The following is a 57,671-nucleotide window of genomic DNA, read 5'->3' as shown; positions in this document are numbered from 1 at the left end:
ATAGCAGGGCTTTTTCTGCATAACTTATGAGTATTTCAGGCTCCGCATCCGGGAAGGTATCCGTTGATACAATTCCGGCGCTAATTGTTAAGGGCACTGATGCCTCGTCGATTTCCTCAGGATTAGACATAATGGTTAAGCGTATTCTCTCGGCAACAGCAGTTGCAACCAGACGCGATGCACCAGGTAAAACCATGAGAAAAACATCATTACCGAAACGACCCAAGGCATCAAACGGCCTAATGCAAGAGCGTATCCGGCTAATCATTTTAACCAGTACCATGTCACCAATCGCAGTTCCATGCGCAGCAAGGATAGTGGCGATCTGATCCAAGCTTACCACTAGCAAAGCCAGTGGCTTCTCAGCCTTATTGCAACGCTCCATCTCTATCCGCAAAGACCTGACGATCGCCCCCTTGTTCCAGGTGCCTAAAATTGGATCGATCAAAGAATCTCGTTTTAGATTTCGATTTTGCTTGATTAAGTCTACTTGTATCTTGTACATGGAAAGCATGAGTAACTCACGCTCGACCATTACCAGCAAATCAGCAAAAATCTGTCTATTCTCGTCATCAAACTCCCTAGGGAGATAATCGATTAGTGAGACGCAACCAATAATATTTCGAGAAGAATCCAAAATAGGATGCGCCGCATAAAACCGTATATGCGGCGCACCTGCGACAAACCGATTGAGCGCAAGTTTCGCATCAAGCGTCGCATCATTAACCACCAGAATCTCATCAGGAACAGCAAGACCATCGCAAAACATGGCCTCCAAGGCATTCATAGAATGCTCACCATGATAGGCTCGATCCGACAAATCGCCCAGACTGACCAGGCAATTCGCCACGCCAAAAAGCTTCACGCCCAAACGTTCAATTCGTCTGATCCTGGCCTCATACTTTTCGGACAGCAAGGCTTCGTAAGCGGCAGTCACAGTAAGTACTGTGGCGGGATTAGAGCGTTCCAACTGTACTGTCATAGCACCCTCCTCTCGCCAAAGATCATCACTATTCCGATAACAAATTACTCCGCGTGGTAATTTGGTGCCTCTTTGGTAATCTGCACATCATGCACATGAGATTCACGCATACCCGCTGAGGTAATTTCAACAAATTCGGCTTTAGTACGTAACTCTTCAATGGAAGCACAACCACAATAACCCATAGAAGAACGCACGCCACCTACCAATTGATAAATGATAGCCAAGACACTGCCTTTATATGCGACGCGGCCTTCTATGCCTTCGGGCACCAACTTATCAGCGTTATTCGTAGCATCTTGAAAATAACGATCCGCCGAGCCGTCAGCCATAGCACCCAAGCTACCCATACCACGGTAGGACTTGTAACTACGCCCCTGAAATAAGATCACCTCACCTGGTGCCTCTTCTGTGCCAGCAAATATACTGCCCATCATTACAGTCGACGCACCCGCAGCCAAAGCCTTGGCCACATCACCAGAAAAGCGGACACCACCATCGGCGATACAAGGAACTCCCGTTCCCTTGAGTGCATTTGCCACGTTGGCAATAGCGGTAATTTGCGGGACGCCCACACCAGCGACAATACGAGTAGTGCAGATAGAACCAGGACCGATACCAACTTTAACCGCATCGGCACCGTGCTCAACCAAAGCCAAGGCTGCTGCAGCCGTCGCGATATTGCCGCCTATAACTTCGATATGTGGGTATTTAGTTTTCACCCATCTAACGCGATCCAAAACGCCTTTAGAATGACCGTGCGCAGTATCGACCACAATCACATCAACACCTGCCTTGGCAAGTAAATCGATGCGCTCATCATTGTCAGCACCGACTCCAACAGCAGCCCCAACCCGCAATTTACCTTGATCATCTTTGGATGCAAAAGGATGCTCAGTTGATTTTTGTATATCTTTAACTGTAATGAGACCGCGCAATTCAAACGCATCATCGACAACAAGTACGCGCTCTAAGCGATGTTTATTCATCAGACGCTTGGCTTCAGCCAAATCCGCACCTTCTGTCACAAACACTAGTTTGTCACGCGGTGTCATCTTGGCTCTCACCTCAGCATCAAGCTCTTGCTCAAAACGCAAATCTCGATTAGTGATTATCCCGACAACAGTTTTCCCCTCAACCACAGGGAAACCACTAATCCCATACTGTTGAGACAAAGCAATCACATCGCGGATTTTTGTAGTTGGCGGAATAGTGATCGGATCACGTAAAACGCCGGACTCAAAACGTTTGACCTTTGCAACTTCCCTAGCTTGCTCTTTTGGCGTCAAATTCTTATGAATGATACCTATACCACCCTCTTGTGCCATCGCGATGGCAAGACGAGCTTCGGTAACCGTATCCATAGCGGCGGAAACCAAAGGTATGTTCAACTTAATATTGCGAGTCAAATTTGTCGCAAGAGAAGTATCTTTGGGGAGAATGTTCGAGTATGCTGGAACTAGCAACACATCATCAAATGTGAGTGCTTTTTGAAGTAAACGCATAGTATTTCCTATAGGCGCAAAAGCAAATTATACAGAAAACTTGCAGATACGTCTTCATCTGTGTAAAACTCTGCGAAAACTGGTCGCATCAAACACATTTTCCGAAAGTATTTCATGTTTAAATTCTGGTCAAAACATTCAATTACAGCATCAAGCTTGGCAATCACTGCTTTTTTAATTGCATCCGCGTGCCAGGCGCAATACGTCTGGTTAGATGAAAAAGGCAATAAACAATTCTCTGACCTACCGCCTCCAGCGAATATTTCCAAAGATAAAATAATCAAAGCACCCACCAGAAGCACATCAGCAACGTCGAGCACAGCCACACCACTAGGGGCCCCTTCTGTAGGGAACGCTGGAGCAGCCAATGAGCAATTAAAAAAACCGGTGACCACGGCAAGCAAGAATGAGGACTACAACAAACGCAAGCTTGAGCAAGAGGAAAAAGAAAAAAAATCCGCAGCTGAACAACAAGCAAACTCAGAAAAAGCAAAAAATTGTGAGCGCGCACGCGCCTATCAAAAAACTTTAGAGTCAGGCCAAAGAATTGCAAATACCGCAGCAAACGGCGAGAAGAATATTCTAAACGATGCGCAACGCGAGCAAGAACTCAAAGACACCCAACGTGCCTTAAGCGACTGCAAATAAGCAAGTCGCATTATTTACTGGCAGCGTGCTTGATTGCGCGCCGTCTTCGCGCCTCCATAGGATCGGCCACCAGAGCGCGATAGATCTCAACCCTATCTCCCTGTCGCAAATTGACATCCAAAGGGCTAATTTTTCCAAAAATACCCACTCTTGATTTCGTCAAATCAATTTCTGGAAAATGCTCAAGAATCCCGCTTATAGTAATGGCCTGCCCCACATTGGTAGGTACGGATACTTGTAAACTTAAAGTCATAGGATTATTAGGCGTCGCGTAGCACACCTGAACATCTATTTGCGAGTCCAACACGCTCTCATTCATAGATAGCCTCGGCGCGCGCACAAAATGAGTCTACAAAACTATTGGCTATTTTCCCGAAAACAGGACCTATCATATGCTCAAGCAACTTACTGGAAAATTCGTAAGTAAGATCAAACTCAATTTTACAGGCGTCAGGTCTGAGCTCAGTAAATTTCCAGCGCCCCAATAGTTGTTTGAATGGTCCCTCTACCAGACTCATTTCCATAGAATGCGGCGGTAAATTTTTGTTATTTGTGGTAAATCTTTGTTTGATTCCATGATAATTAATGGATAATGTCGCTGTTAGCTCATGCTCGGTTCGCTGAGCAACTTCGACAGCTCCGCACCATGGCAAAAACCGAGGGTAATCCTCGACTTTTTCAACTAATGCAAACATTTGCTCGCTGCTGTATGCTACAAAGACTGTTTTATGTACGACTGCCATCAATAGTAACCATTTGGTAAAATAACTTTCCAAATTTTAACCGACTCACATCGTTTCTCGCGTAAAAATTAGCTAATTTTTACCGCTAGGAATACTGAATAATTTAATACAGCATGAGTATTGCCGATAATAAAAAAGCCTTCCACGACTATTTCGTTGAAGAACAATTCGAAGCTGGGATTGTATTGCAGGGATGGGAAGTCAAATCGATACGCGCTGGCCGCGTGCAGCTCAAAGAAGCATATGTGCTGGTACGAAATAGCGAAATCGTTTTATTTGGAGCGCATATTGGTGCTCTACCTACCGCCTCAACCCATATACATCCTGACGCTGTTCGCACGCGAAAATTATTACTCCACGCCACAGAAATCAGTAAACTGATCAGTAAAGTAGAACGATCCGGCTATACGATGGTTCCCTTGAATATGCATTACAGCAATGGGAAAATAAAATGTCAGATTGGTTTAGCAAAAGGAAAGAAGCAACATGACAAGCGCGAAACTGAAAAAGATCGCGACTGGGGCCGAGAGCAACAGCAAATCATGAAACAAAATCGCCGATAACACAGTTGGCTAAAGTTTCAACTTAGATTAATGAGGAAAGAAAAAGGTGACTACACCTTATTTGTTAAAATAATAAATCTCATTTTCTGCTTCACGAATTTGTTTCCGTAAAATTTCGCGCTCATCCGCACTCAGCCTATTGCGCTTATTGCTTGAATTGCCAGCTTGCTTTTGGTTATTACGTATAGCCTCTTGAAGTTGCGGTGAGTTACGTGCACCACCGCCGGATCGAGGGGATTGATAATCTAAGCCTACCGACTCTCGTATTGAAGCTAGACAAGATGAACTCAAAGACAACAGGCAGAGAAAAAATAATCCTGGCATCAGGCTGAGCTGCGTAAATTTTCGACACATTATTAATCCACCCTATTTTTTGTAAAAAAATCACGAAACACCGATCATTTTTAGGCCTTGCTCGCCAATCCTGCATACTGACTTACTAACAAATATCAGTCATTAGTTTACGCTTTGGAAGTCACATGCGACAATCGACAAATCGAAAAATGTGTAACATTCTGTAATCCATAGCGCCAAAATCTGCCTCTTTTTTATTTCTGGAAGTAACATATGCGAATGAATACTTTCAAGCAATCTGGCGATAGCCAAATAGACAGCGGAACCAAAGCAAAAATTTTAGTAGTGGACGACGATGTGCGCCTACGCGACCTGTTAAGACGCTATCTGAGCGAACAAGGCTTCAATGTAGTTAGCGCAGAAAATGCCGAAAGCATGAACAAGCTTTGGATGCGAGAACACTATGACATGTTAATCCTCGATTTGATGCTACCCGGTGAGGATGGATTAGCGATTTGTCGTAGATTGCGGGGCGCCGGTGATAAAACACCGATAATCATGCTTACCGCAAAAGGCGAAGAGGTAGATCGCATTATTGGGCTTGAGATGGGCGCGGACGATTATCTCCCCAAACCTTTTAGTCCGCGGGAACTGGTCGCACGCATCAACGCAGTACTGCGCAGAAAAGCACCAGTAGAATCTCCAGGTGCGCCATCAGATGGCCCGCAGATTTTTGCGTTCGGTGATTTCATTCTTGATCTGGCGACCCGCACACTGAAAAAAAGTGGTGAAAATATTAATCTCACGACCGGTGAGTTTTCAGTATTGAAAGTATTCGCTCGCCATGCGAGACAACCGCTGTCACGCGAAAAACTAATGGAAATGGCGCGCGGTCGCGAATACGAGGTATTTGATCGCAGTCTTGATGTGCAAATCTCGCGTTTGCGTAAATTAATTGAACTTGATCCATCAAATCCAATTTACATACAAACGGTTTGGGGTTTGGGCTATGTCTTTATTCCAGATGGGAAATCAAGATAACGCACCTTGCTACAATGCGGACTTACCTGAATAGTCTAGACTGGCTTAAAAGTGGTCTTTTTTGGCGCACCTTCTTTTTTTTAGTCTTGCTTGTTCTCGCAAGCATGTCGACTTGGTTTGGCAGCTTCAAAATTGTGGAGCGTACGCCTAGAGCGCAGCAAATCGCAGCTCAAATCATTTCTATCGTCAACATCACAAAATCTGCACTTACCCATTCCGCCCCAGAAAAACGGGCGGAACTTCTATTTGACCTTGCAAGCAATGAAGGCATACGCATCTATCTGCTAGAAGACAATGATCAGCTTGTGGAACCTGAGGCGACACTCCTATTCAAAGAGGTCCAAAGCTTTATACAAAGCAAGTTGGGCAAAACCACTCGCTTCGCTGAGAAAATGAATAGTATCCCGGGTTTCTGGATAAGTTTTGAAATAGACGGTGATCAATATTGGTTACGTCTTGAACAAGATAGGTTAGATCCAGGGGATGGTTTGCAATTTGCAGGTTGGGCCGCAATCACTTTATTTCTTACTTTAATCGGCGCCGTCTTCATTTCCAGACTAATCAATGATCCGCTGTCGCGCTTGAGTGCTGCGGCACGCATGCTAGCCAAGGGGAAGCGGCCTGAAGCACTACCTGAAAGAGGTCCCAGTGAAATTCGTGAAACCAACGCCAGCTTTAATCAAATGGTTGAAGATTTAGTTAGAATTGACTCCGACCGGGCGGTGATTTTGGCAGGGATTTCTCACGACCTGCGTACACCTCTGGCCCGCATGCAACTAGAAGTAGAAATGGCAAATTTAAGCAAAGATGCCAGACTAGGAATGCAGTCCGATTTAGCCCAAATGGATGGAATTATTGGCCAATTTCTCGACTACGCCAAACCACTGGAGGCAGTCGTTTTTGATCTGGTCAACATCAGCGAATTACTAAGTAAAACTATAGAGGAAGCATCCCGATTACCCGAGATGTTGATACGCTCGTCTATCGGACCCAACATACAAATACCTGGTAATAAGATAGAACTATATCGGCTATTTAATAATCTTATAGAAAATGCTCGACGTTACGGTCACACCCCCGGCAGTAAGCAGGTAAAGATGGATATTCAATGCCATTTTAAGAAAAATGGCAGAAAACCGGGGATATTGCTCAGTTTTAGAGACTATGGTGTTGGCGTGCCCGATACTGACCTGACCCGACTGCTTAAACCATTCACTCGTGTCGACGTTTCTCGCAGTCAGGCCAATGGTTCAGGTCTGGGATTGGCGATCGTCGAGAAAATTATAAAGCGACACGGCGGCAGAATACGCATCTCGAATCATGTCAATGGTGGATTTCTTGTTGTAATCGCTTTTTAGCCCTTAGTTTTTGTTCGGCGTCACGTCTATGCCGTAAGACATGCGCAGACCAGAACTAGGCGCCGTGCTAGCCAACACTTCCGCCTTCGCAGGTGCGACCCGAGCAAGCTGCACCGAGCTTAATTTAGTCTGTGTTTGAGCGTGCACCAAGCCCCAATTGACGGCTCCAACAATACCAGCACAGGCAAATGCACCAAGCACAACCGATGTACGGACACGAATGCCTGGTAAAGTTTTAGTCATGTTTGGAACTACCACTTCTACCGGTGAATCTGCCAGAATGTTATGCGCATTTTCACGCCAAGCCTGACTCTGCCCTTGTTGCTGCATTAATTTTGCAATTAGATTTTCGGCCAAGGCTAAAGCGCGTTCATGCTCTGTTTGCAGTTGTTGCTGCATCGCAGACACTTGTTCTTGATTCTGTAACGTCCGAGTTTGATATTCTTGTTGTAGATCCTGAGTCAAACGACTGGCGTTTTGCTCTTCTTCGAAAGCACGCTCTAAGTCTAGCCGCACTTGCGACTCATGAGCTAGTCTTGCTTGTAATGCCGCAGCAGTCGCGCGCTCGGTATCAAGTGAGCGCTGAACTTCTTCACTCAATTTCTGTTCAATTAAATGCCTCTGTTCAATCTCCAATTTCAGATCAATTTGAAGCTGACATCTTGCATCTTCGAGTGCACTGAGTTTTTCCTGCTCGACAATTTGAAGACAAAGATCCGTTGAATATGCTTTTTGTTTAGCGATGACTTCCTTGCTTATTTCCGCTAATTGCTGCTCACGCTCCAAGTTCGCTAATTGTTCAGCGCTGGCAGACTGTTCTAGCATAGCCCGTGCCGTACTCGCTGCTGTGGCATCCCGTTCCAGCGACAAGCGTTTTTCTGCTTCTAATTGGATCTGTTTTTCTAGTTCCAGTTTATTTGTGATTTCCTGCAAAGCTAATCGCTCTAATTCTTCATTTTTTTTCTGAAATTCATACTGAAGCTGCAATTGCAGATTTTTTTCATTTTCTAGCGATGCGGTGTTTGAAGATGCGTGCTGCAACTGCAATAAATTATCCAAATGCGCTTGGGCTGCAAGTGCCAGTTCTTGTTCGAAAACGGCTGCCTGTTGCGCCAACTCCCTGGCAGCGACTTCAGCATTCAATTTCTGCTGCAAAGCCATTTTCATCTCGTGCTCGGCTTGTGCTCTTAAGGCATACTGCTGCAAATATTCTTGCTCAGCTTCTAAGCGCAATGCGGCGTCAGCCATCGCTTTTGTTTCAAATGCTAATTTTTCCTGAACTACGCTCAACGCTTGAAATTCCAGAGTGGCGCGTTGATTCTCTAGATCCGTCAGTTGCTTTACGTCGAGCAATTTTGCGTTTACCGCTTCCAGTCCTAACGCTTGCGCTTTTGCATGTGTTGCGGCCGCATCGAATAAGGCTTGTTCAGCATTTTTCGTCTGCAAAACCAATGCTTGGGCCGATTTTTCGGCTTCGACACGTAGGCAAGTGACTTCGGCCAATTCGGTTTCTTGCAGCAATTTTTGCGCTATCACTTCCTGTTCGTTTTGCTCAAGCGCGATGCGCCTTTGCTGCTCCAAACTCAGTTGACGTTCTAAGTCTCTACGATCTCTTTCGACTTGGGCAGACTGCAGCAAGAATCTTGTTTTCTCTTCTAATGCCTGTGCGGCCTCACGCTTTATCAACGACTCTTGTTGTGAAGCTTGTAAAGCAAGTGCTTCTAGCTGAGTCAGTTTTTCCACGTCCTTTAGTAACTCTTCATCGTGCTGATGGCGCGCTTGTGCCAAGCGCAGTTTTTCCTGCTCTTGTTCGTGCAAGGCAACTGACGCTGCCAAGGCCAGTTGTTCCGTTGCCAGATTTTGCTCCAGCAATAAAGCAGCCGCCTGCTCCGCTTCCAGCCTTTGTTTCTGCCATTCGCCTAAATTTTCTTCCTGCTGCAAACGTTCGGCGGTCACTCTGAGCAATATTTTTTGCGCGTCGGCATTGGCGGCCAACTCTTGATACATCGCCTGTTCCGCAACACAAATTGCAAGGCTACGCTGATGCTCTTGAAGCAGAATGGACTTATTTTTTTGGGCGAATTGCAAAGCAACTTGTTCAGCCTGTAATTTTGCACTGAGCTCGTGCTCAATGACTTGCTCAATTTTTAGCTGCTCTTCGGTCGCACGGACAATTTCGCTATCGATACTCATACGTCGATCAGCGGCCTGCTCTAACTCTGCAACTTTTTCTTGCTTTTGCAACAGCAACTGATGGGCCCTATGCTGCATTTCCGCATAATTCTTTACTTTTTCAAATAATGACTTCTCGGCAAGCAATTTTTCATCAGTATCTATTTTGGCTTTTTGCTCCAGAACGACACGCTCGCTTGTCATCGCGGTCAAAGCTAATTCACTTTGCAAACGCGATTGCGCTTCTGCCGCAGCCTGCTGCTCCAGCGACAATTTCTCTTGATACGTCTTTTCTGTTAAGGCAATCGCCTCATATTTTTCTTGCTCTATTGCTCTGGCTTGCTCAAGTGCCGTCAGGGCACTCTGTTGAACGGCTGCTGTTTTTTTCTCAAGGCTAGCCAGGGATTCGGCAATCGTCACGCGGGCTAGGGCGGCATTTACTGCAAGCTGGGTCGCATTCGCCTTCTCTCTGCATTGCGCCAATAAGTTTTGCTCGGCCTGCGATTTTTCTTCTAGCAATTGGCGAACTTCACGTTCAGCCGCAAGACGCTCTGCACAAATATTCTTTTGTAGCGTTTCTGCTTCGAGTTTCGCCGCTACCTCACTCAGTAATTGTTTTTCGGCTTCCAGCTTGGTCTGTATCACGCCCCTTGCATTATGTTCTTGCTCAGCCAGCTTAATCTGAACTTGCATCAACTCTGTAGCTTCGTCAGCTTTTTGCTGCGCAACTAGGGCTGTTTCACGTTGCAGCTGCGTGAAGGCGGTCATCTTCGCCAACCGCAAATGCTCGGCACCAAGGAGCGCATTACGCAATTCTTTTGCTTCGGCTTCTTGCTGCTGCCGCGCTTGCAATACCGTCGTTAGTTCGCGTTCATGCGTGGTTTTCTCTAATATATTCTGCGCTGCGTCTCTTTCAGCCTCAAGTTTCTCTTGATTTGCCAAGGCTGCGTCGCGTTCGGCATTCATGCGAATTTTTTCTGCTTTAGCGATCTGCGCAACCTGGCGCGCCTTCAATAAAGCCAAAGTCGCTGTCTTCTTTTGCATGTCCGCTTGCAATTGTGTCTGCTGCAAAAAATACTTTTGCGCATTGAGCGTCGTCTCTAGCGACAAGCTATGCTGTTTATCAGCTTCACTCTTTGCATCCAAGACTTCTTTCTCTTCTTGCTCAAGCTTGAGCCTTAACTCAGCCTCGGCCTTTGCACGTTCCTCACTGGCCAATTTTTCTTGGGTCGCGCCAAGCACGCGCGCGATCGCATCGGCACGGCGTCGCTCGGCCGCCAGTTTCTCCTGAATTAAAGCCAGGGCCTTCACTTCATCACTTGCTCTTTGCTGCTGAACCTGTAAAAGCGCATTTCCTTCTTCGCTTTTCTGTACCGCGACTTGTGCAAGCTGCTCTTGAACTTGTAATTGTTCAAGTGCTGTTTCTAATTTTATTTTTTCGGCGACGCAAACGGTTTCGCTAACAATGCGGCTTGCTTGCTCTGCCTGTTGCTGCAATTGAAGTAACTCGGCCTCAATTTGTTCAGTTTTCTGGCGTTCCTGCGCTTCTAGCTCTTTGGCTTTTTCTTTTTCCAGCTTAAGCTCAAGCGCCACCGCCGCTTTGTTTTCAGCCTGCGCGCGCAAGTTCTCGACTTTGCCTAACTCGAGCGCATTCTTGGTTTTGAGCTCAGTAGCGGCGTTGGCATTTCTCAGCGATTCAGCTTGAAAGGCAATCGCAGTTAATGCCTGCTGCTCCGCATTGGCTTGATCTCGGGCTAATTGCAGCGCCTCGCGTTCAAATCTAGCTCTTTCTTTAGCCACTTGTGTGGCGCGTTGATGCTCTAACGCCAGTTGCCTTGCAATCTCGCTAGCCTCTTGGTCAGCCTGACGGCGTAGCCTCGCCTCTTCAGTGGCGCTGGCCTCGGCCTGCAATCGTGCCCTCGCATCCGTGTCCGCGTATTGCTCAAATTCGACGCGCTTTAAAGCGCTCGCATGTAATTCTCGTTCTGCCTGTATGCGCGATTCGGTGACACTGCGGATTTTTTCTTCCGCGTCACGTCGCGCTTGTGCAGCGGCGGCGGCGACAGTTTCAGCCTGCTCTCTCTTACTGGCGGCCAACAATAAATCCTCATCGGCACGAATACGTAACTGTATCGCCTCACGGGCTCTACGCTCTGAGTCACCACGTGCTTGCGCAATCGCCTCATATTCTCGCTCTACGGCAACACGCGCCAAGGCATCCTCGCGCGCTCTCACCTCAACTGGGGCGCGATTAATTTCACACTCTAGTGCCAAGGCTTCGGCTTGCTCTCTTTCACGATTAAGCTGCTGCGCCTCACTACGCGCTTTGGCCAGCATCTCGGAAGTTTCACGCGCGTCCTTGTCTCTGCGCTCACTATTGCGCGCCAATTCTGCGATGCGCGCATCAACCCGCGCCCGTTCACGTGCCTCGTGTCTGGCCGACAGCGATGCCGCAGCGCGCTCTGCCGCCCACTGCTGAGCAACTTGCGTCTCCTGCACCAGACTTACTGCCGCCGCTTTCGCCTTACCGGCACCCTCACTCTCAACACGCAACTTCTCAAGCACCAGATTTTTGTTTTTTTGTTCAAACAACAAGCGTTGATCCGCCTGCTCTGTCGCTTTGCTTTCCAGTCTTATGCGTTCATTAAATTCTGAAGTTTCTCTAGTTTCCGCCGCTATCCGCGCCTCGCTCACCGCGCCAGACTGACGTTCCGCTTCAAGACGAGTACGACTACTGAGTATCGCTGCTTGCTCCAACTCCAGATTTTTTTGCGCCAGATTAGCCGCATCAACTTCTGTTTGAGCACGTTCCTGCGCCAGGCTTCTGGCACGCGCTTCCGCTTGCAGTCGGTTTTCTGAGGCCACGGTGGCTCGCGCCTCAGCCTCGACTCGCGCGATGGCCTCGCGGATTCCTTTCACATCAATCCGGGAATGTGTTTCTAAATGCGGGTCCGAGAATGAAGCATCGTCGTCCGCATCGAGACGACCATCCATGGAATAGGCTCCCATAGACAATCTATTTAACAATGTTTGGTTTGCATCCATTTCCTACCCCCGATTGATGGCGACTCTAGCGAACAGTACAAATATCTGGCTAGACTCTCATAAACTAAATTATCGATGATAGGCAAACAAAGCATCTTTGGATAAGAAGAGGAAAACGGCCTTATATCTTTGCTATGAAGTGTAAAAAGCCGCGTACAGCAAGACAATCGCAAGATTTCGTGCTAACAAAGCGCCTGCCCAGCACATAAAGTGCCCAGCAACGCAAGGGCTTTGCACCATTTTCACAGTGGGCAACGTAAAATACGGCACGCATCTTTCATTTGTATTTAATTTGCATTTAATCACGTTTTTTGGAGAATTATCTTGTCAGAGCCTGTTATCGAAATCAGACATCCCCTCATGCAGCACAAGCTCACGCTAATGCGTAGCAAAGAGACGACTACCGACAATTTCCGCCGCCTGTTGCGGGAAATCAGCCAGATGCTGGCGTATGAAGTGACACGCGATTTACCTTTAGAAAACATACAGATAGAAACGCCGGTAGCGACTATTGACGCGCCGGCGATTAGCGGGAAAAAACTCTGCGTGATTTCTATTTTACGGGCCGGCAATGGGATACTCGATGGCATGCTCGATCTGCTGCCAAACGCGCGCGTTGGACATATCGGGCTATACCGTGATCCCGAAACTTTAGAACCAGTTGAGTATTATTTTAAAGTACCGGAAGATATCGCTGATCGCCTGGTCATCGTGGTCGACCCTATGCTCGCTACCGGCAACTCTGCTGCTGCTGCAATATCTCGCCTCAAATTACGCGGTGCGGTCAGCATAAAATTTGTTTGTCTACTGGCCGCGCCCGAAGGTATCAAGGTCATGCAAGCGGCTCATCCCGATGTCTCTATCCTGACGGCATCGATAGACCAATGCCTGAACGAGCATGGCTATATTGTCCCAGGCCTGGGCGATGCGGGCGACCGTCTATTTGGTACCAAATAAATTTTTACGTACTTTTAACATGAATAAACCAGAGCTGTTGCAAATGAAATCGAAGTTACCAGAAGTTGGGACTACCGTTTTTTCAGTGATGTCAGCGCTGGCGGCAGAGACCGGCGCCGTCAATTTAGGTCAGGGCTTCCCTGATTTTAATTGCGATCCGCTACTCATCGATGCCGTCACGCTGGCGATGCAAGAGGGCCATAATCAATACCCGCCTATGGCTGGTGTGCCCGCATTACGCAGCGCCATCTCGACCAAAATACAACAGCTCTACGGCCATCTTTACGATGCCGATCATGAGATCACCGTCACCGCCGGTGCGACCCAGGCGATCATGAGCATTTTGCTGGCCTGCGTCCATCCTGGCGATGAAGTGATTGTGATTGAACCGGCTTACGACAGTTATGTTCCGGCGATCAAACTGGCAGGTGGTGTGCCGGTGTTTGTCTCGATGCAGTTAGGAGCGAACGGCTACAGCATAGACTGGGATCAACTGGCCGCGGCAATCAGCCCCAAGACCCGGCTATTGCTGCTCAACTCGCCGCATAATCCCACTGGTTTTGTGTTGCAGGAAAGTGATATTGCGGCGCTCACTCGCATCGTTCAACATACCCAACTGCTGATCGCCTCAGACGAGGTGTATGAACATATGGTGTTTGATGGGCAGCGCCATGAATCGCTGGCACGCTATCCGGAGTTGGCGGCACGCTCCTACATCATTTCCAGCTTTGGTAAGACTTACCATGTCACAGGATGGAAAGTTGGCTTTGTGGCGGCACCGCGCGCACTGATGACAGAATTTCGTAAAGTTCATCAATTCAATGTCTTTACCGTCAATACGCCCATGCAATTGGGACTGGCACGCTACATGGCTGCGCCTCAGCCTTACCTGGAATTGGCAGATTTTTATCAAAAAAAACGTGATAAGTTTCGTGCCGGTTTAGAAAATTCGCGCTTTAAACTACTGCCGACTCATGGCACGTATTTTCAATGCGTCGATTATTCGGCAATCTCGCAAAAATCAGAAAGTGAGTTCGCACAGTGGCTCACGCGCGAGATCGGTGTGGCGGCGATTCCTGTTTCTGCTTTCTATCATCAAGGCCATGAAAGCGGCATAGTCAGATTTTGCTTTGCGAAACAAGATGCCACTTTAGAAAACGCATTGCAACGCTTACAGGCGATTTAAGTAAGATACTCAGAGGGGGTATTATGAGCATGCGCACAGCGGATATGCGCGAATACCCTCATTTTTAGGCATACTCCCTTAGGACTTACGCAAAACCGCCCCAGCGTCGTGGTCTCCGTCTTGCCATACTAAAGTACTGTCTTCGACGGTACGCCTAGCTGGAACAATTTTGCGTAAGTCCTATCCCTAATAATAAGGATTTACAGGGTATTTATTGAGCTACAGGGGTATTTTTTATTTGCAAATCAGCATCAATTTGATCGATATGCTCTTTGCGTTGAAATGCCTTGGCTTCTACCGAGATACGTTGAAGTACTGCAAACAGTTTGCGACGCAGTAACTTGCTATCATTAATGCAGGAAGTGACAAAAAACTTATCATAGCAATCATTTTCCGCTTGCAAGTACCAGAGGCGCAATTGCTCTTGCCCAATCTCAGACTCATTGAGCGCAAGCTCAGCCTGCACTCCGGTTTGTATGCTGGTGGTGGCAAAGCGCACATCCAATTCGGCTATTTTCTTTTGCAAGACGGCAAGCTCAATTTTATCCTCTTGCGCCTGCAGACTCTGGCAAATAAATCCTGTGCTTAGCGCTAGCAACACCAGTACCGTGTTCACGCCATGCCATTGGTAAGTCTTGTTCATTCGTATCCTTGGGTTTTATGCTTTACTGCAGCGCTAGTCCAACATTATAGGTTTAGTTCGGTTCTATGCTTAGCCGCGAGCTAGACAATACCCGCACTTAGGTCGCGTTGATCGGCATCCATGTATTCACGTGACTGCATTTCTATGATCCGTGACACGGTGCGATGAAATTCATTCGACAAAGTACCTGCGGTATATAGTTCTTCAGGAGTCACTTCGGCTGACATGATTAATTTTACTTTATTATCATAAAATACATCAATCAACCACGTGAAACGGCGCGCCTCAGAAGACATCGCTGCCGACATGGCTGGTATAGAAGACAGTATGACCGTATGAAAACGACTGGCGATTTCGAGGTAGTCGTTTTGCGAACGTGGACCGCCGCATAGAGTGGCGAAATCAAACCAAATCACACTACCGGCACGACGCAAAGCTTTCAGTTCGCGCCCTTCAATATTCACATGCCCGTCTTCATCACTGGTTTCTGCGATACGCACAAAGGCCTCACGTAGGCTTTGATCGGTGGCAGCGCACAGCGGCGTCAGATAAGCCTGCACCTGTTCCAAAGCACGCTTACGATAGTCATTGCCCGAATCGACATTGATCACATCTAATTTTGTCTTGAGCAAGGCAATTGTTGGCAGCATCCGGTCTCTATGCAAACCATCCGGATACAGGGTATCGGGCTGATAATTCGAAGTCATGACAAACGACACACCATTTTCGAATAGAGCATTCAACAAATTATATAAAAGCATGGCATCTGCCACGTCAGAAACATGAAATTCATCAAAACAGATCAAACGGTATTTCTTGGCGATGCGGCGCGCCACTTCATCGAGAGGATCAGCCACGCCTTTTAATTCATCCAACTGACGATGCACCGCCCGCATAAATTCGTGAAAGTGCAGCCTGCCCTTGCGCACCACAGGCACCACAGAATAAAAACTATCCATCAAGAAGGATTTGCCGCGCCCGACCCCACCCCACATGTACACGCCGCGCGGCACATCCGGCCGCGTGATGATACGAGTGAATTTATTCGAGCGTTTGGATTTATACAGTACCCACTCATCGTAGGCTTGCTGAAGACGCGCCACTGCAAACTGTTGCGCCGCATCGGCTTGAAAGCCGCGCGTGGTCAATGCATCATGGTAAAACTCGGTGACATTCATGTGCACTAAGAAAAAAGGATAACAAGTTAAACAAAAGCCGCTGATGATTTCTCACCAGCGGCACAGAACCGAAAATTTCTAATTTTTTAGAAATTCAAAGAACGCTTATCGACCGCCAAGGCAGCTTCTTTAGTCGCTTCCGACAAGGAAGGATGCGCATGACAGATGCGTGCGATATCTTCGGCAGAAGCGCGGAACTCCATCGCAACCACCGCTTCAGAGATCAGTTCGGAAGCCATAGGGCCAACGATATGCACACCCAAAATCTCATCGGTAGTAGCGTCAGCCAAAAACTTTACCATGCCCGATGTGTCACCCAAAGCACGGGCGCGACCATTGGCCATAAATGGGAAAGTACCCGCTTTATAGGCTACGCCATCGGCCTTCAGTTGTTGCTCAGTACGACCAACCCAGGCAATTTCAGGTGAAGTGTAAATCACCCAAGGGATAGTATTGAAGTTAACATGACCGTGCTGACCGGCGATACGCTCAGCCACTGCAACGCCCTCTTCTTCTGCCTTATGCGCCAACATAGGGCCACGAACCACGTCACCCACCGCCCACACATTGGTCAAATTAGTTTTGCAATCAGCATCCACCGCGATAAAGCCACGCTCATCAAGTTGCAAGCCCACCGCTTCGGCATTGAGGCCGTTGGTGTTAGGCGTGCGGCCAATGGAGATAATGAGTTTATCAAATACGGCTTTTTGTGCAGCGCCTTTGTCATCGGTATAGTTGACAGTAACGTCTTTTTTACCTTTGACGATGTCGCCGATTTTAACGCCCAAATTAATCGACAAGCCTTGTTTGACGAAAAGTTTGTTCGCTTCTTTGGCGATCTGCTCATCGACTGCACCGAGGAAAGTCGGCAAAGCTTCCAGTACGGTGACTTCCGCACCGCAGCGACGCCATACGCTACCCATCTCCAGACCGATGACACCGGCCCCAATCACACCCAAGCGCTTAGGCACGGCAGCGATAGTCAGTGCGCCATCATTGGAGAGTATTAAGTCTTCATCAAACTCAGCACCTGGCAAAGGACGCGCATTTGATCCAGTCGCAATCACGATATGTTTGCCAGAGATATTTTCTTCGGCCTTACCCGCTACTTTGATGCTGTAAAGACCGTCGACAGCCTGCACAAAGGAAGCGAGACCATGGAAAAAAGTGACTTTATTCTTTTTAAACAGGTAGACGATACCGTCATTATTCTGTTTAACGATGGTGTTTTTACGCGCCAGCATCTGGGCGACATCGAGCTCCAGCCCCTTGACCTTGATACCGTGGTCAGCAAAGGCGTGACCAGCATGCTCAAAGTGTTCGGATGATTGCAGCAATGCCTTAGACGGTATGCAACCGACGTTAGTACAGGTGCCACCCAATGCCGGGCCACCTTTATCATTACTCCAGGCGTCCACGCAAGCGACTGAAAAGCCTAATTGCGCTGCGCGAATAGCAGCAATATAGCCGCCTGGACCGCCGCCGATCACGACGACATCAAATTGTTTACTCATGGATATTCCCAACTTAATCTGGTTTTAATACATCTCTTACCGACAGCACCTGTTACTTATTTTTAGTCTTCTTCTGGAACAAAAATCCAAGCAAGAATATAGGCAACTAAGCCAAACCCAAAATAGAAACTGAAAGTGACGAACAACAAACGCCAGACCCAAGATTCCAGGCCCGTCAATTTACCGAGCCCGCCACAAATCCCGCCCAGCCACTGATCATTTTTCGATCGGCGGAAACGATTCAACTGATTCAGCGAATTGTCTCCATCAACAAAATTTGGAGCGGCCGACGATGGAGCATCCTGCAAGAGTTTGGTCTTGGCTTGCGCGAATTCTGCATCAGTCAGGGCGCCTGACTGATGCAATTCATGCAGACGTTTGATTTCGTCAGCGAGATTCATAGTGTATGGATTTTATAAATCTAACAAAAGACGGGCTGGATCTTCCAGCGCTTCCTTCATCGCTACCAGACCCAAGACAGCTTCGCGACCATCAATGATACGGTGATCGTAAGACATCGCCAGATAGTTCATAGGACGCACCACGATTTGGCCATTCTCAACAACCGCGCGGTCTTTGGTTGCATGCACACCCAAGATCGCTGACTGAGGAGGATTGATAATTGGCGTCGACAACATAGAACCGAAAGTACCACCATTGGAAATGGAGAAAGTACCTCCGGTCAAATCATCTAAAGTCAATTTACCATCTTTTGCCTTGGCACCGAATTCACCGATTTTCTTCTCGATATCGGCGATCGACATTTGATCCGCATTACGCAGAATAGGCACTACCAAACCACGTGGTGAACCGACCGCGATACCAATGTCAAAATAACCGTGGTAGACAATATCATTACCATCAACAGAAGCATTGATCACTGGATATTTCTTAAGTGCAGCTACCGCAGCTTTCACAAAGAAGGACATAAAGCCAAGCTTAACGCCATGCTCTTTTTCAAATTTATCTTTGTACTTGTTACGCAAATCGATTACTGGCTGCATATTGACTTCATTGAAGGTCGTCAAAATCGCGTTAGTCGATTGTGATTGCACCAGGCGCTCTGCAATACGTGCACGCAGACGGCTCATAGGCACGCGCTCTTCTGGACGATCACCCAATTTTGGTGCTGCAGGCGCCGCAACTTGTTGCAGAGCTGGCTTAGCAGCAACCACTGCCACCGGCGCTACTACAGGCACTGCAGCTTTAGCAGAAACAGCGGCTAAAGCGTCGCCCTTAGTAACACGACCATCTTTGCCCGAACCATCAACAGCGCTCGCTGCCAGATTATTTTCAGCCAAAATTTTAGCGGCCGCTGGCATTGCAACACCAGCAGAAGATTTTGCACCGGTATCAACGGCGGCAGCTGCAGTTGCTGCAGGCACTGCCGAGACTTGAATCGGGCTCACTTTTGCAGACGCATCGGTATCCAACATTGCGATCACTTCACCCGCGACGACCAAACTGCCATCGCCCTTGATGATTTGGGTAATCACGCCATCTACCGGCGCTGGCAATTCCATAACGACTTTATCAGTCTCTACATCGACCAGATTTTCATCGCGAGTCACAGCCTCGCCAATTTTTTTATGCCAGGTCAGCAAGGTCGCTTCTGCGACGGATTCAGATAACTGGGGTACTTTTACTTCGATAATTGCCATGTTTTTTCTCCGTTTCGGATTCTATTGGGCGCAGCAGCTTCTACCGCGCCGCATGTCTTTACTTGGTCAGGATATAACCCTTGAGCTTGGAAAAAGCGGTATCCAGTAATGCTTTTTGCTGCGCATAGTGCTTGTCGTAATAACCGACAGCAGGAGACGCACTTGCTGGACGACCTGCATAGGCAAGCTTCTGTCCATCTTCCAAACTTTCAAAGATGTTGTGCTGAATCTGGAACCAAGGTCCCTGATTTTGCGGTTCATCTTGAGTCCAGACCAATTCCGACAACTCAGGGAATTTCTTCAATTCAGCCGCAAAACTCTTATGTGGGAACGGATACAGCTGTTCAACACGAATGATCGCGACATCTGTCAAACCACGCTCTTTACGCGCATTCACCAGATCAAAATAAACCTTACCTGAACAGGCGATAACGCGCTTAACCTTCTTGGCATCGATTTTCTCGTCGACTTCACCGATCACGGTATGAAAACTACCTTTGGCCAATTCCGACAAAGCAGAGCCTGCATCTTTATTCCTGAGCAGAGACTTCGGTGTCATGATTACCAGAGGCTTACGGAACATCCGTATCATCTGACGACGCAATAGATGGAAAATCTGCGCAGCGGTAGTCGGCTGAACAACTTGCATATTATTGTCAGCACACAATTGCAGGAAGCGCTCAGGGCGGGCTGAGGAATGCTCAGGACCTTGGCCTTCATAACCGTGCGGCAACATCATGACCAACCCAGATGCACGGCCCCACTTCACTTCGCCAGAGCTAATGAATTGATCGATGACGACCTGTGCACCATTGGCGAAATCGCCGAATTGCGCTTCCCAGATCGTCAAAGTATTTGGTTCTGCTGTGGAATAACCGTATTCAAACGCCAGTACTGCCTCTTCCGATAAAACAGAGTCAATCACTGTAAATGGTGCTTGCTTCTCTGAAATATTTTGCAGAGGAATATAAGTACCGGCATCCCAACGCTCGCGTTTCTGATCATGTAACACAGCATGACGATGTACGAAAGTACCGCGTCCAGCATCTTGCCCAGTCAAACGGATAGCGTAGCCAGAAGAAACCAGAGACGCATAGGCCAGATGTTCGCCCATACCCCAATCAAGATTCATCTCGCCGCGTCCCATAGTTGCGCGGTCACCCAAGACTTTTTCGACCAGGCTATGCGGTTTAAAACCTTCTGGCACCACTGTAATACGCTGGGCCAGACGCTTTAACTCTGTCATTGGCACAGCAGTATCAGCAGCATCGGTCCACTTACGATTCAGGAAAGGAATCCAGTCAACCGCATATTTATTTTTAAAGTTCGAAATAACTGGGTCGCGGGTATGTTTACCTGCATCCATTGCATCACGGAAGGCTTTCACCATCTGATCGCCAGAATCCGCTGCAATTGTGCCCTGAGCCGACAATCTGTCAGCGTACAGTTTGCGAGTACCTGGATGTTGACCAATTTTCTTGTACATCAAAGGCTGAGTCAAAGCAGGTGTATCTTGCTCGTTATGCCCCAACTTACGATAACAGATGATATCAACCACCACGTCTTTTTTGAATTCCATGCGGTAATCCAAGGCGATTTGCGTCGCCAGAACTACAGCCTCAGGATCATCACCATTGACATGCAATACTGGTGCTTCAATCATCTTAACGACGTCGGAGCAATACAGAGTGGAACGTGAATCGCGCGGATCAGATGTGGTGAAACCGATTTGATTATTGATCACGATATGCATAGTACCGCCAGTACCGTAACCACGCGTCTGCGCCAGATTCAAGGTTTCCATGACCACACCCTGACCTGCAAAAGCAGCGTCACCATGTACCAGAATAGGCAAGACTTGCGAACCGTCTTTATCACCACGACGCTCCATACGCGCCTTGACAGAACCCTCAACGACAGGATTCACGATTTCAAGATGCGATGGATTAAATGCCAGTGACAAATGTACTGGACCGCCTGGAGTAGATACGTCAGAGGAAAAACCCTGGTGATATTTAACGTCACCGGAAGGTAAATCGTCGCCATGCTTGCCTTCAAATTCAGCAAACAGATCCTGCGGCATTTTGCCTAGTGTATTAACCAACACATTCAGACGGCCGCGATGCGCCATACCGATAACGATTTCCTCTACACCGCGCTCACCCGCGCGTTGTATGGTTTCGTCCATGGAAGCGATAAAACTTTCGCTGCCCTCAAGAGAGAAACGCTTTTGTCCCACGTAGCGGGTATGCAGATAACGTTCCAGTCCTTCCGCAGCTGTCAGACGATCAAGTATATGTTTTTTCTTGTCGGCAGTAAAACTTGGAGTCGAGCGTATCGATTCCAATTTCTCTTGCAACCAGCGTTTTTCCGTAGGATCGCTGATGTACATGAATTCAGCACCGATAGAACGGCAATAGGTATCGCGCAAGGAGTTCAATAAATCGCGCAGTGAGCACGTCTCAGCACCAAAATAGGTATTACTGATATTGAACTGTATATCCATATCTGAATCGGTAAAGCCATAGAAACTCGGCTCCAACTCAGGGATACTCGGACGCTCCTGGCGTTGCAAAGGATCCAGGTTTGCCCATTGGCTGCCCAAAAAACGATACGCAGCAATCAATTGCTGAGCGGCCACGCGTTTGCGTCCCATATCAGCATCAGTTGTAGCGAGCACGGTCCGTATCGGGCCTTGCTTTGCACGTTCGGCGAAAGAAGCAATCACAGGAGCATGCGCAACGTCTGGACGGGCGGAACCGTCAACAGCCGGGACATGTTGCATTGCATCGAAATAGGCGCGCCAATTATCAGGCACAGACCCAGGATTATTCAGATACGCCTCATATAGTTCTTCTACGTACGGCGCATTGCCGCCGAACAGATACGAGTTAGCGTTTAATTGTTGCATCATCTTGCTCACCTTTCTTCGCGTTTTGCGAGATTAGCGGGTTAATCTAACCTTCCGCGACACGGCCTGACCGGTTAGCGGATTGCACATCAAGTTGTGGGGAAGGGCTGATTTGAAAATCATTGCAGTTTTGCTTCACTTGTTATTTTTCAGAAAAATGACCAATTGAAGCAAAAATGAAAATACATCCAAAAATTTCACTTTCGAGCCGAAGCATAGCATCTTTATTCAATAAAAAAAAGGCGAGTCACGAAGACTCGCCTTTTTTGCACACTTTTCTAAAAACGCTTAGCGCTTCTCTATCGGTTGCACGTCGCGTGTTTGAGAACCCACAAACAACTGACGTGGACGGCCGATTTTTTGCTCAGGATCAGAAATCATTTCCTTCCACTGAGCGATCCAACCTACGGTACGCGCCAGAGCGAAGATTCCGGTAAACAAGGAAGTTGGAATACCCAGCGCGCGCTGTACGATGCCCGAATAGAAGTCAACGTTTGGGTAAAGTTTGCGAGAAACGAAGTATTCGTCTTCCAGTGCAATTTTCTCCAACGCCATCGCCAATTTAAACAAAGGATCGTCTTGTAAACCGAGCTCCTGCAAGACTTCGTAGCAAGTTTCACGCATCAATTTTGCGCGAGGATCGTAGTTTTTATACACACGATGACCAAAACCCATCAACTTCACGCCAGAATTTTTATCTTTAACCTGTCTGATGAATTCCGGGATGTGATCGACACTGCCGATCTCTTCCAACATACTCAAGGCAGCCTCATTTGCACCACCATGCGCAGGACCCCACAGGCAAGCGATACCCGCAGCGATACAAGCAAAAGGATTGGCACCTGAGGAACCAGCCAGACGAACAGTCGAGGTCGATGCATTTTGCTCGTGATCAGCATGCAAGATCAAAATACGATCAAGAGCGCGCACCAAAACCTCATTGGTTTTATACGGAGCACACGGTGTCGAGAACATCATATGCATAAAGTTAGCACTATACGACAAGTCGTTGCGAGGATAAACAAAAGGCTGACCGATAGAATATTTGTACGCCATCGCCACTAATGTAGGCATTTTCGCGATCAAGCGGATTGCAGAAACTTCGCGGTGGTGCGGATCGTTAATATCCAGAGAATCATGATAAAACGACGCCAGGGCACCAACAGTACCAACCAATACCGACATAGGATGCGCATCACGACGGAAGCCGCGGAAGAAAAATTGCATTTGCTCATGGACCATGGTGTGATTGGTCACTGTTGCAACAAATTTTTCTTTTTCTACTGCATTTGGCAATTCACCATTGAGTAACAAATAGCAAGTTTCCAGGAAGTCGCCGCCATTTACAGCCAACTGTTCGATAGGGTAACCGCGATACAACAATTCGCCCTTATCACCGTCGATGTAGGTAATCGAGGAATTACATGCTGCCGTCGACATAAAACCTGGATCATAGGTAAACATGCCAGTGGTCGCATACAACTTGCGGATATCGATGACATCAGGACCAACTGTCCCTTTGTAAATTGGCATTTCCAATGATGGTGAACCATCGGAAAAAGATAAGGTTGCTTTTATTTCAGAGTTGGTCATGGCTCTTCCTTCGATGTAGAGGTGAGTCGTTAATTAAAAAAACACAAAAAAATTATTGAGCTTAGGCTTGTTGCAATCGAACTAAAAGTGCGCGGACATGAGGAAAATCAACTTCTGCCTCCGGCTGTTTTTTTGCCATCAACAAGTCCATCAAGGTGTTATCTGACAACTCCATCAATCGACTAAAGGCATCGACCTCATCATCAGACATAGCTTCCTCGTGAGCATCTAAGAAGCGCGTCAAAATCAAGTCATTTTCGAGCAAACCACGGCGCGCACGCCAACGCAGTCGAGCACGCTTGGCTGGGTCACTCTGATGGGATTGCATAACATTTTCCGACATAGACGCAGGCATAGATACAGACATAAGCACTTTCAATCAATACTTCTTATTTCAGGCAATTCTCGGCGCAATCAAAAATCACGCTCAGGCGCGAGCTTAAAAACCGCTTGAAATAAGGGCGGCATCCACAGGAAGCCGCTCTTTTTACCACTGAAAAAATCTAAAGATCAGGCTTAGACTGCACGTCTAACCATCAACTCTTTAATCTTGCCAATAGCGCGCGTTGGATTCAAGCCTTTAGGGCAAACGTCCACGCAATTCATAATCGTATGGCAACGGAACAAACGATAAGGATCTTCCAGATTATCCAAGCGCTCACCAGTAGCCTGATCACGTGAATCAGCAATAAAGCGATATGCCTGCAATAATCCAGCAGGACCTACGAATTTATCCGGATTCCACCAGAATGAAGGACAGGAGGTCGAACAACATGCACATAAGATGCATTCATACAGACCATCTAACTCCTCGCGTTCAGTCGGCGACTGCAGACGTTCTTTTTCCGGAGGAATAGTGTCATTCATCAAGTAAGGCTTGATCGAATTGTATTGCTTGAAAAACTGAGTCATGTCGACGATCAGATCGCGTATGACTGGCAAACCTGGCAAGGGGCGCAAAATGATAGGCTCGGTAAGCTCATTCAAGTTGGTAGTGCAAGCCAGGCCATTTTTGCCGTTAATATTCATCGCATCGGAACCGCAAACACCTTCACGGCATGAGCGACGCAGGGCTAGAGAATCATCCACATCTGCCTTGATGCGTTGCAGCGCATCCAGCAACATCTTGTCAGTATCTTGCAATTCAACTGTCAGATCTTGCATGTAAGGCTTAGCATCCTTGTCTGGATCGTAGCGATAGATTTGAAATTTTAATGTGCGTGCCATTGTGTATCTCTTTAAAAAGTACGAGCTTTAGGCTTGAAGGTTTCAACTGTCAGCGGCTTGGTAACGACCGGCTTATAATCTAGGCGATTTCCTTCTGAATACCAAAGCGTGTGTTTCATCCAGTTTTCATCATCACGTTTTTCGTAATCGCGATGAGCGTGCGCACCACGAGACTCTTTACGTGCATTCGCCGATGTGATGGTGGCTTTTGCGGTTTCTATCAGATTATCCAACTCCAAGGCTTCAACACGGGCAGTATTAAAGACTTTAGATTTATCTTTAAAGGAAACATGCTTACGACGCTCATCAAGCACCATGATTTCTTTGTAGCCAGCCTGCAATAAATCATCGGTACGGAACACACCACAGTATTTTTGCATGGTGCTACGAATGTCATTCGCAACATCTTGAACGCGCTCAGAACCTGTACTAGTTTCCAACTTAGCCAAACGTGACAATGCCAGATCAGCCGCATCTGCTGGAAGATCTTTATTGCTGCGCTCTTTAAGCTTACTTGCAACCACGTGGTTACCAGCGGCGCGACCAAACACCAACAGATCGAGCAAGGAATTAGTACCTAAACGATTCGCACCGTGCACGGATACGCAGGCGCACTCACCAATCGCATACAGGCCATTAACGACTTCACTCGCGCCATTTTTAGGAGCGACGACTTGACCATGAATATTCGTAGGGATACCACCCATCTGATAGTGGATAGTTGGCACTACAGGAATTGGTTCTTTAGTCGCGTCGACATTGGCGAACTTATGACCAATTTCCAAAATAGAAGGCAAACGCTTTTGAATTGTATCCGCACCAATATGACGAAGATCGAGCATCACATGGTCTTTGTTCGGACCACAACCGCGACCTTCTTTGATTTCTTGATCCATAGAACGAGAAACGAAATCGCGCGGAGCCAAATCTTTCAGTGTCGGCGCATAGCGCTCCATGAAGCGCTCACCTTGACTATTGACCAAGATACCGCCCTCACCGCGCACACCTTCGGTAATCAATACACCTGCGCCAGCCACGCCAGTAGGGTGAAATTGCCAGAATTCCATATCTTGCAAAGGCAGGCCGGCACGTGCAGCCATACCCATGCCATCACCGGTATTAATAAAGGCATTGGTAGAGGCAGCAAAAATACGTCCAGCACCACCAGTCGCGAAAATTGTGGTTTTCGCTTCCAACATCATCACCTGGCCGGTCTCCATCTCCAGAGCAACCACGCCTAGTACATCACCATCAGCGTCGCGAATCAAATCGATCGCCATCCACTCCACATAGAAATGGGTACGAGCACGCACATTGCGTTGATATAAGGTATGCAATAAAGCATGCCCAGTACGATCGGCTGCTGCGCAAGCGCGCTGAACCGGTTTCTCGCCAAAATTAGCAGTATGACCACCAAACGGACGTTGATAAATCGTGCCGTCAGCATTACGATCAAAAGGCATACCGAAATGTTCTAATTCATACACCACTTTCGGTGCTTCGCGACACATAAATTCAATCGCATCCTGGTCACCCAGATAATCGCCACCTTTAACGGTGTCGAACATGTGCCAGAACCAATTATCTTCCGACATATTACCCAGAGATGCACCGATACCACCTTGTGCAGCAACTGTATGCGAGCGAGTTGGGAAAACTTTGGATAAAACAGCGACGTTGAGCCCAGCCTCTGCCAATTGCAGCGAGGCGCGCATACCGGAGCCACCAGCTCCGATGATGACAGCGTCAAAACGACGGGAAGGAATGGCGGATTTGATTGCAGCCACGGTTAAACTCTCCACAAAATCTGTGCCGCATATCCGGCACTAGCGACCAACCACACAATAGTGGCGACCTGAAACACAAGACGCAAAATCACTGACTGCGTCACATAATCCATCCAGACATCACGCATACCAACCCAGGCATGGTAAAACAGTGCCATGAAGACGGTGAAGGTGGCTAGTTTGAACCATTGTTGAGCAAAAATCCCAGCCCAGCCTTCATAGGAAAAATTGTTTCCTGTTAAAAACAAGCCCAACAAGATAATGGTATAGATGGCCATAATGATCGCGGTGACGCGCTGAGCCAACCAATCACGCAAGCCATAGCTGGCACCGACCACCAGACGCTTAGGTCCAATATTATTATTCGCCATCAAAATACTCCAAACAATTTCAATGCAACTACTGCAGTCAATGCGAGACTAAACAGCAAAACGGAAACTGCCGATTTACGTGCGGAATCTTTATCTAACCCCATATGCAGGTCCATCAGCAAGTGACGAACGCCAGCACTAAAATGATGCAAATACGCCCACACCAAGGCCAAGATCACTAACTTAACAAAAATACCAGAGGTAAATTCTTTAAGGACAGCGAATGAACTCTCAGAACTCAAGCTCATTTCAAGCAAATACAAAATAAATGGCAATAACAAAAACATCAACATGCCACTTCCACGATGCAAGATCGAAACAAAGCCAGCCAACGGCAATCTATAGCCACCAGCAACCGCATCGATCAAGCGCATCTTGCCAAAGCGCGGCTTATTTTTTACTACTTCAGACATAAATAATCTCCCCATTAATAGCCTGTACAAAAACCTTACAATTTTCGCCTATTTTGGTGCATCGCACCAACAAAAAAGACAGGTATTTGCAAAATACTCGCGCCTTACAGTCAAATTTCACAAAAAACACGGAAATATTGGTGTTTATAAGGAAGTTAACTCAGCTCATTCTGATAATGATGCGCACTAGTTAAATACAAGCCGCGACGTAACTCCACCGGCTTATCCCCATATGTAAATGAGACCCGCTCCACATTCAACAATGGAGTGCCGACATCAACATTAAGCAATTGCGCCGCCGACTCATCAGCGCACACTGCGCGAAGTTGCTCAGAGGCACGTATCATATGCGTGCCAAACTCACTCTCAAACAACCCGTACATGGGCCCCTTGTATTCATTTAAGCGCTCAGCGGTCAAACCCTTAAAAATCGAACCTGGCAACCAAAGGTCGTCCAAGATGGTAGGGATGGCGGAAAATGACTGCACCCTGCGCAGAAACACCACTGAATCACCCGATTTAATATCCAGCAAGCGCGCCACATCCGCAGGTGCGCGCAAGCGCTTCACCTCTACAATGCGATTTTCAGGGTAATGCGGCACACCTTCATCGGGCAGCAATCTCAAGAAACGAAATTGCGATCGTGCTTCATGGTGAGTCGCGACGAATGTCCCCTTCCCTTGCCGCCGTATCACCAGATTATCCGCAGACATCTCATCAATAGCCTTGCGCACCGTCCCTTGACTCACTTTAAATCTTAGTGCCAATTCGTTTTCACTCGGAATTAACTCCCCGGGTTTCCACTCGCCAGACTGCAGACTTTGCGTAATCAAGGCCTTAATTTGTTGATACAAGGGACTAAAAGTCGGCGACGCAAACGACGCAGCACTACCAGCAACGGCGGCAGGCGAGGTCAATCCAGGATTTTGGACAATAGCGGTGAGGTGCGGTGAATTCATAAGCCTCAATTTCAACACAGAACACACCAGCAAGTCCAGAGAAAAGTACTAAGTTATGTGTCTTATATAAGACATAAGATATAGATTGACACCTGAAGCGGGCGAACTTAAAATCAGGGGAATAAATTGCGAGCATAAAACGAACACCATAGCGAACACTATAGCCAGTACACAGAAAAAGTAAAGGCTAAGTCCCAGTAAAGCCCTCAAGCCTTAATTAGCGGCAGAAATACTTAGGCACAAAAGTCGTGCTCAATTTGCTCTACGTCAGCTAAAGGCGATAAGCAAGTTCAAATTTGGCTGACTTGATTTGCGTTCAAAGGTATGATGGTGAGTTTGCTGATTTCGCATTATTTTTAAAACACAGAATTTAATCTTTTACTTTAAAATTTAAGTATTCAGATACACCGATTTCAACCCCACTTTTACACCACTTCGGAGATTCATCATGGCAAAATCCCCTATGCGCGTTGCTGTTACTGGCGCCGCTGGCCAAATTGGCTATTCCTTACTATTTCGCATCGCCAATGGCGACATGCTGGGCAAAGACCAGCCAGTAATTTTGCAATTACTAGAAATCCCTGACGAAAAAGCGCAAAAAGCACTCAAAGGCGTCATGATGGAAATCGATGACTGCGCCTTCCCATTATTGGCTGGAATGACAGCGCATAGTGATCCTATGACGGCATTTAAAGATATCGATGTCGCTTTATTGGTTGGCGCACGTCCACGTGGACCTGGCATGGAACGCAAAGACTTGCTCGAAGCCAATGCACAAATTTTCACAGTGCAAGGCAAGGCACTCGATGCCGTTGCCTCACGCAATGTCAAGATCTTGGTCGTAGGCAATCCAGCCAACACCAATGCTTACATCGCCATGAAATCAGCTCCTAGTCTGCCAGCGAAAAACTTCACTGCGATGTTGCGTCTGGATCACAACCGTGCATTGTCACAAGTCGCTGCGAAAATTGGCAAGCCAGTTGCAGCGATTGAAAAACTCTGCGTTTGGGGTAATCACTCGCCAACTATGTATGCAGACTATCGCTTCGCGACTGCTGACGGCCAATCAGTTAAAGATTTGATCAATGACCAAGTCTGGAACAAGGACGTGTTCTTGCCTACAGTCGGTAAGCGTGGCGCGGCCATTATCGAAGCACGCGGTCTGTCTTCTGCAGCATCCGCAGCAAACGCAGCAATTGACCATGTACGCGACTGGGTACTGGGCACTAACGGCAAGTGGACAACCATGGGCATTCCTTCAGATGGCTCTTATGGCATCCCAGAAGGAACCATGTTTGGTTTCCCTGTAACAACAGAAAACGGCGAATACACGATTATTCAAGGTTTGGAAATCGACGAATTCTCGCGTGAACGCATCAATGTTACTCTTGCTGAATTGCAAGAAGAGCGCGATGGCGTGAAACACCTGGTAGGCTAATCGCTTGCAAGGCGGCAAAAGCATGCAAGCATGCTTTTGCCGCCTATTTTTTTGAATACTCCCATCTTGACACATCCCTCACTCGTCTTATTTCAGGATCAATCAGCACCGCGCTTCTTGCCCGTCTGTGATCACTATGCAGGCTCAGAGAAACTGATGCGAAAATCCATGCTCATGCAGTCCGAGCTTGGTTCAATTTTCGACATCACCTTCGATTGCGAAGATGGCGCTGCCACTGGCAATGAGGCCGAGCACGCCACCCTAGTGGCCACTCTATTAAATTCGGAAGAAAATAAATTCCAGCGCATCGGTGTGCGCGTCCACGATATTGAGAGTCGTTTTTTCGAAGCAGACCTGCGCACGATCATAGGCATAGCTGTCGAAAAAATTGCATATCTGGTGCTGCCGAAGATACAAGACGCGCAGCAAGTGAGTGCGGCGATCGCGAAAATCAATCAGCTGTCGCAAGTCCATGGACGTGCAGCGATCCCGATTCACGTGCTGATAGAGACCCATAGTGCGCTTGCTGAAGTACACCAAATCGCAGCTCTGCCACAGGTTGAATGTTTGTCGTTTGGCATTATGGATTTTGTGTCCTCACATTTCGGCGCAATTCCAGCCAATGCCATGCGCTCGCCCGGGCAATTTACGCATCCACTGATCATGCGGGCCAAGCTAGAAATCGCCGCCGCCTGCCATCGCTACGGGAAAATTCCGTCACACAATGTTACAACCGAATTCAAAGATTCAGCTATAGTTTCAGGTGACGCGACGCGTGCGATAATGGAGTGTGCTTATACCAGAATGTGGAGCATACATCCCAATCAAATTAAACCTATCATCAAGGCACTTTCACCGAGAAGCGCAGAAATTAATGAGGCGATAACGATATTGGGAGCGGCGCAGCAGCAGCAATGGGGACCTATCCAAATCAATGGCCGCTTGCATGACAGGGCGAGTTATCGACATTACTGGTTACTACTGAAGAAAGCGCAAATGGCACAAATAACACTGCCAGAGAACGCACAACATTTTTTGTAAATCGCGGCATTACCATATTAGCCGCACCTAGGAGACAGCATGAAAAAACTTATACAACTGATTAGCATTGCCACACTCGCCACCAGCATTTTGGCAATTGCAACTCAGGCACAAGCAAATCCGACGCCTACAAAAACAAAATCAACAAAAACGACTAAAGCGGCGACGCCGGCGGTGGTCGATGAAGACGAGGCTGAGCCAAATGTACAAATGAGCAAATCATTTGAATACAAATGTGAACTCGGCAACACTTTAACCATGTACACCAATGTCGATGACCAGCAACATGTAGGCATGCGTTGGAAGCATCGCATCTATCGCATGACAAGAATGGAAACATCAACTGGTGCCAATCGTTTTGAGAACACTAAGGCCGGTTTCGTCTTCATAGGCATTCCAGCTAAGGGCTTGTTACTTGATTCACGCCGTGGTCAGCAACTTGCTAATGAGTGCAAAACAACCGATCCTACTTTGGCGGAAGCACTCAATGTATCAGATGCTCCGATTCCAAGAGTCAATTAATCGACTATTCCGAAGTCGCGCGGTTTTAGCCCTGGCTTAGATTGCCGACGACGTTCACTGGCACTTGATAGTGTCGCCGAGACGATCCCAAAAAGGATGAATTTTTTAAGAAATTCATCCTTTTTGTTTTTTCCGGAGAACAAAACTGCTGTGAGGCTCAAACAATTTTAGCTGTAATCTGGCTGTAAGCCTGTAGGTCTATTCTTGACTTGTTGCGCCTACTAGGACTCAGTGGGATTGCGCAACAAGCCAACAATTTAACTTTATCAAGGACATCAGTATGTGGAAAATTGCCGTAGGATTTGTTCTGTTTGCCGCACTCGCGCTCTTCATCATCTTTAAGGCCGGCGACAAGGTGGACATGCAAGGTGAAAGTGGCAACCCTACCGAAGCACATGCAGAATCTGCGTCGGCTACTGCCGCAGAAAAAGCACCTGCATCATTGCCTGCGGCAACTGCAGCCGCCAGCGCTATCCCTGCCGTTGATCCTGCTGCCCTCAGCGCCAGCAAATAAACTCAAGAGCGCAGCCTAGGCTGCACCGTACGCCTGGCGCCTGGCGCATCATCCGCCTCCTCGTAACATAAATAACAACAGCCCCAAGCCGCAATCCCCATGCGGGTTTGCGGGCATATGCCTGGTAGAGGCGCATAAACAGTGCGCGTTGGCGGTGCATGCAAAATTTATCTCGCCTAGCAGCTCAAGGCCAAGCAATATAACCATATGCACTTATTTTCTTTTGAATTTAAGCAAAGTTAGCATATGCTCATCACTCACACGCTGTGAGCTGTGTTGCGGCCCTCCCCGACACCCTCATTAATAGTAATTTATACAAATTATTTCGTCTTCACTCGACCACAAAAGGAAATATATGGCTCTCTACTTGAATAATGCAGACTCGATAGGGCGTACGCCACTGGTAAGACTTAATCGCATCACCGATGGTGCCGGCGCAACGGTGCTGGCTAAGATAGAGGGACGCAACCCCGCTTACTCGGTCAAGTGCAGGATAGGCGCCGCCATGGTGGCGGACGCAGAACAACGTGGCTTACTTGGTCCAGGCAAAGAAATCATAGAACCAACCAGCGGCAACACCGGCATCGCCTTAGCGTTTGTCGCTGCCGCCAAGGGCATACCCTTGACCTTAACTATGCCTGAAACCATGAGCATAGAAAGACGCAAGCTGTTGGTCGCTTTTGGTGCCAAATTAATCCTCACGGAAGGCGCCAAAGGCATGAATGGCGCGATCGCCAAGGCCGAAGAATTAGTCGCCTCGGCACCCGAGCGCTATGTGTTGCTACAACAATTTAAAAATCCCGCCAATCCAGCCATCCATGAAAAAACCACAGGCCCAGAAATCTGGGAAGACAGCAAGGGTAACGTCGATATTTTTGTCGCTGGTGTGGGCACAGGCGGCACCATCACTGGTGTGAGCCGTTACCTCAAGCAAACCAAAGGCAAGAACATCTTATCGGTCGCGGTAGAGCCTAGTGCCAGTCCGGTACTGACACAGAAACGCGCTGGACTGGCCTTACAGCCTGGTCCACACAAAATTCAGGGCATAGGCGCAGGTTTTGTGCCGGATGTACTCGATCTGAGTTTAATCGATCAGATAGCGCAAGTGAGCAATGAAGAAGCCGTTTTATACGCACAAAGAATGGCGAAAGAAGAAGGAATTTTGTGCGGCATCTCTTGTGGCGCGGCGGTAGCGGTTGCGATACGCTTAGCTAAATTACCTGAGCATGCGGGCAAAACCATCGTCGTGATCTTGCCAGATTCTGGTGAGCGCTATCTGAGCTCTATCTTATTTGAAGGCATGTTCGATGCCAGTGGTGTCGCCGTCTAAATTCAAGAACTGCATCGTCTTCAAGCACAGCGAGAACGATGCAGTTTTAAGATGGCTTTACGAAGGTTCGCGCTAACTAGCTAAAACCCACCTGCTATTAGCCGAAATCCTTGAAGGTTTCCAGATCGATCTGCACCGACTCGTCACCAGCCGACATCCAGATCTGACCGTCTTGTATAGTGCATTGCAATTGCATATTGCGTTGCGCCATCTTGGCTAATTCCTGACTGGTGGCAGACGCGACATTTTTTACTTGCAAATTCTTCGCTCTATCGAGTCGGCTATTGATGCCCTTCCACCAGATAGAACTAGCATGTGCAAAGCTATACACCACCACCTGCTCTGCCCTGCCGCAGGCCTTCAGTAAACGACGATCTTCAGGTTGGCCGACCTCACCCCATAATTGAATTGCATCGGTATAGTCTTTCAACCAAAAATCGGGCTCTTCGGTATCCGAGATACCGCGTCCAAAGCTCAGCCGTTCGCTGGCGTGTATGGCAAACGCCAGGACCCTGATCATCATGCGCTCATCAGTCTCGGACGGATGTCGCGCGATGGTTAAGCTGTGGTCGGCATAATAGCCGCGGTCCATGTCCGAAATATTCAGCTCGGCCTTGTAGATAGTTGATTTGAGAGCCATTATTTAAACACCACAGTTTTATGAGCATTGAGCAAAATTCTATGTTCGACAAAGCATTTGACGGCACGTGCCAACACCACGCACTCGACATCGCGACCAATCGCAGTCAGAGTTTCTGGCCCCATCGCATGGTCGACGCGTTCTACATCTTGCTCAATAATCGGGCCCTCATCGAGATCGCCAGTAACAAAATGGGCGGTCGCACCGATCAGCTTCACACCACGTTCATGCGCTTGATAATAAGGCTTAGCACCTTTAAAACTAGGCAGAAAAGAGTGATGGATATTAATTGCGCGGCCAGTCAAGGCTGTGCACATCTCCGGTGACAAGATCTGCATATAGCGCGCCAGCACCACCAGTTCCACCTGATTCGACTCTATGATATCCAAGACTTTTTGCTCTTGCACACGCTTGGCCTCGGCCGAGGCGCCAACCGCCAGCGGCAAGTGATGGAAAGGAATGTTATAGCTAGCCGCCAATTGATAAAAATCGGTGTGATTAGAAATAATCGCCTTGATCTCTACCGGCAATAAGCCGCTTTTGAAGCGAAACAACAGATCGTTCAGGCAATGACCTATCTTCGACACCATCAAGACCATACGGGGTTTATGACGCGCGTCGTGCAATTGCCAATCCATTTGCATGCTCTCGCCCATGCTGGCAAAATCGGCACGCAAGACCGCGTCGCTAATGGCCGCATCTTCCAGAGCGAAATGGACGCGCATAAAAAACAAAGCAGATTGGGCATCGCCAAACTGAGCGGAATCAATGATATTGCAGCCATGCCCGGCTAAAAAACCGGAAACATTGTGCACAATACCGCGCTGATCCGGGCAAGACAGGGTAAGTATGTATTCTGGATGCATGATGTAGGAAGCATAAAAATTTTCAGCCAGCATTGTCTCATGTTCAAGCGGCGATACGAGCGATCCTGCGGTACTTGAAATAAAAGAATTAAAAAGCACGCTCGTTCTAATTGAGGTATAGTTGTTCTGTTTTAGTTAATCTGATTTAGTTATTCTGAGTTATTTATTCCGCGCGATAGAATCGCCGCCAATTTTGATTTGCCCTTCGGAGACAAACCCTATGACTTCAGCAACGCTTGCCGCACTCAGCAATCAACAATATCGCCTCGCCGCCCGTCCAATGGGCTTACCTAAAGACAGCGATTGGTCCTTCAGCAGCGAAGCGCTGCGCGATATCGTCGAGGGCGAAATCATCGTCCAGGCGATTTATCTCTCACTCGATCCTGCCATGCGCGGTTGGATGAACGAAGGCAAATCATATATCCGTCCGGTCGCCATCAATGAAGTCATGCGTGCTGGCGGTATCGGCAAAGTGATTGCCTCTAAATCGGCAAAATTTGCGGTCGGTGACTATGTTTCGGGCGGCATTGGGGTACAAAAATTTTGGCTAGGTGCGGCCGATGACAAGAGCGCCAGTTTCTATAAAGTCGACCCCAAATTGGCACCTTTGCCTAAATACCTCAATGCACTGGGTATGCCAGGCATGACCGCCTATTTTGGCCTGCTTGATGTCGGGTTACCCAAGGCGGGCGAAACCGTAGTGGTGTCAGGTGCGGCCGGTGCGGTGGGCCAGACCGTTGGCCAGGTTGCCAGACAAAAAGGCTGCCGCGTGGTGGGCATCGCTGGCGGCAAAGAGAAATGCGACTTTGTGGTCAACGAATTGGGTTTTGATGCCTGCATAGACTACAAGACCGGTTCGGTCAAAGACGGTTTAAAAGAGCATTGCCCAAATGGCGTAGACATTTATTTTGATAATGTCGGAGGCGAGATACTCGACACCGTACTGACACGTATCAATATGAAGGCGCGCATCATTATCTGCGGCGCGATCTCCCAATATAACAACACCACGCCAGTCAAAGGCCCGGCCAATTACTTGTCCTTACTGGTAAATCGCGCCCGCATGGAAGGCATAGTCGTATTCGACTACCTGCCCCGTTACGCCGAAGCGACCAAAGAGATGGGCGCATGGATGGCACAAGGAAAATTCCAGACCCGCGAAGATATCGTCCAGGGGATAGAAAATTTCCCTGCAGCTTTGCTGATGCTATTTGAAGGTAAAAACTTCGGTAAACTGATTTTGCAAGTGGGCCAGGAATAATCACCGATTAGCCATCAACATAAAAGCGCATCAATTTTGATGCGCTTTTTTTGATGTTAAGTGTCTTGCCGCTCTGCATAACGCTGCGCCAGCACCGCACACACCATCAGCTGCAACTGATGAAACAACATCAAGGGCAAGATTATTAAGCCCACGCTAGGGCCGGCAAACAAAATTTTTGCCATGGGTACGCCGCTGGCCAGACTTTTTTTCGAGCCGCAAAACATCACAACAATTTCATCTTCTTTACTAAAGCCGAGCCGGCGACTCACCAAGGTGGTCAGTCCCAGCATCAGCGCTAACAAAATGGCACTGATGCCGAGTAAGCTCACTAACATGCCTGGGGCAACCTGATGCCATAAACCCTGCACGATAGCTTCACTAAACGCCACGTACACCACCAGCAAGATAGAGCTTTGATCCAGCATCTTCAGGCTATCTTTGCGCGGCTCCATCCAGGCTTGCAGCCATGGCCGCGCTATCTGCCCGGCCACAAATGGTAGCAGCAACTGCAGCACAATCTTCATGATGCCGTCCAACGCGGAATGTCCGGCGTTAGCGTTGCTCAGCAACAGGCTCACCAGTAAGGGCGTCAGAAATATGCCTAGCAGATTACTGGCCGAAGCACTGCAGACCGCAGCGGCCACATTGCCACGCGCCACGGCGGTAAAGGCGATCGACGATTGCACGGTAGAAGGTAAAACGCACAGGAATAAAACGCCCATGGTCAACTCTGGTGTGAGCAGCCAGAGCAAACCCGGTTTCATGAGTTGCCCCAATAACGGGAACAGCGCAAAGCTAAACAGTAAGACGGTGAGATGCAAGCGCCAGTGGGTGACACCGGCGCGTACTGCGGCACGCGAGAGCTTGGCGCCATGCATGAAAAACAGCAAGGCGATCATGCCCGAAGTCAAGCGTTCAAAGCCAAGCGCGATAGAACCCGAGCACGGAAAGATGCTGGCAGTGAGTACCACTGCCAGCAATAGCAAGCTCATGTTATCAGGTAAAAAACGGGGTCTTTGCATGCTGAGTCAAAATCATGGAACTGCCACCCGACCGCGATCTGCATCTATTAAGTTCAACTAGATTAGGACTTACGCAAAATTGTTCCAGCTAGGCGTACCGCCGAAGACAGTACTTTAGTACGGCAAGGCGGATACAAGGACGCTGGGGCGGTTTTGCGTAAGTCCTATAGATTAAATGCAGCAAGCCAGGCAGCTTAAGCAGATGAGCAAATTAACAAATTAGGCGGGCGTATCCGGATTAGCAGCATCGTCTTGCGCATCTTCTGCTTCATCCGTGTCTGCAGTCTCACCGACTTTGCGCTCGGCCTTATTGCGCAGCTTCTCTTCTTTTTTCTTTTTCTTGGCAAGCTCTTTTTGACGCTTATCAAATCCGTAATTAGGTGTTGCCATGATGTGCTTTCAAGTTTTTTGCGCACTGTAACACATTCACACTGTCAGACCCCAGTTTTGCGCACGTCCTATAAAAAATAGATGCCCCGCTCGCGCATATTCCATGCGGGTTTGCGGGCAGGCACCCCGCTAGGCCGCATGGAATATGCGTGAGCGGGCTGTTGCCATAAAACTCCTGATTTATTCGCGACTTTGGTAAAAATGTTATTCTTTCGGCTGTCTTGATGTCTGGCGTGGCATTCATGGCATTCCCCCCCTTGCAATTTCATTCGACACTAAGGAAATACTATGAGCGTCTTGACTATCAATGGCAAGCAACAAAACTTAGCCTTGCCAGATGACACCCCGCTGCTGTGGGCGCTGCGTGATGAACTGGGCATGACTGGTACTAAATTTGGCTGTGGCATGGCATTGTGCGGTGCCTGCACTGTGCATCTGGACGGTGAGCCGATACGCGCCTGTGTGACCCCAATTTCTGCCGCACTCAATAAACAAATAACCACCATAGAAGCGATGGCGCAAGACACTGTCGGCAAAGTGATACAGCATGCCTGGATGGATCTGGGCGTGCCGCAATGCGGCTACTGCCAATCGGGCCAGATCATGTCGGCCACGGCACTCTTAAAAAAAGTCATGCGCCCGAGTGAAAAACAAATTACCGATGCCATGAGCGGCAATCTTTGCCGCTGCGGTACCTATACGCGCATTCACGCCGCCATCAAGTTGGCCTCTAAGAATCTGGCAACACCAACTAGCAAAGCAGCTAAGGGAGAGTCAAAATGAAAAATCAGCTAACAAGCAGTGCCGCTGAGCAGCCGCAATTAGCTGCCAACAGCGTAGTTTCGGCTAGCCGCAGACTCTGGTTAAAGAGCGCTGCTAGTCTGGGCGGCCTGATACTCACAGTGGGGCCGAGCGGCTTGGTGATGGCGGCCGATGCGGCAAAATTTGGCGGCGACGCCATGCCCGGTGGCTTGGTCGATAATGTACTGGCCTTTGTCTCTATAGGCAGCGATGGCATCGTCACTATCGTTGCGCATCGCTCAGAAATGGGGCAAGGCATACGCACCAGCTTACCAATGGTAGTGGCCGATGAACTGGGTGCCGATTGGGCTAAAGTAAAAGTGATACAAGCCGACGCTGATGAGGCGCGCTATGGCAACCAGGATACCGATGGCTCTCGCAGCATGCGCCATTCGTTTCGTCCGATGCGGCATATCGGTGCTTGTGCCAGACAGATGCTAGAGACAGTGGCGGCGGCACGTTGGGAGGTGCCGGTAGCACAAGTGAAAACCAGCAATCATGAAGTGATCCATGCGGCCAGTGGCCGGCGCCTTGGCTTCGCTGCATTGGCAGCAGATGCCGCCAAACTTCCCGTACCTGGCAAGACCAGTATCAGACTCAAGCCCACCGCCGAATTACTTTACATAGGCAAACAGCATGCCTTGGGCATCGATCTGAAAAATATCGTCACTGGCAATACCCAATACGGCATCGATACCCGTGTTGATGGCATGTTGTATGCGGTGATCGCCAGGCCACCGGTGTTTGGTGGCAAACTCGTGAGCGTCGATAGCAGTGCCGCCCTAAAAGTGCCTGGCGTGCTGCGCATCGTCGAATTAGCTGGCAGCCCAGCGCCAGCCATGTACCATCCTCTGGGCGGCGTAGCGGTAATTGCCAGCAATACCTGGGCCGCCATCAAAGGGCGTGAAGCGCTCAAACTAGTCTGGGATGACGGCGCCAACGCCAGTTATGACTCGGCCGCTTTTCGGCTTAGTCTACAAGCGGCTGTGCGGCAACCGGCCAAAGCCGCGCGCAATCAGGGCGACAGCATGGCGGCTTTAGCGGCCTCGAAAAAAACGCTGAGCGCCGAATATTATCTGCCGCATCTGGCGCACGCCACCATGGAGGCGCCCGCCGCCACCGCACGCATCGTCAACGGTAAATGCGAAGTCTGGGCCTGCGTGCAAGCCCCTCAAGCCACTGTTGCCACGGTAGCGCAACATTTAAAACTCAAAGACCAGGACGTCACGGTACACGTGACTTTATTAGGCGGTGGCTTCGGGCGCAAATCCAAACCCGATTTTGCGGTAGAGGCCGCCCTACTCTCGCAAGCGATGCAAGGCGCACCGGTAAAACTGACGTGGACCCGTGAGGACGATCTGCAACACGATTACCTGCACACAGTGTCGATGGAGCGACTGGAGGCGGCACTCGACGAGCGCGGCATGCCTAGCGCCTGGTTGCATCGCACTGCCGCCCCTACCATCGCCTCGACCTTTGCGGCCGGCGCGAACCAGCAACAGCCGTTTGAACTCGGTATGTCTGCCACCAATGTACCGTTTGCGATCGCCAATATCCGGGTCGAAGTACCTGAAGTGGCCGCCCATACGCGGATAGGCTGGTTTCGCTCGGTCTCGAATATCCCGCACGCCTTTGCCATCCAGTCATTCGCGGCAGAGTTGGCGCACGCCGCGCAACGCGATCATAAAAGTTATTTGCTCGATTTATTGGGGCCAGCGCGCAAGATCGATCCACGCAGCATGGGTAATGATTTTAATTATGGCGAATCACCAGAGCGCTACCCTGTCGACATTGCCCGCATGCGCCACGTCATTGAACTGGCGACCAGCAAGGCCGGTTGGGGCCGCAAGCTAGCTAAGGGCAAGGCTTTGGGCTTGGCCGTGTCGTACAGCTTTGTGAGCTACGTCGCAGTGGTGATCGAGGTCGACATCAATGCCAAGGGCGAACTGCGCATCCCCATGGTGGATATGGCGATAGATTGCGGCCCCTTGATTAATCCGGATCGCATTCGTTCACAACTAGAAGGTGCCTGCATCATGGGCATTAGTCTGGCGCTGAGCGGTGAAATCTCGTTTAAGCAAGGGCGCGTCGAGCAAAGCAATTTCCATCAATATGAAATTTTAAGGGCCTATGCGGCACCCCGCGAAATTCGCTGCCATCTGGTGGAAAATAGTTTGGAGATAGAACTAGGCGGAGTCGGTGAGCCTGCCATGCCACCGATCGCACCGGCGCTCTGCAATGCGATCTTTGCCGCGACCGGCAAGCGCATCAGAAATTTGCCTATCCGCGATCAGATCAGCAAAGCGTAAAAGCACCTAGCCCAAGACCCATAGCCCATGCGGCCTCCAGGGCTATGCCTTGGAGAAGCGCATGGACTATGCGCGCTGGCAGGGGTGATTTTTAAATCCTGGTTGAGAGACCAGCAGGCTCATTCTTTGCGGTAGGGTCTACGCACTGGCTGCAAGTCTGAGCCTAGCGGGCCACGCAGGGCCAGCGTCACCAGACTGAGGATGATTTTAAGTAAAACGAACACCAGGAATAGCGTCAACACCAAGGGGATCAGGCTAATCAGCAAGGCGATGCCCAAAACGACGATGAGTACTTTCGGCAAGGGCGTGCGCAATAGGCGCAAGCTCAGTTTTTTAGCAAAACCTTGAAACTCTTGACTCGCTTGGCGCAGCACTGAATACAAATATTGACGCGTAGAATTTTTCATGTAAATTTTCTTGATGAATAGGATAACTGGGGGGGAGATATCTCAGACCCGAGCTAGGCATTATGCAACAAGCAATTTTTAAGTGCCACGGTAATCGCACTAGCAATTTGCCTTTTTTTAATAACAGGACTTACGCAAAAAAAAACGGCGGATCAATGATCCGCCGTTTTTCACTAGCTTAGTTCTGCAACAAATTAGAAGCTGGCATTGAGCCCTAATTTAAGCCCTCTAGGCGCGCCGGGCGTGATGTTGTTATTACTATTGGCCGAGGCGTAGTAATTCTTATCGAATAGATTTTCTACGTTCATTTGCAACTGCAGATTTTTATTCACGCGATAAAAAACCGCTGCATCGACCCGGGTAAATCCAGGCACCACCACCGCATTGTCATTCGACGCATAGATCTGCCCACGATATACCAGGCCAAGACCAGCGCCCCAGGCCTGACTAAAGTCATAGCGATTCCACAGCGAGGCGCTATGCGTAGGCACTTGCGCTACCACCGCGCCAGCTTTAATACTGGCCGATTGGGTCTTGGTAATTTGCGCATCCTGATAGGCATAGCCCCCCATGATGCTCCACTCTGGCGTCAATTTTCCGGTCATACCAAGTTCCACGCCCTTACTACGCTGGCCATCCACCAAGATGCTTCTTGTGACATCCAGAGGGTCTGGAATCACCACATTTGTGCGATCGAGTTGATATACGGCTGCGCTAGCTTCCAGATTCGGCAAAATATCCCACTTCGCACCTAACTCCAGATTCTTAAACTGTTCGGGATCGAAAGCCTGATTGCTGCTAGTGAGCGATCCCAATTGATCGCCAGCACGTGGTGCAAACGCCAGGCTATAGCTACCATACAGCGACACTGTAGGCATAGGTTTAAACACCAGGCCTATGCGTGGCGAAACCGGCGTATCAGTGACCTGGATATTTTCCAGGTTACGATTATTCGTAAAATCCATCGCAAAACTATCGCGGCGCAGACCGACTATGGCTTGCCATTGTGGCGAGAATTCGATTTGATCTTGCAGGTAGACAGAAGCAATCGTCGCCACCCCATGATTATTCGCATCCGTTGCACCTTGCTTAAACGTGAGCGCGGCATTACTCAGAGGATTGACCACCGACACATTGATACTGCTGACGCTCTTGCCTGCCACCGTAAAATACCCGGTATTTCGGTAGTTATCGGTGACCTGACGACCCAGTTCCACACCCGCTAACATTTTGTGCTGCACAGACCCAGTCGCAAGGCTAAACATCAGATCGGTTTGGTTAAAGAAATTATCGCGCTGTGTGGCATTGTTATACGCTTTTAAAGCGACACTGGTGCCGGTAGCATTGACCGAATCAGGAAAAATATTCTGATAAAACTTATCGTATTTGGCATAGCGGGTGCGATTGCGCAAGCTAATACCAGCGCCAAAATCATGCTCGATCAGCGCCGAGAATGCATCGACTTTAGACCAGGTGGTACTCAAATCGGGGTCACCAAAAAATGTGGATGGATCGGTCTTGATAGGCTTACCCAAAAATGAAGGAATACCTCTATCGGTCGTGCGCTCGTCTTTGAAATGTTCGTAACCCACCACCACACTGGTATTGGCGCCCGCGCGCAAGGCCAAAGTAGGATTAATGCCCGAGCGCTTCAAATTAAAATAATCTCTATAGCTATCAGAATTCTCGACTAAGCCCGTCACGCGGATGGCGGCACTCTGATTGATGGCCTGGCCCACATCGACGGTCAGACGGCGGTTGTTCCATGAGCCCAGGGTCAGCGAAACATCGCGCACGGTCTGCCATTGCGCCTGCTTACTGACGCGGTTAATCACGCCGCCAGAACCACCCCGACCGAAGATCATCGCGTTCGAGCCCTTGAGCGCTTCTACGCTGTCGATATTGTAAAAATCGCGGTAATACTGGACATCGTCACGGATGCCATCGACATAAAAATCAGCAGTAGAACTATTGCCGCGAAACACCGCTGTATCGCGGTTACCTTCGCCTTGCGCCGTGACTATGCCCGGCACGTAACGAATCGCGTCTGCCATACTTTGCATGGCTTGATCGCGTATCAATTCTTTGCTGATCACGGTCACCGCTTGCGGGGTATCGAGTAAGGGCGTATCGGTTTTGGTCGCAGCAGTACTGCGTTTGACGCTATAGCTAGCCTCAGGCTTAGCGTTGACACTCACTTCAGGTAAGCTATTTGCGGCAGGCGCAGCCGCGCTAGTTTGGGAATACACAGGTAAGACGATACTAGCCAACAAGGCCGGCAACACAGCAAGTTTGTAATTCATCATGACTCTCGGTAAGCGGTGAGTACGGCGCACTCTGCGTATACTCAATAAAAATGACTGGCTGGCGAGCTGACAAAACAATAAACAAGCTTGGCTGGCTAAACTGTCGAAATTATAAATGAGAGTGATTTGCAATTACAGAAAATTCTTGTTTAAACGCAGTTAAAACCACCTTGTTTTGAAATAATTGAGCCAGCTCAAGCACGCGCGCCTCAGCACCCCAATTGAGCCGCAACTCAGATTCGATTTCTCGCCACTGAGAGCTCATTTTGTGCATTTCGTCGCTTGCCACGCGCAATCTTGCCTGGCTTTGCTTACAGTGATGACATCGCAACTCAATCACCACGAACCCAACGGAACAAAACGGAGCACACCATGAAATCGACACAAAAACTTTCCATCTCCTTGCTGTTAAGCAGCGCCCTACTCTCTATCGCATGCATTAGCGCCACTGCCCATACCAACAATATTCAATATCAACCAAAACAGGCATCGGCACTGAGCACCAGCGTTCAGACTATCGAGATCCGCGCCCACGCCTGGACTAGCGAACAGAAGATCGCCTACGATAGCGAGTTATTTGGGCTGGCTCAGCAGCCTATTCCTAGTGTCTTGATCACAGCAAAACGGCTCAGCAGCGAAGAAAAAATTGCACTCGACAAGGCTAGTGCGCGCAATTTACATGCCAACTTAGAATTTAATAAAATGCTCAAAAAAACCGCCTGAATCGCTACGCCCATCGTTCAGAGATAAAAGCATTTTTATACAAAACTAGACCAGCACTTGAAAAAAGCTTTACAATAAGCCCGCATTAGTTAGTCTTAATACATTTAAAATACGCGACCATCATGACAAAAAAATCTCTACTCCTCGCTGTAATGCTAAGCACTGCGCTAGTGAGCGTTGGCTTTTGCCAAGAGTTGATTTCTATGGCGATGTCGGTAGCACCGAGTACCCAAGAATTACGGCCAGAGATGCGCTCCACCGACAGCCTGGCGGGCGGTTCGGCCAGCAGCAGTGGCGTGATGTTAGATCGCAGCGGCATGGATAAAGCCTCGGTCCATCTGCAGATTTTGCAGCAAAGTACCGCGCACTTCGCCGAAACGGGCGTTGCCAAGAAGCCACTCGCCGAAGACAAAAAGAGCACTAGCAGTAAGCCGCAAGGAAACTCTTAAGCCTTGCGTATTTTCTGCAAAGAAGATACTCCCCTATTTTTCGCTCTCAATCTAGCCGTTTGCGCAATATCTACGTGCGCACTTAAAATATACTGGCTGGGAGTATCTGTACTTTCAGAATAAACGCCAGATTTACCCAGAATTATTCTCAGTAATTCTGCCTACAGAGCGGCTCTGTCTATGCGCTTACTCAAGATGATGGCGGTCGAAGTTTGGCGCACACCATCTAAAGTCCCGATCTGATCCAAGAGTTTATCCAGCACTTCGGTGGTGGCGCAATGCAGGGTCAGCATATAGTCAATTGCACCACTAACGGCGCATAAAGTCTCGACCTGCGGCAGCTGCTGCAAAAACTTCATCAAGCCGGCCGCATAGCGCGCCTCTACCGAAAGCCCGACATAGGCGCGTACCGCCGTTTGGTACATATCCTGATTCAATTTCAAACCATAGCCGGCGATCACTTCACGTTTCTCTAAGGCGTTGATGCGGGCAATCACGGTGGTTCTGGCGATCCCCACTTGCTTGGCAATGGTAGTCACCGGCAACCTGGCGTTATCCATCAATAAGGCAAGAATTTTATTATCAATATCGTCTAGCACAGGCTTCATTTCGTCATACTGAAGTAAATAATCGTCATATTGTATTGAAACATCGCATTCTGACGATACTTTACACTCTATTATCTGACAACGCTTGCTTTTAAACTAAGCCGTGGTGAAAATTAAAAACAATCTGGAGATACGAAATGACGACCAAACTCATCCTGCTAGGCGCTGGCAAAATCGGCGACGCGATTCTTAACTTACTGTCGCATACCGGCGACTACCAAATCACGGTGGCAGACCGCGATCCTGAGCGCCTCAAGTATGTAGAGCAAGCTGGTTTCCCCAATACCCGCATCGTACAAGCCGATCTCGGCGACAAAGCCGTAGTCACAGAACTGATACGCGGCCATCAAGTCACTTTGTCGGCTTGCCCTTACTTTTTAACGCCTATCATTGCTGGCGCCGCCAAAGCCGCCAATTCGCATTATTTTGACTTGACCGAAGACGTAGAAAGCACCCGCATCGTCAAGCAATTGGCCGAAGGCGCTGATTGCGCTTTTGTACCTCAATGTGGCTTGGCACCAGGTTTCATCTCTATCGTCGCCAATGACGTTGCCAAACGTTTTGATACGCTGCGTGACGTCAGCATGCGCGTTGGTGCTTTGCCGACCTTCCCTAACAATGCCTTGAAATACAATTTAACCTGGAGCACTGACGGTCTGATCAATGAGTACTGCAACCCATGCGAAGCAATCGTCGATGGTCAGTTACGCGAAACTTCAGCCTTAGAAGAAATCGAGCATTTCTCCCTGGACGGCATCGATTACGAAGCCTTCAACACTTCTGGTGGTCTGGGCACTTTGTGCGAAAGTCTGGCTGGTAAGGTGCAAAATCTGAACTACAAAACCGTACGTTACCCAGGTCATCGCGACATCGTCAAAATGCTGATTCGTGATTTGGAGCTGGGAAAACTGGAACGCCGTCCTATCCTTAAAGATGTTTTGGAAACCTCTATCCCTATGACCAAGCAAGACGTGGTGCTGGTGTTTGTCAGCGTCATCGGCATGCGCGATGGTCGTCTGGAACAAGAATCTTACGCCAAGAAAATCTATAGCCAAGTAGTGAACGGCCAATTACTATCCGCGATACAATTGACCACTGCCTCTGGCATTTGCGCGATGGTCGATATGGTCGTCACAGGTAAATTGCCGCAACATGGCATGGTTCGTCAAGAGCAAGCGAGCTTGAGCGACTTCCTGGCAAACCGATTTGGCCGCTACTACGCAATCTAAATTACGCAATCTGATGCATCGTTGGATCAACTTTAGAAATTAGGAAGCTGAGATCACAAGTGACAGCGCAATAAGCGTTTTTAGCTTGTGATCTTTTTCTTTAAAAATACATATCCCGCTGGAGAACCCATGGACAACAATATCACTCAGCTGTTAACCGAACTCGGCGTCAAGCTGACCGACTATCAAGGTCAGGACATCGCCAGCATCTCACCGATAGACGGCAAAACTCTCGCAACGCTGCGCGCCGAAAGCACTGAGCAAGTCAAGGCCAAGATCGCACTTGCGCATGCTGCATTTCTGCAATGGCGCGAAGTTCCGGCGCCACGCCGTGGTGAACTGGTGCGTCTATTCGGCGAAGAGCTGCGCATCCACAAGCAAGCACTGGGCAAAGTGGTCACGCTGGAAGCGGGCAAGATTTTGCAAGAGGGTCTGGGCGAAGTACAAGAGATGATCGATATCTGCGACTTCGCAGTCGGTTTATCGCGCCAGCTTTATGGACTAACGATTGCGTCCGAACGTCCGGGCCACCGCATGATGGAGGTCTGGCACCCTATCGGCGTGGTCGGTGTGATTTCCGCATTTAATTTTCCGGTCGCAGTGTGGGCTTGGAATGCGGCATTAGCTTTTGTCTGCGGCAATAGCGTCACTTGGAAACCCTCCGAAAAAACACCACTGACGGCACTCGCAACCCACGCCTTATTCATGAAGGCAGTGGCACGCTTCAACGCCACTGGCAATGATGCGCCAGAAGGTTTGGCTGAGCTAATCATCGGTGGCCGTGACACCGGCGCGCACATGGTCGAAGACAAGCGTGTGGTACTGGTCAGCGCCACCGGTAGCACCCGCATGGGCCGACAAGTGGCCGAGGTCTGCGCAAAGCGCCTGACCCGTACCATTTTGGAATTGGGCGGCAACAATGCCATGATCGTGGCACCTAGCGCCGATCTGGAAATGGCAGTGCGTGGCATCACGTTTTCGGCAGTCGGTACCACTGGTCAGCGCTGCACCACCCTGCGCCGCCTGTTCGTACACGACAGCATTTACGATACGCTAGTGCCACGTCTGAAAAAAATCTATGCCGGTCTGCCTATCGGCAATCCTTTGGAAAAATCCACGCTGATCGGCCCCCTGGTTGATCAGGCCGCGTTTGACGCCATGCAAACAGCACTAGCCGTGGCAAAACAAGAGCAAGGACTAGTCTTTGGTGGCGAACGTGTCAGCGTTGCTGGCTGTGAGGCGGCTTATTATGTGCGTCCCTCGCTGGTTGAAATGCCTAGCCAGACCGCGGCCATGCACCACGAGACCTTCGCACCCATCATGTACATCGTGCGCTATAGCGACTTGCAACAGGCGATAGACTGGAATAACGAAGTGCCACAAGGCTTGTCGTCCAGCATCTTCACCACCGACATGCGTGAAGCCGAACGCTTCATGTCTGACATCGGTAGTGACTGCGGTATCGCCAACGTCAACATCGGCCCTTCCGGTGCCGAAATCGGTGGTGCCTTCGGTGGTGAAAAAGATACAGGTGGCGGCCGCGAATCGGGCTCCGATGCCTGGAAAGCCTATATGCGTCGTTCTACCAACACGGTCAATTACAGCAATTCCTTGCCGCTGGCGCAGGGCATCAGTTTTGATATTTAATTAATATTATTTGTGTAGTAAATACCTCAATCGCCACTTTCGTGGCGATTTTTTTGATGTGATGGCAACAAGCCTGCGCTATACTCAAATTTCCGACTGGCCTTGCCATCTAGCTATTCTGGCACTAGCCGCTTAGATCGAAAGCGAGTCCATGCGCATCAAATCTGTATTCATTTCAAGCATTTTTTTGCTGCTAACGGCAACGCAACTCATTGCTCTTGCGCAAGAATCAGAAATCGTCCGATTTCCCCGCCTCTCCGCGGCGGTAGATCCCAATGAAGTCTATATTCACGAATTACTGCAATTAGCACTGAAAAATAGTAAAACTTCGTATCAACTAGCGCCATCTGAAGGAAAAATGCAGCAAGCACGCTCCATTTATGAGATGACTAAAGCGGTTGGCAACGTTGATTTATTATGGACGATGGCGACTGATGAACGTCAAACGCAAATGATTGCCATCAAAATCCCTATCGATAAAGGACTGATCGGTTGGCGCATACCTTTGCTGAAAAAAGAGCGCAGCCAGATATTTGAAAAAGTAAGTACGCTACGGCATTTATCCACTTATTCTGCTGGACAGGAACACGACTGGCCAGATGTCCCGATACTGAAAGAAAATGGTTTGCCTGTGGTGACATCAACCTCCTACGAAGCTTTATTTAATATGCTGCAGGGAGGACGTTTTGATTATTTCCCTAGATCTATGTTTGAAATATGGAATGAGTTTTCATCGCATCCCAAACATGACTTGCATATCGATGAACACATTATTTTGCACTATCCGGCCGCTTACTATTTCTTTGTTACGCCACGTCGACCCAAACTGGCGGAAGATTTGCGTGTAGGCTTAGAGGCTATGATCAAGGATGGCAGTTTTGAGAAACTATTCAAGAAACACAATCAGATCTCGATTGACAGAGCAAATATCAAACACCGAACCATCATAGAATTAGACAACCCTTTATTTCACTTAGATAAGTCAAACGGATATAGGCCAGAATTATGGTTTCAACCCTGAGCGTCCTGAGCGTCCTTATCGAGCTTACGCAAATAGGCTAATTTATCCGCAATCTTAATTTCCAAACCGCGTGGTACCGGGCGATACCATTGCTGCCCGTCTAGGCCCTGTGGCAAATACGTCTCGCCAGCGGCATAGGCATCTGGCTCATCATGGGCATATCGATACAGTTTGCCATAGCCCAGCTCCTTCATCAGCTTGGTCGGTGCATTGCGCAAATGCTCGGGAACTGGCCTGGAAGTATCTTTTGCCACCATTGCACGCACCGCGTTGTAAGCGGTATAGGCGGCGTTTGATTTCGCCGCGCAGGCCAGATAAATCACTGCCTGTGCCAAGGCTAACTCGCCCTCGGGCGAACCAAGGCGTTCGTAGGTTTCGGCGGCATCCAACGTAATGCGCAGAGCGCGCGGATCAGCCAAGCCTATATCCTCACTCGCCATTCTGACGATACGCCGCGCCAAATAGCGCGGATCAGCGCCGCCATCTAACATTCTAACCATCCAATACAGCGCCGCATCCGGATTAGAACCCCGCACCGATTTATGTAAAGCTGAAATTTGATCGTAGAACGCATCACCGCCTTTATCGAAGCGACGTAAGGCATCACCCAAACATTCGGCTAGCAACACCGCATCGACAAGTGTCGCATTCTTGACGCTCGCAGCACGCGCTGCGATATCAAGATTATTCAAGAGTTTGCGACCATCCCCATCGGCGCTACTGATCAAGCTGGCTTTAGCATCTGGGGTAAAACTCAAGCCCGCCAATTCCTTTTGGCAGGCCTTATCGACCATGATCGCCAGATCGTCTTCGCTTAAGGATTTGAGTACATACACAGAAGCGCGCGACAGCAAGGCGCTATTGACTTCAAATGAAGGGTTTTCTGTTGTCGCACCGATAAACGTGAATAAACCACTTTCCACGTGCGGCAAGAAAGCGTCTTGCTGACTCTTATTAAAACGATGTACCTCATCGACAAACAAGATGGTGCGGCGCTGAGAGTTTGCCTGCAAGATCTGAGCGCGCTCGACCGCCTCGCGTATATCTTTAACCCCAGAAAGCACTGCGGACAATGCGATGAACTCAGAATTAAAAGCATCCGCCATTAATCTGGCTAAGGTAGTTTTACCTACGCCTGGTGGCCCCCACAGTATCATGGAGTGTGGTTCACCGGACTCAAAGGCAACCCGCAAAGGCTTGCCTTGACCGAGCAAGTGCTGCTGACCAATGACCTCGTCTAGGCTTGCCGGACGCCGACGTTCTGCCAGTGGGACATTACGTGTTACTGGCCTCATTGCCGAAACACTTCCGCACCTGACGGAAGTACAAACTTAAATTGATCGACTTTGAAATTAGGATTTTTCTCTACATTTTTTAATGTCACCAGAGAGACCTGGCCGAAACTATCGCGTAATTCCAGCGCCATCGGCAAGCCGTCTTTCATGCCTATGCCGATATGTTCAAATTGACTGTCTTTGGCTTTGGGGCTGGCATCTAACCACTCCACCCCTTGTTTAGTGCCTGCATCTTTTAGTTGAAAGTTCTTTTCCAGATCGCTATTGCCAAATAAAATCGCCGCAGGACTAGCGCCAAGCGCACCGTTCAACTCTTTGATCGTCACCTGATTCAGGTCTTTATCGTAGATGTACAACTTGTCACCATCGGTTTGCAAACTCTGTTCGTAAGGCTTGCTATAAGTCCAAATGAATTTGCCTGGACGAGAAAAGCTAAAAGTTCCGCTAGCGGTCTTACTAATCGTTGCCTTGCCATCGACCAACTTAATCTGTTGTTGTGAGAACTCACCTTTTGCGCCCTTGGTATTGGCGACAAAAGCCCTAAATTGCTCTAAGGCGTTAGCATTCGCAATTAATGGCGCGACCAAGCTCAGCATCAAAAAGTGCTTTAACATCATTTTATTGAATACGCGATTGAGGATTGAAGCTCCCACTTTTATTTGACTCATGTTTTGTTCTGCACTATTCATATTTTTCTAGCTTAATTCATTTCTACATCTAAATCGAAGACAGGCGCAGAGGTGCGAATAAGGATGCTGCTCATTAATACTGCTCACTATTCTGCATTCCCTGCAGGCACCAAGATATCGCGATTCCCATTCGATTGCATAGTCGAGACCACACCGCTCTGCTCCATTTGCTCTAGCAAACGCGCGGCGCGATTGTAGCCTATGCGTAAATGACGCTGCACCAGAGAGATAGAAGCACGCCGGTTTTTTAACACGATCGCCACCGCCTGGTCGTACAAAGCATCGGCTTCATTTCCGCCCTCGCTGGCAGGCGCGCCATCAGCGCCCTCTTCTAGCACGCCTCCTTCTAAGATACCTTCTATGTAATTTGGTTCCCCTTGCGCTTTCAAATGCTTAACGACACGATGCACTTCTTCGTCCGAGACAAAGGCACCATGCACGCGCACTGGTAGGCCAGTACCAGGTGGCATATACAGCATGTCACCCATACCGAGTAAGGACTCGGCACCCATCTGATCCAGAATGGTGCGGGAGTCAATCTTACTGCTCACCTGAAAAGCGATACGGGTAGGAATATTCGCCTTGATCAAGCCAGTAATGACATCAACCGATGGGCGTTGTGTCGCTAAGATCAGATGCAAACCCGCGGCACGCGCCTTTTGTGCAATTCTTGCGATCAGCTCTTCCACTTTTTTACCAACAACCATCATCAAATCGGCTAATTCATCGATGATAATAACGATGGTAGGCAATTTCTCCAGTGGTTCGGGGGCATCGGGAGTGAGACTAAAAGGATTCGGGATATGTTCCTCACGTTTTTCCGCCTCAGCAATTTTGACGTTATATCCGGCTAGATTCCGCACACCTAGCTTAGACATTAATTTGTAACGTCGCTCCATTTCGGCAACCGCCCAATTTAGCGCGTGGGCCGCCTGGCGCATATCTGTCACTACTGGTGCTAGTAGATGAGGAATCCCTTCATACACGGACATTTCCAGCATCTTGGGATCGATCAAGATCATGCGCACATCATTGGGGTCCGACTTGTATAGCAGCGAAAGTATGGTCGCGTTAATCCCCACGGATTTTCCTGAGCCAGTGGTACCCGCCACCAATAAATGCGGCATCTTAGCCAAATCTGCAACCACGGGATGACCAGCAATATCTTTACCTAAAGCCACGGTCAAACTAGAACCACTATCGTTATAGACTTTCGAGCCCAAAATTTCTGTCAGACGTACGATTTGACGTTTGGGATTTGGCAATTCTAATCCCATGAAATTTTTACCCGGGATAGTCTCGACCACCCGTATCGAGGTTAACGACAGCGAGCGCGCTAAATCACGTGCCAAGCCAACGATCTGACTTCCTTTAACGCCAGTCGCAGGCTCGATTTCATAGCGGGTAATAACTGGCCCAGGATAGGCCGCAATGACCTTAGCTTCCACTCCAAAATCTGAGAGTTTCTTCTCGATCAAACGACTGGTAAATTCCAAAGTCTCTATGCTGACAGTCTCCTGCGTGACGGGCGCCTCATCCAAAAGCGACAAGGGCGGCAAATTACTGTCAGGCATATCATTAAACAAGGAGACCTGTCTTTCCTTCTCTATGCGTTCCGATTTTTGCACTGCCACCACTTGTGGCTCTATACGGATAGGTGGCGCTTCGATTATTTTCGCACGCTCCTGCACGACCACTTCCTGACGTTTTACGGCAGCTGTTTGCCCCACCCGTCTATCCTGCCTTGCCGTGTATTTATGGACGAAGAACTCAAATACCACTTCTATAGATTTACCGACATTTTCAGCTATCTGCAACCAGGACATCTGAAAATACAAACTTAAGCCTAGCGCGAATAAAAGTAAAAGCACCAAAGTCGAACCAGTATTGCCAAACTGAGTCAGCGCCAAGTGACCAATCACCTCACCCAGCACACCGCCAGGCGCCAAGGGCAAGGGGATACTCAAGCTATGCATACGTAAAGACTCTATCCCCATGCTCCCCATTAGCAGGAACGCGAAGCCAATTATTTGTATATATTTTTCATATTCATGAGCATCTTCTGCTTTTTCTTCGGACAAGAGTTGCCTCGATAGTTGTCGGTAATCCTTCCACACCAATCTAAGCAAAACCACGCTAAACCACCACGCAGACAAGCCAAATACATACAAAAAAACATCCGCAAACCAAGCTCCGGCTCGCCCACCTATATTATGAAACTTGAGCACCTCGCTCGCATGTGACCAGCCTGGGTCAAGTTTAGAATAAGTAAACAAGATCAGAACTAAATACGCACTCGAAGCTGCGAACGCTATCCATCGCACCTCAGCCAATAGATTGACAAGGCGATTTGGCATAGGTGGCGCAGGCTTATTATTGCGATCGCGGGTATAGGCTTCGTTGGTATTAGTCATAAATCATAAAGAAAACAGCCAGCCACGATTGTAGGGCAAAAACCCAGCTAAGATACACCTGTAATTTATTATCTTATTGAAACTAAACGACGCAAAACAAGTGTGCTAGCCTAGTCCCATATGCCCAAGCCATGGTATTCGTCTATAATTGCGCTCATCCTTATACAGCGATTCATATTCAGGGACTGATCTTGAAATCATTGAAATGGGCGCTATCTATTCCTTCAGCTTTCTGCACTTATCCATTAATTTAATCTCTTTATTCAGGCCTTATCATGTCGACTCCGAAACACGCTCACGTCTTAATTCTTGGTTCTGGTCCAGCGGGCTACTCGGCCGCCGTTTATGCCGCCCGCGCCAATCTAAAACCTGTGCTGATCACTGGAGTTGAGCAAGGCGGCCAATTAATGACAACTACTGACGTAGAAAATTGGCCAGCAGACCCACTGGGGGTGCAAGGTCCAGAGCTAATGCAAAGATTTCTCCAACACGCGGAGCGCTTTAATACAGAAATTATTTTTGACTATATTCACACTGCCAAATTAAATGAAAAACCTATACGCCTAATTGGTGATCAGGCCGAATATACCTGCGATTCATTAATTATCGCCACTGGCGCTTCGGCACAGTACCTAGGTTTGCCTTCCGAGCAGGCATTCATGGGTAAAGGTGTTTCTGCATGCGCAACTTGCGATGGCTTTTTTTATCGAGGCAAAGAAGTCGCCGTGGTCGGCGGGGGAAATACAGCGGTAGAAGAGGCGCTTTATCTGTCCAATATTGCCAGCAAAGTCACGGTAATACACCGACGTGACAAATTCCGTGCCGAGGCTATTTTAATTGACCGTTTAATGGCGAAGGTTGCTGAAGGCAAGGTAGAAATAAAATGGAACCACACTCTGGACGAAGTGATTGGTGACGACAGTGGCGTAACGGGTATACGTATCAAGTCCATGAGCAATGCAGAGACTAGCGCTATACCTTTACATGGTGTTTTCATCGCAATCGGTCACAAACCCAACACCAGTATATTTGATGGCCAATTAGAGATGCACAATGGCTACATCAAAACCAAAACAGGCACCGAGGGTATGGCAACCGCCACCAACGTTCCAGGTGTATTTGCCGCTGGCGACGTACAAGACCACGTTTACCGCCAAGCTATTACCAGTGCTGGTACCGGATGCATGGCGGCACTAGATGCCCAGCGCTTCCTGGAAGAGTAAGTTTTTTTAGACACTCCGCATGCCAAGCTCAATAAAAAATTTTGCTGACCTAAAAAATTTAGGTCAGCAATTAAAAAATCAGCAAGAACTCCGTCATAAGGCTGAACTCGAGCAAATAAAAAAATTAACCCTGGAAAAGCAAGAGGCGAATATTTTTCGCGCCACTGTTGGCAAACTCCAAGCGCTAAAAAACGAAGAAAAACATATCCCCTTAAGCAAGCGACCAGAACCAATTGCTTTTCAGCATTTGGCTGATGAGCGCTCGGCCTTGCAAGAATCACTGTCCGATGATTTTGACGCAGACTCTTTACTCGAAACCGATGAAGATCTCAGCTATACACGGCAAGGAATCGGGATAGACGTTGCAAAAAAACTGAGGAAAGGTCACTGGGTAATTCAGGCGGAGCTGGACTTACATGGAATGCGGCGCGATCAGGCACGAGATGCCTTAGCCGATTTTTTACGTCAATGTGGCCGCACAGGTAAGCGCTGTGTACGCATCATTCACGGCAAAGGTCTTGGCTCTATCAATAAAGAACCTGTACTAAAGAAAAAAGTCAGGAACTGGCTGATACAAAAAGATGAAGTTCTGGCATACAGTCAAGCCACCGCCGCAGACGGTGGCTCTGGAGCATTAATCGTTTTACTCAAAGCCTATTAAATAAATATCCAACTAATTACGGAATTTACCTTCTTTACTGATCACCGTCATATCGACATATTTAGAGCCATTGTGACTACTTGGTGAAAAGGCGACATCAAAGCCACCGGTATCATAGTTGCCAATATTAATAGTCTCTAAGGCGGAAATTAACCTATCCCGACTAAGATTTTTGCCGGCACGCTTCAAGCCCTCAACAAATACTTTGGCGGCGATAAATCCTTCCAGGCTAGAAAAATTCAAGTCTTGTATTCCTGCTTTATGCATGGCTTTTGTGTACTCAGCCACAATAGGCGTCGCCAAATGCCAAGGGAACGGAACTACTTGAGAAATAACAACGCCAGGCCCCTCTGCACCCAAGGTATCGGCCAAGGCTTTACTTCCTACGAACGATACATTGTAAAACTGCCCAGTATATCCAGCCTTACGCATCTCCTTGATGTAAGCAGAACAGGACGCATAGGCACTAATCTGTATGATTACGTCGGGCCGTTTAGGAAGTATTTTTTCCACCGCCTTAGCAACGTCTGTGCTATTTCTCTCTACAGTCGCCATTTCCAGCATAGGCACATTCATTTTTTTCAAGGCGCGCTCAACACCCGCGAGACCGGCCTTGCCGTAGGCATCATTTTGATAAAACACCGCAATATTTTTTAATCCGGTTTTTACCAAGCGATCAACCAAATGTTCAGTCTCATCAAAATAACTGGCCCGAATATTGAAAATTTGTTTATTGAATGGTTCTCGCAAAGATTGAGCACCTGTAAATGGCGCAAAAAACGGAACCTTTGCCTGGGTGAAGATAGGCAGAGCCGCATTACTAGTCGGAGTACCGACATAGCCAAACAGGGCAAAAACCTCATCAACCTCGATCAATTTTTTAGTATTTGCGGCAGCCAGATCTGCTTCATATTTATCATCGAGTTTTATTATTTCTATTTTCCGGCCAAACACCCCGCCTTGGGCGTTCACCTGATCAAAGTAGGTTTTCGCTCCGGTATGTAGTTGTATGCCTAATTGCGCTGCGGGACCTGAAAAAGCAGCGGATTGACCTAAAACGATCTTGTGATCGCTTATCCCAGCATCCGCTGATGCGGGAATCGCTAAAGCTGTCGCAGCTGCACCGACTAAGAGTCGGGACAAAAAAATACGCCTATCGTTCATGAATTTATACTCATAGATTTAAAAATTAAACAGCCTCGGGCCCTGTTTCACCGGTGCGAATACGAATTACTTGCTCAACGTTTTGTACAAAAATTTTACCATCACCGATTTTCCCTGTATGCGCAGCTTTAATAATCGCATCCACAACCTGATCGCAAATTTTGTCATCAACCACCACCTCAAGTTTTATCTTTGGCAGAAAATCGACCACATATTCAGCTCCACGGTACAGCTCAGTATGGCCTTTTTGACGCCCAAAACCCTTTACTTCCGCTACTGTTAAGCCAGTGACTCCGACCTCGGCTAAGGCCTCGCGAACTTCATCTAACTTAAATGGTTTAATCACTGCAGTAATCTGTTTCATTTTCACTCCTCAGGAAGATGCACTTCCAGCATAGATACTTCATATAAATATATCCGAATGGTGTTAAGCCTGTAGACATAACGCCCTTGCGAACTGTTTACTTATTACAAAAATTAAATTACAAAAATTAATCGCGAAATTTAGAAGTAATAGGATATCGCCAATCGCGACCGAATGCCCTATGGGTTACCCTTATTCCAACCGGCGACTGACGTCTTTTATACTCATTAATTTTAATCAAATGCGTAATGCGTTCGACGTCTTCAATTTTATATCCAGCCTCAACAATCTCGGCTCGAGATTTATTTTCTTCCATATACAGACGCATAATGCCATCCAAAATATCATAAGGAGGCAGCGAATCCTGATCGGTCTGATCGGGCCTTAATTCTGCGGAAGGTGCACGGGACAAAATACGCTCGGGTATAACTAAAGATAAGCTATTGCGATATTCACACAGGCGATATACCAAAGTTTTTGCGACATCCTTAATAACCGCAAAGCCGCCTGCCATATCGCCGTACAAGGTGCAATACCCAACCGCCATCTCACTTTTATTTCCGGTCGTCAATACAATTGAGCC

The 57,671-nt window shown here is 48.5% G+C and carries 54 protein-coding genes (2 of these 54 cut by a window edge); 21 read left to right on the top strand and 33 right to left on the bottom strand.

What is annotated here, in order from left to right:
* Window positions 1-982, bottom strand: the 5' portion of a protein-coding gene (locus EJN92_RS18625; RefSeq protein WP_126129196.1) for a sensor domain-containing diguanylate cyclase. 68 nt of this gene lie to the left of the window's left edge; only the first 982 of its 1,050 coding nucleotides appear in the window; the start codon lies at window positions 980-982; its stop codon lies beyond the left edge, outside the window.
* 44 nt (window positions 983-1,026) lie between these two features.
* The gene (gene guaB / locus EJN92_RS18620; RefSeq protein WP_126129195.1) at window positions 1,027-2,487 is read right to left on the bottom strand and encodes an IMP dehydrogenase; all 1,461 of its coding nucleotides are present in this window, start codon (window positions 2,485-2,487) and stop codon (window positions 1,027-1,029) included.
* A 114-nt stretch (window positions 2,488-2,601) separates the two neighbouring features.
* Between guaB and EJN92_RS18615 the strand changes: the two genes are divergently transcribed.
* The gene (locus tag EJN92_RS18615) at window positions 2,602-3,135 is read left to right on the top strand and encodes a DUF4124 domain-containing protein (RefSeq protein WP_126129194.1); all 534 of its coding nucleotides are present in this window, start codon (window positions 2,602-2,604) and stop codon (window positions 3,133-3,135) included.
* Between the two features lie 10 nt (window positions 3,136-3,145).
* On the opposite strand, the gene EJN92_RS18610 is transcribed toward EJN92_RS18615, so the two are convergent.
* The gene (locus tag EJN92_RS18610) at window positions 3,146-3,454 is read right to left on the bottom strand and encodes an RnfH family protein (protein ID WP_126129193.1); all 309 of its coding nucleotides are present in this window, start codon (window positions 3,452-3,454) and stop codon (window positions 3,146-3,148) included.
* Window positions 3,447-3,878, bottom strand: coding sequence for a type II toxin-antitoxin system RatA family toxin (locus tag EJN92_RS18605; RefSeq protein ID WP_126129192.1), 432 nt, complete (start codon window positions 3,876-3,878; stop codon window positions 3,447-3,449). Before EJN92_RS18605 ends, EJN92_RS18610 begins: the two co-directional genes overlap by 8 nt.
* Before the next feature lie 113 nt (window positions 3,879-3,991).
* Between EJN92_RS18605 and smpB the strand changes: the two genes are divergently transcribed.
* Window positions 3,992-4,441, top strand: a complete 450-nt coding sequence (gene smpB / locus EJN92_RS18600) for an SsrA-binding protein SmpB (RefSeq protein WP_126129191.1) — start codon at window positions 3,992-3,994, stop codon at window positions 4,439-4,441.
* Between the two features lie 57 nt (window positions 4,442-4,498).
* Here smpB and EJN92_RS21640 read toward each other — a convergent pair whose 3' ends face one another.
* Window positions 4,499-4,795, bottom strand: a complete 297-nt coding sequence (locus EJN92_RS21640; RefSeq protein ID WP_126129190.1) for a hypothetical protein — start codon at window positions 4,793-4,795, stop codon at window positions 4,499-4,501.
* A 219-nt stretch (window positions 4,796-5,014) separates the two neighbouring features.
* On the opposite strand from EJN92_RS21640, the gene ompR reads away from it, so the two are divergent.
* The gene (ompR, locus tag EJN92_RS18590; protein ID WP_126129189.1) at window positions 5,015-5,776 is read left to right on the top strand and encodes an osmolarity response regulator transcription factor OmpR; all 762 of its coding nucleotides are present in this window, start codon (window positions 5,015-5,017) and stop codon (window positions 5,774-5,776) included.
* A gap of 104 nt (window positions 5,777-5,880) precedes the next feature.
* Window positions 5,881-7,134 (top strand): sensor histidine kinase, encoded by a 1,254-nt coding sequence (locus tag EJN92_RS18585; protein WP_322348668.1) that lies wholly within the window; start codon window positions 5,881-5,883, stop codon window positions 7,132-7,134.
* A gap of 3 nt (window positions 7,135-7,137) precedes the next feature.
* On the opposite strand, the gene EJN92_RS18580 is transcribed toward EJN92_RS18585, so the two are convergent.
* On the bottom strand, window positions 7,138-12,315 hold the full coding sequence (locus EJN92_RS18580) for a hypothetical protein (RefSeq protein WP_126129187.1): 5,178 nt from the start codon (window positions 12,313-12,315) through the stop codon (window positions 7,138-7,140).
* Between the two features lie 396 nt (window positions 12,316-12,711).
* Here EJN92_RS18580 and upp point away from each other — a divergent pair, with 396 nt between their 5' ends.
* Window positions 12,712-13,308 (top strand): uracil phosphoribosyltransferase, encoded by a 597-nt coding sequence (upp, locus tag EJN92_RS18575; RefSeq protein ID WP_265415625.1) that lies wholly within the window; start codon window positions 12,712-12,714, stop codon window positions 13,306-13,308.
* Between the two features lie 19 nt (window positions 13,309-13,327).
* Window positions 13,328-14,494, top strand: coding sequence for a pyridoxal phosphate-dependent aminotransferase (locus EJN92_RS18570; protein WP_126129185.1), 1,167 nt, complete (start codon window positions 13,328-13,330; stop codon window positions 14,492-14,494).
* 211 nt (window positions 14,495-14,705) lie between these two features.
* Here the strand turns inward: EJN92_RS18570 and EJN92_RS18565 are convergent, their stop codons facing one another.
* From EJN92_RS18565 to EJN92_RS18505, 13 genes are all read right to left on the bottom strand, one after another.
* The gene (locus EJN92_RS18565; protein WP_126129184.1) at window positions 14,706-15,137 is read right to left on the bottom strand and encodes a hypothetical protein; all 432 of its coding nucleotides are present in this window, start codon (window positions 15,135-15,137) and stop codon (window positions 14,706-14,708) included.
* An 80-nt stretch (window positions 15,138-15,217) separates the two neighbouring features.
* On the bottom strand, window positions 15,218-16,315 hold the full coding sequence (gene zapE, locus EJN92_RS18560) for a cell division protein ZapE (RefSeq protein ID WP_126129183.1): 1,098 nt from the start codon (window positions 16,313-16,315) through the stop codon (window positions 15,218-15,220).
* 86 nt (window positions 16,316-16,401) lie between these two features.
* Window positions 16,402-17,829: a dihydrolipoyl dehydrogenase gene (gene lpdA, locus EJN92_RS18555; protein WP_126129182.1), complete on the bottom strand. Its 1,428-nt coding sequence runs from the start codon at window positions 17,827-17,829 to the stop codon at window positions 16,402-16,404.
* A gap of 62 nt (window positions 17,830-17,891) precedes the next feature.
* Complete coding sequence (locus EJN92_RS18550; RefSeq protein ID WP_126129181.1) at window positions 17,892-18,230, bottom strand: PspC domain-containing protein; 339 nt, start codon at window positions 18,228-18,230, stop codon at window positions 17,892-17,894.
* Window positions 18,231-18,242: 12 nt separating this feature from the next.
* Entirely contained in the window at window positions 18,243-19,490 is a 1,248-nt protein-coding gene (odhB, locus tag EJN92_RS18545; protein WP_126129180.1) for a 2-oxoglutarate dehydrogenase complex dihydrolipoyllysine-residue succinyltransferase, read from the bottom strand.
* Between the two features lie 58 nt (window positions 19,491-19,548).
* Complete coding sequence (locus tag EJN92_RS18540) at window positions 19,549-22,404, bottom strand: 2-oxoglutarate dehydrogenase E1 component (RefSeq protein WP_126129179.1); 2,856 nt, start codon at window positions 22,402-22,404, stop codon at window positions 19,549-19,551.
* A gap of 285 nt (window positions 22,405-22,689) precedes the next feature.
* Window positions 22,690-23,994 (bottom strand): citrate synthase, encoded by a 1,305-nt coding sequence (gene gltA / locus EJN92_RS18535; protein WP_126129178.1) that lies wholly within the window; start codon window positions 23,992-23,994, stop codon window positions 22,690-22,692.
* A 61-nt stretch (window positions 23,995-24,055) separates the two neighbouring features.
* On the bottom strand, window positions 24,056-24,361 hold the full coding sequence (locus EJN92_RS18530; RefSeq protein WP_407701528.1) for an FAD assembly factor SdhE: 306 nt from the start codon (window positions 24,359-24,361) through the stop codon (window positions 24,056-24,058).
* Window positions 24,362-24,510: 149 nt separating this feature from the next.
* On the bottom strand, window positions 24,511-25,221 hold the full coding sequence (locus EJN92_RS18525; protein WP_126129177.1) for a succinate dehydrogenase iron-sulfur subunit: 711 nt from the start codon (window positions 25,219-25,221) through the stop codon (window positions 24,511-24,513).
* A gap of 11 nt (window positions 25,222-25,232) precedes the next feature.
* Complete coding sequence (sdhA, locus tag EJN92_RS18520; protein ID WP_126129176.1) at window positions 25,233-27,008, bottom strand: succinate dehydrogenase flavoprotein subunit; 1,776 nt, start codon at window positions 27,006-27,008, stop codon at window positions 25,233-25,235.
* 2 nt (window positions 27,009-27,010) lie between these two features.
* Window positions 27,011-27,379 carry a succinate dehydrogenase, hydrophobic membrane anchor protein gene (gene sdhD / locus EJN92_RS18515; protein ID WP_126129175.1) on the bottom strand — a complete coding sequence of 123 codons (369 nt, stop codon included), beginning with the start codon at window positions 27,377-27,379 and terminating at the stop codon, window positions 27,011-27,013.
* Window positions 27,379-27,792 carry a succinate dehydrogenase, cytochrome b556 subunit gene (gene sdhC / locus EJN92_RS18510; protein WP_126129174.1) on the bottom strand — a complete coding sequence of 138 codons (414 nt, stop codon included), beginning with the start codon at window positions 27,790-27,792 and terminating at the stop codon, window positions 27,379-27,381. The genes sdhD and sdhC overlap by 1 nt, the downstream gene beginning before the upstream one ends.
* Window positions 27,793-27,947: 155 nt before the next feature.
* Window positions 27,948-28,760 (bottom strand): GntR family transcriptional regulator, encoded by an 813-nt coding sequence (locus EJN92_RS18505; protein ID WP_407701562.1) that lies wholly within the window; start codon window positions 28,758-28,760, stop codon window positions 27,948-27,950.
* A 439-nt stretch (window positions 28,761-29,199) separates the two neighbouring features.
* On the opposite strand from EJN92_RS18505, the gene EJN92_RS18500 reads away from it, so the two are divergent.
* The 5 genes from EJN92_RS18500 to cysK all read left to right on the top strand — a co-directional run bounded on the left by EJN92_RS18500 (window position 29,200) and on the right by cysK (window position 33,596).
* Window positions 29,200-30,189, top strand: coding sequence for a malate dehydrogenase (locus EJN92_RS18500; protein ID WP_126129172.1), 990 nt, complete (start codon window positions 29,200-29,202; stop codon window positions 30,187-30,189).
* Window positions 30,190-30,219: 30 nt separating this feature from the next.
* Window positions 30,220-31,230 carry an HpcH/HpaI aldolase/citrate lyase family protein gene (locus EJN92_RS18495; RefSeq protein WP_126129171.1) on the top strand — a complete coding sequence of 337 codons (1,011 nt, stop codon included), beginning with the start codon at window positions 30,220-30,222 and terminating at the stop codon, window positions 31,228-31,230.
* 39 nt (window positions 31,231-31,269) lie between these two features.
* Window positions 31,270-31,752 (top strand): hypothetical protein, encoded by a 483-nt coding sequence (locus EJN92_RS18490; protein WP_194074947.1) that lies wholly within the window; start codon window positions 31,270-31,272, stop codon window positions 31,750-31,752.
* A gap of 280 nt (window positions 31,753-32,032) precedes the next feature.
* Window positions 32,033-32,266, top strand: coding sequence for a hypothetical protein (locus EJN92_RS18485; protein ID WP_126129170.1), 234 nt, complete (start codon window positions 32,033-32,035; stop codon window positions 32,264-32,266).
* Window positions 32,267-32,621: 355 nt separating this feature from the next.
* Window positions 32,622-33,596 (top strand): cysteine synthase A, encoded by a 975-nt coding sequence (gene cysK / locus EJN92_RS18480; protein WP_126129169.1) that lies wholly within the window; start codon window positions 32,622-32,624, stop codon window positions 33,594-33,596.
* 97 nt (window positions 33,597-33,693) lie between these two features.
* Here the strand turns inward: cysK and EJN92_RS18475 are convergent, their stop codons facing one another.
* Together EJN92_RS18475 and purU are read right to left on the bottom strand one after the other, a co-directional pair.
* Window positions 33,694-34,236: a YaeQ family protein gene (locus EJN92_RS18475; RefSeq protein ID WP_126129168.1), complete on the bottom strand. Its 543-nt coding sequence runs from the start codon at window positions 34,234-34,236 to the stop codon at window positions 33,694-33,696.
* Entirely contained in the window at window positions 34,236-35,105 is an 870-nt protein-coding gene (gene purU, locus EJN92_RS18470) for a formyltetrahydrofolate deformylase (RefSeq protein WP_126130015.1), read from the bottom strand. The genes EJN92_RS18475 and purU overlap by 1 nt, the downstream gene beginning before the upstream one ends.
* Before the next feature lie 217 nt (window positions 35,106-35,322).
* On the opposite strand from purU, the gene EJN92_RS18465 reads away from it, so the two are divergent.
* Window positions 35,323-36,363 carry an NADP-dependent oxidoreductase gene (locus EJN92_RS18465; protein WP_126129167.1) on the top strand — a complete coding sequence of 347 codons (1,041 nt, stop codon included), beginning with the start codon at window positions 35,323-35,325 and terminating at the stop codon, window positions 36,361-36,363.
* A gap of 56 nt (window positions 36,364-36,419) precedes the next feature.
* Here the strand turns inward: EJN92_RS18465 and EJN92_RS18460 are convergent, their stop codons facing one another.
* Together EJN92_RS18460 and EJN92_RS21635 are read right to left on the bottom strand one after the other, a co-directional pair.
* The gene (locus EJN92_RS18460; RefSeq protein WP_126129166.1) at window positions 36,420-37,388 is read right to left on the bottom strand and encodes a bile acid:sodium symporter family protein; all 969 of its coding nucleotides are present in this window, start codon (window positions 37,386-37,388) and stop codon (window positions 36,420-36,422) included.
* A gap of 219 nt (window positions 37,389-37,607) precedes the next feature.
* Window positions 37,608-37,778: a hypothetical protein gene (locus EJN92_RS21635; protein WP_170174919.1), complete on the bottom strand. Its 171-nt coding sequence runs from the start codon at window positions 37,776-37,778 to the stop codon at window positions 37,608-37,610.
* Window positions 37,779-38,066: 288 nt separating this feature from the next.
* On the opposite strand from EJN92_RS21635, the gene EJN92_RS18455 reads away from it, so the two are divergent.
* Together EJN92_RS18455 and EJN92_RS18450 are read left to right on the top strand one after the other, a co-directional pair.
* Window positions 38,067-38,561, top strand: a complete 495-nt coding sequence (locus EJN92_RS18455; protein ID WP_126129165.1) for a (2Fe-2S)-binding protein — start codon at window positions 38,067-38,069, stop codon at window positions 38,559-38,561.
* A complete protein-coding gene (locus EJN92_RS18450) occupies window positions 38,558-40,888 on the top strand; it encodes a xanthine dehydrogenase family protein molybdopterin-binding subunit (RefSeq protein WP_126129164.1) in 2,331 nt (776 codons plus the stop codon). The genes EJN92_RS18455 and EJN92_RS18450 overlap by 4 nt, the downstream gene beginning before the upstream one ends.
* 119 nt (window positions 40,889-41,007) lie before the next feature.
* On the opposite strand, the gene EJN92_RS18445 is transcribed toward EJN92_RS18450, so the two are convergent.
* From EJN92_RS18445 to EJN92_RS21630, 3 genes are all read right to left on the bottom strand, one after another.
* Window positions 41,008-41,295: a hypothetical protein gene (locus EJN92_RS18445; RefSeq protein WP_126129163.1), complete on the bottom strand. Its 288-nt coding sequence runs from the start codon at window positions 41,293-41,295 to the stop codon at window positions 41,008-41,010.
* 194 nt (window positions 41,296-41,489) lie between these two features.
* Entirely contained in the window at window positions 41,490-43,598 is a 2,109-nt protein-coding gene (locus tag EJN92_RS18440) for a TonB-dependent receptor (RefSeq protein ID WP_227869602.1), read from the bottom strand.
* Between the two features lie 112 nt (window positions 43,599-43,710).
* Window positions 43,711-43,866, bottom strand: coding sequence for a hypothetical protein (locus EJN92_RS21630; RefSeq protein ID WP_170174918.1), 156 nt, complete (start codon window positions 43,864-43,866; stop codon window positions 43,711-43,713).
* 107 nt (window positions 43,867-43,973) lie between these two features.
* Here EJN92_RS21630 and EJN92_RS18435 point away from each other — a divergent pair, with 107 nt between their 5' ends.
* Complete coding sequence (locus tag EJN92_RS18435) at window positions 43,974-44,324, top strand: hypothetical protein (protein WP_126129161.1); 351 nt, start codon at window positions 43,974-43,976, stop codon at window positions 44,322-44,324.
* Between the two features lie 122 nt (window positions 44,325-44,446).
* Window positions 44,447-44,773 (top strand): hypothetical protein, encoded by a 327-nt coding sequence (locus EJN92_RS18430; RefSeq protein ID WP_126129160.1) that lies wholly within the window; start codon window positions 44,447-44,449, stop codon window positions 44,771-44,773.
* 161 nt (window positions 44,774-44,934) lie between these two features.
* Here the strand turns inward: EJN92_RS18430 and EJN92_RS18425 are convergent, their stop codons facing one another.
* Window positions 44,935-45,381, bottom strand: a complete 447-nt coding sequence (locus EJN92_RS18425; RefSeq protein ID WP_126129159.1) for an Lrp/AsnC family transcriptional regulator — start codon at window positions 45,379-45,381, stop codon at window positions 44,935-44,937.
* Window positions 45,382-45,518: 137 nt separating this feature from the next.
* Here EJN92_RS18425 and EJN92_RS18420 point away from each other — a divergent pair, with 137 nt between their 5' ends.
* From EJN92_RS18420 to EJN92_RS18410, 3 genes are all read left to right on the top strand, one after another.
* A complete protein-coding gene (locus EJN92_RS18420) occupies window positions 45,519-46,610 on the top strand; it encodes a saccharopine dehydrogenase family protein (protein WP_126129158.1) in 1,092 nt (363 codons plus the stop codon).
* Window positions 46,611-46,739: 129 nt separating this feature from the next.
* Complete coding sequence (gene amaB, locus EJN92_RS18415; RefSeq protein ID WP_126129157.1) at window positions 46,740-48,257, top strand: L-piperidine-6-carboxylate dehydrogenase; 1,518 nt, start codon at window positions 46,740-46,742, stop codon at window positions 48,255-48,257.
* 151 nt (window positions 48,258-48,408) lie between these two features.
* Entirely contained in the window at window positions 48,409-49,278 is an 870-nt protein-coding gene (locus EJN92_RS18410) for a type 2 periplasmic-binding domain-containing protein (protein WP_126129156.1), read from the top strand.
* Here the strand turns inward: EJN92_RS18410 and EJN92_RS18405 are convergent.
* From EJN92_RS18405 to EJN92_RS18395, 3 genes are all read right to left on the bottom strand, one after another.
* Window positions 49,269-50,573 carry a replication-associated recombination protein A gene (locus tag EJN92_RS18405; RefSeq protein WP_126129155.1) on the bottom strand — a complete coding sequence of 435 codons (1,305 nt, stop codon included), beginning with the start codon at window positions 50,571-50,573 and terminating at the stop codon, window positions 49,269-49,271. The genes EJN92_RS18410 and EJN92_RS18405 overlap by 10 nt on opposite strands.
* Window positions 50,570-51,241, bottom strand: a complete 672-nt coding sequence (gene lolA / locus EJN92_RS18400; RefSeq protein WP_407701527.1) for an outer membrane lipoprotein chaperone LolA — start codon at window positions 51,239-51,241, stop codon at window positions 50,570-50,572. The genes EJN92_RS18405 and lolA overlap by 4 nt, the downstream gene beginning before the upstream one ends.
* Window positions 51,242-51,348: 107 nt before the next feature.
* Entirely contained in the window at window positions 51,349-53,676 is a 2,328-nt protein-coding gene (locus EJN92_RS18395) for a DNA translocase FtsK (protein WP_126129154.1), read from the bottom strand.
* A 275-nt stretch (window positions 53,677-53,951) separates the two neighbouring features.
* On the opposite strand from EJN92_RS18395, the gene trxB reads away from it, so the two are divergent.
* Window positions 53,952-54,899, top strand: coding sequence for a thioredoxin-disulfide reductase (gene trxB, locus EJN92_RS18390; RefSeq protein ID WP_126129153.1), 948 nt, complete (start codon window positions 53,952-53,954; stop codon window positions 54,897-54,899).
* A 19-nt stretch (window positions 54,900-54,918) separates the two neighbouring features.
* Complete coding sequence (locus tag EJN92_RS18385) at window positions 54,919-55,560, top strand: Smr/MutS family protein (protein WP_126129152.1); 642 nt, start codon at window positions 54,919-54,921, stop codon at window positions 55,558-55,560.
* Between the two features lie 12 nt (window positions 55,561-55,572).
* Here EJN92_RS18385 and EJN92_RS18380 read toward each other — a convergent pair whose 3' ends face one another.
* From EJN92_RS18380 to EJN92_RS18370, 3 genes are all read right to left on the bottom strand, one after another.
* Window positions 55,573-56,724, bottom strand: a complete 1,152-nt coding sequence (locus EJN92_RS18380; RefSeq protein WP_126129151.1) for an ABC transporter substrate-binding protein — start codon at window positions 56,722-56,724, stop codon at window positions 55,573-55,575.
* Window positions 56,725-56,749: 25 nt separating this feature from the next.
* Window positions 56,750-57,088 carry a P-II family nitrogen regulator gene (locus tag EJN92_RS18375; protein WP_126129150.1) on the bottom strand — a complete coding sequence of 113 codons (339 nt, stop codon included), beginning with the start codon at window positions 57,086-57,088 and terminating at the stop codon, window positions 56,750-56,752.
* A gap of 127 nt (window positions 57,089-57,215) precedes the next feature.
* Window positions 57,216-57,671, bottom strand: partial view of an NAD+ synthase gene (locus EJN92_RS18370; protein WP_126129149.1) — the 3' end only. 1,158 nt of this gene lie beyond the right edge of the window; 456 of the gene's 1,614 nt are visible here — the last part of the coding sequence; the start codon falls outside the window, past its right edge; its stop codon occupies window positions 57,216-57,218.

It is taken from the genome of Undibacterium parvum, from assembly GCF_003955735.1.
GTDB lineage: Bacteria > Pseudomonadota > Gammaproteobacteria > Burkholderiales > Burkholderiaceae_D > Undibacterium > Undibacterium parvum.
Note: the sequence above shows the minus strand (reverse complement) of the source record. Positions and strands in the feature narration are given on the sequence as shown.

Coding starts and splice junctions, on each gene's coding strand:
- guaB (WP_126129195.1), bottom strand. CDS start 2,487: ATGCGTTTACTTCAAAAAGCACTCACATTTGATGATGTGTTGCTAGTT.
- EJN92_RS18615 (WP_126129194.1), top strand. CDS start 2,602: ATGTTTAAATTCTGGTCAAAACATTCAATTACAGCATCAAGCTTGGCA.
- EJN92_RS18610 (WP_126129193.1), bottom strand. CDS start 3,454: ATGAATGAGAGCGTGTTGGACTCGCAAATAGATGTTCAGGTGTGCTAC.
- EJN92_RS18605 (WP_126129192.1), bottom strand. CDS start 3,878: ATGGCAGTCGTACATAAAACAGTCTTTGTAGCATACAGCAGCGAGCAA.
- smpB (WP_126129191.1), top strand. CDS start 3,992: ATGAGTATTGCCGATAATAAAAAAGCCTTCCACGACTATTTCGTTGAA.
- EJN92_RS21640 (WP_126129190.1), bottom strand. CDS start 4,795: ATGTGTCGAAAATTTACGCAGCTCAGCCTGATGCCAGGATTATTTTTT.
- ompR (WP_126129189.1), top strand. CDS start 5,015: ATGAATACTTTCAAGCAATCTGGCGATAGCCAAATAGACAGCGGAACC.
- EJN92_RS18585 (WP_322348668.1), top strand. CDS start 5,881: ATGTCGACTTGGTTTGGCAGCTTCAAAATTGTGGAGCGTACGCCTAGA.
- EJN92_RS18580 (WP_126129187.1), bottom strand. CDS start 12,315: ATGGGAGCCTATTCCATGGATGGTCGTCTCGATGCGGACGACGATGCT.
- upp (WP_265415625.1), top strand. CDS start 12,712: ATGCAGCACAAGCTCACGCTAATGCGTAGCAAAGAGACGACTACCGAC.
- EJN92_RS18570 (WP_126129185.1), top strand. CDS start 13,328: ATGAATAAACCAGAGCTGTTGCAAATGAAATCGAAGTTACCAGAAGTT.
- EJN92_RS18565 (WP_126129184.1), bottom strand. CDS start 15,137: ATGAACAAGACTTACCAATGGCATGGCGTGAACACGGTACTGGTGTTG.
- zapE (WP_126129183.1), bottom strand. CDS start 16,315: ATGAATGTCACCGAGTTTTACCATGATGCATTGACCACGCGCGGCTTT.
- lpdA (WP_126129182.1), bottom strand. CDS start 17,829: ATGAGTAAACAATTTGATGTCGTCGTGATCGGCGGCGGTCCAGGCGGC.
- EJN92_RS18550 (WP_126129181.1), bottom strand. CDS start 18,230: ATGAATCTCGCTGACGAAATCAAACGTCTGCATGAATTGCATCAGTCA.
- odhB (WP_126129180.1), bottom strand. CDS start 19,490: ATGGCAATTATCGAAGTAAAAGTACCCCAGTTATCTGAATCCGTCGCA.
- EJN92_RS18540 (WP_126129179.1), bottom strand. CDS start 22,404: ATGATGCAACAATTAAACGCTAACTCGTATCTGTTCGGCGGCAATGCG.
- gltA (WP_126129178.1), bottom strand. CDS start 23,994: ATGACCAACTCTGAAATAAAAGCAACCTTATCTTTTTCCGATGGTTCA.
- EJN92_RS18530 (WP_407701528.1), bottom strand. CDS start 24,361: ATGTCTGTATCTATGCCTGCGTCTATGTCGGAAAATGTTATGCAATCC.
- EJN92_RS18525 (WP_126129177.1), bottom strand. CDS start 25,221: ATGGCACGCACATTAAAATTTCAAATCTATCGCTACGATCCAGACAAG.
- sdhD (WP_126129175.1), bottom strand. CDS start 27,379: ATGGCGAATAATAATATTGGACCTAAGCGTCTGGTGGTCGGTGCCAGC.
- sdhC (WP_126129174.1), bottom strand. CDS start 27,792: ATGTCTGAAGTAGTAAAAAATAAGCCGCGCTTTGGCAAGATGCGCTTG.
- EJN92_RS18500 (WP_126129172.1), top strand. CDS start 29,200: ATGGCAAAATCCCCTATGCGCGTTGCTGTTACTGGCGCCGCTGGCCAA.
- EJN92_RS18495 (WP_126129171.1), top strand. CDS start 30,220: ATGCTTTTGCCGCCTATTTTTTTGAATACTCCCATCTTGACACATCCC.
- EJN92_RS18490 (WP_194074947.1), top strand. CDS start 31,270: ATGAAAAAACTTATACAACTGATTAGCATTGCCACACTCGCCACCAGC.
- EJN92_RS18485 (WP_126129170.1), top strand. CDS start 32,033: ATGTGGAAAATTGCCGTAGGATTTGTTCTGTTTGCCGCACTCGCGCTC.
- cysK (WP_126129169.1), top strand. CDS start 32,622: ATGGCTCTCTACTTGAATAATGCAGACTCGATAGGGCGTACGCCACTG.
- EJN92_RS18475 (WP_126129168.1), bottom strand. CDS start 34,236: ATGGCTCTCAAATCAACTATCTACAAGGCCGAGCTGAATATTTCGGAC.
- EJN92_RS18465 (WP_126129167.1), top strand. CDS start 35,323: ATGACTTCAGCAACGCTTGCCGCACTCAGCAATCAACAATATCGCCTC.
- EJN92_RS18460 (WP_126129166.1), bottom strand. CDS start 37,388: ATGCAAAGACCCCGTTTTTTACCTGATAACATGAGCTTGCTATTGCTG.
- EJN92_RS21635 (WP_170174919.1), bottom strand. CDS start 37,778: ATGGCAACACCTAATTACGGATTTGATAAGCGTCAAAAAGAGCTTGCC.
- EJN92_RS18455 (WP_126129165.1), top strand. CDS start 38,067: ATGAGCGTCTTGACTATCAATGGCAAGCAACAAAACTTAGCCTTGCCA.
- EJN92_RS18450 (WP_126129164.1), top strand. CDS start 38,558: ATGAAAAATCAGCTAACAAGCAGTGCCGCTGAGCAGCCGCAATTAGCT.
- EJN92_RS18445 (WP_126129163.1), bottom strand. CDS start 41,295: ATGAAAAATTCTACGCGTCAATATTTGTATTCAGTGCTGCGCCAAGCG.
- EJN92_RS18440 (WP_227869602.1), bottom strand. CDS start 43,598: ATGAATTACAAACTTGCTGTGTTGCCGGCCTTGTTGGCTAGTATCGTC.
- EJN92_RS21630 (WP_170174918.1), bottom strand. CDS start 43,866: ATGAGCTCTCAGTGGCGAGAAATCGAATCTGAGTTGCGGCTCAATTGG.
- EJN92_RS18435 (WP_126129161.1), top strand. CDS start 43,974: ATGAAATCGACACAAAAACTTTCCATCTCCTTGCTGTTAAGCAGCGCC.
- EJN92_RS18430 (WP_126129160.1), top strand. CDS start 44,447: ATGACAAAAAAATCTCTACTCCTCGCTGTAATGCTAAGCACTGCGCTA.
- EJN92_RS18425 (WP_126129159.1), bottom strand. CDS start 45,381: ATGAAGCCTGTGCTAGACGATATTGATAATAAAATTCTTGCCTTATTG.
- EJN92_RS18420 (WP_126129158.1), top strand. CDS start 45,519: ATGACGACCAAACTCATCCTGCTAGGCGCTGGCAAAATCGGCGACGCG.
- amaB (WP_126129157.1), top strand. CDS start 46,740: ATGGACAACAATATCACTCAGCTGTTAACCGAACTCGGCGTCAAGCTG.
- EJN92_RS18410 (WP_126129156.1), top strand. CDS start 48,409: ATGCGCATCAAATCTGTATTCATTTCAAGCATTTTTTTGCTGCTAACG.
- EJN92_RS18405 (WP_126129155.1), bottom strand. CDS start 50,573: ATGAGGCCAGTAACACGTAATGTCCCACTGGCAGAACGTCGGCGTCCG.
- lolA (WP_407701527.1), bottom strand. CDS start 51,241: ATGAGTCAAATAAAAGTGGGAGCTTCAATCCTCAATCGCGTATTCAAT.
- EJN92_RS18395 (WP_126129154.1), bottom strand. CDS start 53,676: ATGACTAATACCAACGAAGCCTATACCCGCGATCGCAATAATAAGCCT.
- trxB (WP_126129153.1), top strand. CDS start 53,952: ATGTCGACTCCGAAACACGCTCACGTCTTAATTCTTGGTTCTGGTCCA.
- EJN92_RS18385 (WP_126129152.1), top strand. CDS start 54,919: ATGCCAAGCTCAATAAAAAATTTTGCTGACCTAAAAAATTTAGGTCAG.
- EJN92_RS18380 (WP_126129151.1), bottom strand. CDS start 56,724: ATGAACGATAGGCGTATTTTTTTGTCCCGACTCTTAGTCGGTGCAGCT.
- EJN92_RS18375 (WP_126129150.1), bottom strand. CDS start 57,088: ATGAAACAGATTACTGCAGTGATTAAACCATTTAAGTTAGATGAAGTT.